The following is a 56,353-nucleotide window of genomic DNA, read 5'->3' on the forward strand; positions in this document are numbered from 1 at the left end:
CGTCGCCGGCGAGGTCCTTCCCTTCGCGTCCGGAGCGCTTACCGGCCCTGCGGCCCGTCTCCGGCTTCTCCGCTGTCTGAGTCATGCTGCGCTCCCCACCGCGAGTCCGAGTGCCGTGCTGATCGAGAGGCGGTCGCGGGAGAGTTCCCCGCCCGCGACCTTGGACGAGACCTTGACCGCTGCCAGGGCGTCGCCCACGGAGACCGGGAGTCCCGTCACCCGCGAGAGGTTGTCCGGAAGGCCGGTCAGATGCGAGCCGCCGCCGCTCAGCACGATCTGGCCGATCGGCTGGTCGGGACGGGTGTTGGCGAAGAACGAGACCGTATTGCGGAGGCTGTTCAGCAGCTCGCCGGTCGCCCGGTAGATGATCTCGACGGCCGGGTGGTCTGCGGGCTCCGGGTTCACGGCCAGCCCCAGCCGCTGCTTGGTCCCCTGTGCCTGCGCCAGGTCGATGCCGAGCCCGGACTGCAGCGCCCGGGTCGCATCCTCGCCGCCGGCCGGGATGATGCGCACGAACTGCGGCACTCCGTCCGCAGCCATCACGACGCTGGTGGTGTTGGCTCCGATGTCGATCAGGACGACGCCGCCGCGGATGCCGGGCCGGGAGACGAGCACCCGGCTGACGGCGAAGGGGATGAGGTCGACATCGACGACGGTCAGCCCCGCCAGCTTCGCGGCGGCCACCTTGTTGGCCACCGCCTCCTTCACCGCGGCGACGAGGAGCCCGCGGATGCCGGGGCCGTGGTCGGTGACCGCCTCGGCGACGGGGTAGAAGTCGAGCAGCGCGTCGGCGACCGGGACCGGCAGCATCTCCTGCACCTGGAACGGCAGCGACTCCCGGATGTGCTTCAGGGGCGCGCGCGGCACGGTCAGCTCACGGGCGAACACCCGCTGGTTGCCCACGCCGAGCACCACCTTCTTCGAGGTGAAGCCGCCGGACTTCCAGAGTCGCTTCAGCGCCTCGGCGACGGTGTTCGGCTCGACCACTTCGCCGCGCTGGACAGCTCCCTCGGGAAGCGGCGTCTGGTGGTAGCGCAGCAGGGTCGGCCGGGGCTTGTCGGCATCGGCGACTTCGACGGCGCGGATGATGTCGTTGCCGACATCCACTCCCACGATTCTGGAGGCCATCTTCATTCCCTTCTCACCGCGCCGGACTAGCCGAGCCCGATCAACGACAGATATCCGGCGGCGATCGCCCCGCCGGCGACGACACCGACCCAGGCGCCCGCCAGCATCCACGGGCCGAACGGGATGCCGCTGCGCCGGGTCGCCTTGCGGGCGAGCAGCAGCGCGACGCTGAACAGACCCCCCAGCACGAACGCGGCGAACGCGCCGATGACCAGTTCGCCCCAGCCCAGGAAGCCGAGGTAGAGGCCGAGCACGCCGGCGAGCTTGACGTCGCCGAAGCCCATCCCGCCCGGATAGGCGAGTGCCAGGGCGAGGTAGAGGAGGAACATCGCACCGGCGCCGATAGCCGCGCGCAGGAGCGCGCCGACGTCGCCGGTGAGGATGCCGGCCGCGCCGAGGAGCACGGCGCCCACGATATACGCGGGGAGGACGATGCTGTTCGGCAGCCGGTGGACGTCGAGGTCGATGAGGGCCAGGGCGACGCTGATCGCGCCGAGGTAGAGGAACGCGGCGGTGACGAGCACCGAGGCCAGGGCGTGGACGTCCAGCGCGACCGGCGTGCCCCAGCGGGCCAGCGCCCAGACAGCGATCCCGGCGAAGACGAGTCCGGTGCCGAGCTCGACCAGCGGGTAGCGCGGCGAGATGGACGCGCCGCAGTCGCGGCAGCGGCCGCGCAGCACCAGCCAGGAGATCACCGGGATGTTGTCGTACCCGCGGATGCGCGCGCCGCAGGAGCCGCACGCGCTCGGCGGCGAAACGATCGAACGGCCCGCGGGGACGCGGAAGACGACCACGTTGAGGAACGAGCCGATGAGAGAGCCGAAGAGGCCGAGGACGACGATGGGCATGTCAACCTGCCAGATCGCGGTTGGAGATCATGGCGCCGGGCTGGGCGCTGGTCAGCGTGGGGATCGCCGCGCCGCTGCTGAGGTCGTAGCCCGCGATCCCGACCTGCGCGTAGGTGTACACCGGATTGTTGATGACGGTGCTGAAAGTGCCGGTGTAGAGCTGGCCGTTCCAGGTCAGGTTGTTCTTGGAGACCAGCGCGCAAGGCGTGTAGAGCATGGCCTGCACCGCGTTGGTGGTGGAGATGACGTCCGAGGCCGACAGATTGTTCTTCGCCACGAAGTCGTCCTGATGCGCCGGGTCGGTGGCCGGCGGCGCGTTGTTGCACGTGGGCTGGTGATCCGCGGTGTTGTCCGGCGTGATGAACCAGAGCCGATGGATCGCCGAGCTGGACGAGGTGAACGAGAGCCCGTTCGTGCCGCTGAAGTTGAACTGGTTGGCGAAGATCACGACGTCGCTCGTGAGCGACACGGTGGTGTTGTTGCTCGCCGCCGGTCCTCCGACGCAACCGAGCATGTTGATGATGACCGGCTTGCCCGTCGGGCCGCCGAGGTTGCCGTTGACGAACGAGCACGGAGTGTCCGTCGGAGCCGTCAGCACCTGGAACGGGTTGCCCGATGAGTCCACCCAGTCGCTCGGCTTGTAGGTCACGTCCACCCACGGGGCGACGGAAGGCGCGACGCCGGTCTGGGTGTAGGTGCCGGACACGGCGGATCCCGGTGGGTTCGGAGACACGGCGGCGGCGGTCAGGTTGCCGACGATCTTGCCGCTGCCCAACGTGGCCGTGTTCTGGACCACGACGTTGCCGTTGACGGTGCAGGACCCGCCGAAGGTCAGGTTGCCGTTCGGAGAAGCCCCACCGACGGTGAGGTTGCCGTTGAAGACGGAGTTGTTCTTGTTGCAGACCAGGTTGCCGTTCTGAACGACCAGGCCGGCGCTCTCGGAGAGGTCGAAACCGGAGTTCGCCTCGACCTGGCCGCCACTGTAGAGGTCGATGGATGTGCCTGATGGCTTGATCCCGGGGACCAGCCAGTTGTAGATCGCCTCGACCTGACGGGAGTTGCCCGAGGTATTGCCGGAGTTGCCCTGAGCCTGCGGGTTGCCCGTCGACACGATCCGGACCCGGCTCGCGCTCGTGGTCGGGCAGCCCGCCTGCCAGCCCGAACCTGCGTCGAACTGGACCGTGGCCGAGTACTTCAGGGTCCCGGTGGAGGTATAGACGCCGGGCGTCGGCTGGGCGGCGCAGTTGCCGCTGACATAGAGGCCCGCGCGTGCTGCGGCGATCCCGGCGTCGGCGGCCGCGTGGGACTGAACGCCGGCCCGCGTCGAGGAGCTGAACCCGTAGGCGGACACCACCGAAGTCGCGATGAGCGTGGTGATGATGATGCCGAGGATCATCACGCCGAGCACCGCGATGAGCGCAGATCCGCGGTCGGAGGCGAGGCGTGCGCGCAGGAGTCTCGAGATCAGTAGCATGCTGGCGTTCCTGACGATCCTGCACGGCTGACGACCGTGCTGCTGATGGTGACGTTGCCGGCGCCGGTGGACTGGCCGTTGAAGCCGATGGTGAGCTGCGGACTGGAGCCGCTGAAGATGCCCGTACCGCTGGAAGGCGCGACTCCGGTTGCGAGCAGGGTCCATTGGGAGAGAGTGGCCGCAGTCGGCGTCGCGATCGCACTCGGGGACATGGTGTACCGGATGCTGCCCCCGTTGGCGGACGAGTAGTACCAGGCCACGCAGGTCCAGGTGAGGGTGGTGTTCCCCTGTGCTGTCCGGGCGACGAGCATCTGGTCCGTTCCTGTGGGGTTCGTGAGCAGGAAGTCGGACGAGTTGCGGATCCCGCGCTCGATGGACTCCGCTGCGAGTTGAGCCGATGTCGACGTCGAAGTCATGGAGTTGACCGTCTTGGACGTCTGACTGAGGCTGCTCATGATTGCGCCGACGACGGAGAGGACGAGCACCAGGAGCATCGCGGCGATGACGAGCTCGACAAGGGTGAAGCCGTCGTCGCGCCGCGGATCGGTGGGCTGCGTCATGTCAGGGCCCCGTTACGAAGACCAGAGTGTTCGCGGTGGCTAGGACCGCGTTGGTGTCGGTGCGGGTGACGCTCACCGAGACTTTGACGGTGATCGGGTAGCCGGATGCCGGGCAGGTCGTGCCGACGGTGCGCACGGCCTTCAGCGGCACATTCTGCGATGTCGTGGTGATCGTGCCGGCCACGACGGAAGCACAGGAGGTGACGCCCCTGACCTGCTCGACCTGCTGGTTCGCGAGCTGGGTCGCAGTGGCGACGGTCGCATTCTGGACCGAGAGCCGGAGGCCCTGCACGAGGATCGGGATGATGGCGACCGCGATGAGCCCGAGGAGGAACATGGCCACGAGAACCTCGGCGACACCGAAGCCGCTGTCGTCGACGGAGCGCGTGCGGCGTACCGCGAGTAGGAGCCGTGTGGTGTTCATATTCCACCTCCCTTCGGGTCGGCTGGTGGGGAGAACGAGAGAATGGGTGGGTCGGCAGATATTGCCGACCCACCCGGGAGCGCTGCTTACGGGCAGCCGGCGCTCTGTGCGGTGGCCGAGGTGGAGTCGGTGATCACGAAGACCTGGCCCGAGCCGCTCGTCCCCTGGATGCAGAAGGTGGTGGGCGACGCGCCCGCGCCAGGCTTGTAGATGACGTTCGTGGTACCACCCACGGTGGTCGCGATGTTAGCCGCCGCCTGCGTGGCCGGCAGCGTGCCGTTGTTCGTCGTCTGGGTGGCGACCACGCCGGTCTTGAGGTTGGTCAGGTCGGACTTGGTCGCGCTGTCCTTGGCGTTGTTCTGGATGCCCAGGTACACCGGGATCGCGATCGCGGCGAGGATGCCGATGATGATCACGACCACGAGCAGCTCGATGAGCGTGAAGCCCTTCTCGTTCTCCTCGAGGAGACCCTGGCGGCGGCGGTTCAGTTTGCCCATGATTCGGAAGTACATTGCAGTGTCCATTCGGTCGGGAATGATGCGGGGTGGGCGGAGGAGGTGCCCCGCTCGCTGATGATGTTATGGGGCCGCAAAGTGCCCCCAGAATCCCTTGTGTGGGGGGTTTAACGCCTGATCATGTCCCCAAACCGAGGGGGCATTCTTGAATATTGATGGCGCGCCGGTAGCGCACGTGACCCGTGTGAGGTACGCCGTGCGCCGAGCTACTTGATGAGGCTGGAGATCTGGAAGATCGGCATGTACAGGGCGATCACCATGCCGCCGATCACGACGCCGAGGAAGGCGATCATGAGCGGCTCGATCATGGCGGTGAGCTGCTCCGTCGCCGCCTGGACCTCCTGGTCGTAGAACTCGGCGATCTTCTCCAGCATGGTCTCCAGCGAGCCGGAGTCCTCGCCCACGGCGATCATCTGGGTGACCATCGAGGGGAACACCGGATGGTCGAGCAGCGGACGCGAAATCGACTCGCCCTGGCGGACGGAGTCCGCCACGGCCAGCAATGCGCGTTCTATGACCCAGTTGCCGCTGGTCTCCCCCACGATCCGGATGGCCTGCAGGATGGGTACGCCGGCGCCGATCATGTTCGCGAAGTTCCGGCTGAAGCGCGCGATGGCGATCTTGGTGAGGAGCTTTCCGAAGACCGGCGTCTTGAGCTTGATCGGGTCGACGACGCGCCTGACCCGCTCCTCGTTCTTGTTCTTCGACCACCACCAGGCAGCGGCGATCCCGAGCACGAGCAGCAGCGGGCCGAGCCAGACCATCGCGTGCGAGAGCACCACGAGGATCTCGGTGGGCAGTGGGAGCTGGCCGCCGAGGGTCTTGAACATGTTGTCGAAGACCGGGACGATGAACAGCAGCATCCCGACGACGGCGAGCACCGACATGATCAGCACGATCACGGGGTAGGTCAGCGCCGACTTGATCGTTCCGCGGAGCGCGACCTCCTTCTCGAAGTTGGTAGCGACCGAGTCGAGCGCCCCGTCCAGGAAGCCGCCGGTCTCGCCCGCGCGGACCATGTTGACCATGAGCGGCGGGAAGACGTCGTGATACTTCCGGAAGGACTCGGACAGGGCGGTGCCTGCCTCGACCTGTTCCGTGACGTCGACCAGGATCTTCGCCAGCTTCTTGTTGTCGGTCTGCTCGGACAAGACATTGAGCGTCTTGAGCAGCGACAGGCCGGCGCCGATCATCGTGCTCATCTGGCGGCTCATGATGGCCAGGTCCTTGAGCTTGACGCCGGAACCGAAGCTGAGGTTGATCTCCCGGTTCAGACCGGTCGCGTCGGCCTCCGCGATGCTGACGGGCGAGAGGCCCATCGTTCGCAGCCGTGACGCGACGGCGGACTCGCTCGAGGCGTCGACCCGGCCCTTGACGATCTTGCCGGTGGCGTCCCGGCCGCGGTACGCGTACGCCGTCACGTTGGCCATCAGCGCACCACCCGGGAGTAGGAGTCGCCGTAGTCGGGTCCGCTCGCGGCGAAGGCGCGGGCTGCATGGTCGGTGGGGGACTCGACACGCTGGATGAGCCTCTTGAGACCCTCGGCGTCGTGCGCCTTCTCGTTCGCCGCCGCGTGCGTGATCGTGCCGCTGTTGACCAGGTCGGCCAGGTGCTGGTCCATCGTATGCATGCCCGAGCCGCGGCCCGCCTGCATCATCGAGCCGATCTGGTACGTCTTGCCCTCGCGGATCAGGTTCGCGATGGCCGGGGTCATGATGAGCACCTCGGTGGCGACCGCGCGGCCCCGTCCGGAGGCCTTCTTGACCAGCGTCTGGCAGATCACGCCCTGGAGCGTCGCGGCGAGCTGGGCGCGCACCTGCTGCTGCTGGTGCGGCGGGAACACGTCGATGACGCGGTCGATGGTCTGCGGCGCGTCTTGGGTGTGCAGGGTCGCGAACACCAGGTGGCCGGTCTCGGCGGCGGTCAGCGCGACGGAGATGGTCTCCAGGTCGCGGAGCTCGCCGATCAGGATGACGTCGGGGTCCTGGCGCAGCACGTGCTTGAGGGCGTTGCCGAAGGAGTGCGTGTCGTGGCCGACCTCGCGCTGGTTCACGATCGACTTCTTGTGGACGTGCATGAACTCGATCGGGTCCTCGACCGTCACGATGTGGTCGGCCCGCGTGGAGTTGACCAGGTCGATGAGGGCGGCGAGGGTGGTCGACTTGCCCGAACCGGTCGGTCCGGTGACCAGGACGAGGCCACGCGGGAGCTGCGCGAGGTGCGACACGCTCTCCGGGACGCCGAGCTCGGCGAGGCCCTTGATCTCGGTCGGGATGAGACGGAACGCCGCGCCCACCGCGCCGCGCTGCTGGTACAGGTTCACACGGAAGCGGGAGTTGGCCGAGATGGTGAACGCGAAGTCCAGCTCCAGCTCGCGCTCGAAGGTGGCCTCCTGCCGCTCGTCGAGGAGACTGAACAGCGCCTCCCTGGTGCGCTCGTGGCCCCACGGCGCACTGGCTCCGGCGGGGGTCAGAGACCCGTCCACACGGATCATCGGCGGAGAGCCCACCGTGACGTGGAGGTCGGAGGCCCGGGCCGCGACGACGGCGCGCAGAGCGGCGACGAGCTCCTGGTCGGCGGCTCCCAGGGCCTCGCGCTCGGCCGGGGTAAGGGTATGCAGGTCGTCCTCGTCCTCCTCGATGGAGGGAGCTGCGACTGGCGACGGAACCGTGTGCACCGGTGGGGTCGTCGGAGGCGCGTAGGACGCGGCCGGCGCGGTCGTCGGAGGCGCGTAGGTCGCGGCCGGGGCGGGCGATGCGGGAGGTTCGTACGCCGGCGGTTCGTGCGCCGCCGCGGGAGGCTGGTAGGTCGGCACCGGCGGCTCATACGCCGGCGGCTCGTAGCCGCTGACCGGCGCGACGTACGCCGGCTGCTCCGGCACGGCCGGCGCGAACTCGTACGCCGTGGTCCGCGTGTACTCGTACGTCGGCGCAGGCTGCTCGTACACGGGCTCCGGGGCCGGCTGCGCAGGCTCGGACGGCAGGAACGAGCTCGGGAGCGGCTCCGCGAACGCGTCGAACGCGCCGGACACCGGGCGTGCCCAGCCGGGCGCCTCGGGCGGTGTCACGGGGATCTCGTAGATCGGGCGGCCCTCTGCCGCCTTGTCCACGCTCCAGCCGTCGTTCGTCGGATCCGTTGCCATGTGCGCCTCCTAGGCCACCACTCGAATGATCTCGTCGACGGAGGTCAGGCCGAGCTTGACCTTCTCCCACCCGTCCTCGCGAAGTGTGAGCATCCCCTGCTCCCGTGCCGCCCGCCCGATCTCGGCGCTCGACGCGCGCTCGACGGTGAGGCGTTCGATCTCCTCGGTCACCGCCATCACCTCGTGCACCGCGAGCCGGCCCCGGTAGCCCGTGTTCGAGCACGCCGTGCAGCCGACAGGGCCGAACATCGTCGGCGCCTCGGCGTCGGGGCTCACAGGGAATCGCAGCCGGCGGAGATCGTCGGGGTCGTAGGCGATCGGCTGCTTGCAGCGCTCGCAGAGCCGTCGGGCGAGGCGCTGGGCGACCACGCAGTCGAGCGCCGAGCCGACGAGGAACGGCTCGATGTCCATCTCGGTCAGGCGCGTGACGGCGCTGGGCGCGTCGTTGGTGTGCAGCGTCGAAAGCACCAGGTGGCCGGTCAGCGACGCCTCGATGGCGATCTGGGCGGTCTCGTGGTCGCGGATCTCGCCGAGGAGCACGACGTCCGGGTCGCTGCGGAGGATGCTGCGCAGCGCGCTGGCGAACGTGAGGCCCGCCTTCGGGTTCACCTGAACCTGGTTGATCCCCGCCATCCGGTACTCGACCGGGTCCTCGACCGTGATCACGTTGATCTCGGGCTTCGACACGGCGTTCAGCGTCGTGTAGAGCGTGGTCGACTTCCCCGAACCGGTCGGGCCGGTGACCAGGATCATGCCATACGGCTTGGTGTAGGCGTTCCGGAAGGTCTCGAGGTTGCGGTCGAGCAGGCTGAGGTCCCGGAGCGTGAGCGACGTGTTGGTGTTGTCCAGGATTCGCATGACGACCTTCTCGCCCCACACGGTGGGGAGGGTCGCGACGCGCAAGTCGATCTGGCGCCCGCCGTGGACCACCGACATGCGGCCGTCCTGCGGCTTCCTGCGCTCGGCGATGTTGATGTCGCTCATGATCTTCAGGCGGGAGATGACGCCGTTCTGCACGGACTTCGGCGCGCTCTGCATCTCGTGCAGCACTCCGTCGATCCGGTACCGCACGCGCAGGTTGTCCTCGCCCGGCTCGATGTGGATGTCGGAGGCGCGGTCCTGGATGGCCTGGCTGACGATGAGGTTCACGAACCGGACGATCGGCGCCTCGTCCTCGGGCGAGTCCTCCACCGACGGCGACAGGTCCTGGTCGGACCCGGTCTCCTCCTCGAAGGTGGTCGAGAGGTCGTTGAGCTCGTCGTCCGCCCGGATGTGGCGCTCGATGGCGGCCAGAAGGTCCAGCGGCTCGGCGACGACGACCTCGATCGGCATCCGCGCGGCGGTCCGCACGTCGTCGATGGCGAAGACGTCGCCCGGCTCGGCCATCGCGAGGAGAAGCGCTCCGTCGGCGAAACCGACCGGCAGAACATTGTGCCGCTTGCAGATCGCCCCGTTCACCAGCGCGACGGCGGCACGGTCGACGGGGTAGTCCACGAGCTCGACGAAGGGCGCGCCGGCCTGGGCCGCGCGGGCGCGCGCGAGCTGCAGCGGTGTGATGGCACCGCGCTCGACCAGTTCGCGCACGACGGACTCCTCCGACGCGGGCTCGCTCACCGAGTCCAAGTACTCGATGGGCAGGTGGCCGTGAAGGATGAGGATCTCTGTCATGGACGCCACGGGGACCTCCTCGGATAGCAGGCCTGCCGGCGTCGGGTCACCGGCAGAGCGTCGCCGTCCCCCGGGCGAGACTCCGGGCGGGGCGAAGCCTTGTCACCCTAACTTCCGCTGAGGCTCGCTCAACAGTCCCGCTTGCGGGTGCCCCATCAACGGGGGACAGCGCTTCTCAGCGGCGCCGGAGGTCGCCTCGGCGGCTCGCGAGGTAGACGAGGACGCCGGCCAGCACGGCGCAGCCCATCGTCGTCATCCAGAACGGGAGGGTGCCGGCGGCGTGCCCGGAGACGGCCTGCACGATGCCGACCGTGAAGCTCACCAGGGCGACGACGAGCGCCACCGCGGCGAAGCCGACCATCGAACGGCCGACCGTGTCGGTGTACTGCAGCAGCTGTCTCCACACGGGTTCTATTGTCCCGTACCCGGGAGGCCACCAACGACGAAGGCCCCCGGCAAGCGCCGGGGGCCTTCGTGGTACGGACTACCTACACGCTCAGTTGTAGGTGCCCGGGGTGTAGTCGTCCGAGCTGAAGCTGTCGAAGTCGACGAAGCTCAGGTCGTTCTCGCTGAACGCGGAGTCGTCGGCGAAGATGCGGTTGGGGTACCGCTCCGCCTTGGCCTCCTCCGTCGCCTCCACCGAGACGTTCCGGTAGCGGGACAGGCCCGTGCCGGCCGGGATGAGCTTACCGATGATGACGTTCTCCTTGAGACCGATCAGCGGGTCGGACTTGCCCTCCATGGCCGCCTGCGTCAGGACGCGGGTGGTCTCCTGGAAGGACGCGGCCGACAGCCACGACTCGGTCGCCAGCGAGGCCTTGGTGATACCCATGACCTCCTGACGGGCGGACGCCGTCTTCTTGCCCTCGGTCAGCGCAGCGCGGTTGATCTCGTTGTACTTCGACCGGTCGACGAGCTCGCCCGGGAGCAGGTCGGTGTCGCCGTGGTCGACGACGGTGACCTTGCGGAGCATCTGACGGACGATGACCTCGATGTGCTTGTCGTGGATCGGCACGCCCTGCGAGCGGTAGACGCCCTGGACGCCGCCCACCAGGTGCTTCTGCACCTCGCGGACGCCCTTGACCCGGAGGACCTCCTTCGGGTCGACCGTTCCCACGATCAGCTGCTGGCCGAGCTCGACGCGCTGGCCGTCCTCCACCAGGAGGGTCGAGCGCTTCAGCACCGGGTAGACGTGCGGCTCGTCGCCGTTGTCCGGGGTCAGGATGACCTTGCGGGACTTGTCCGTCTCCTCGATGACGATGCGGCCGGCGGCCTCGGCGATCGGGGACGCGCCCTTGGGGGTACGCGCCTCGAACAGCTCCTGCACGCGCGGCAGACCCTGGGTGATGTCGTCCGCGGAGGCCGAACCACCGGTGTGGAAGGTACGCATCGTCAGCTGCGTTCCGGGCTCACCGATCGACTGGGCGGCGATGATGCCGACCGCCTCGCCGATGTCCACGAGCTTGCCGGTCGCGAGCGAGCGGCCGTAGCAGGCGGCGCAGACGCCGACCGCCGACTCGCAGGTGAGCACCGAGCGGACCTTGATGTCGGTCACGCCGGCGGCCACCAGCTTGTCGATGAGCACGTCGCCCACGTCCTCGCCGGCCTTCGCCACGACGTCGCCGTTCGAGCCCACGGCGTCGGCCGCGAGCGTGCGGGCGAACACCGAGTTCTCGACGTTCGGGTCGCGCGTGAGCACGCCCTCGGCGTCGGCGGTGGCGATCGGGAGGTCGAGGCCCTTGGTCGTGCCGCAGTCGTCCTCGCGGATGATGACATCCTGCGAGACGTCCACCAGACGACGGGTCAGGTAGCCCGAGTCCGCCGTACGGAGGGCCGTGTCGGCCAGACCCTTACGGGCACCGTGCGTCGCGATGAAGTACTCCGCCACCGACAGACCCTCGCGGTACGAGGAGATGATCGGACGGGGGATGATCTCACCCTTCGGGTTGTTCACCAGACCACGCATACCGGCGATGTTGCGCACCTGCAGCCAGTTACCACGGGCGCCCGAGGTGACCATGCGGTTGATGGTGTTGTCGACCGGGAAGTTGGCGCGCATGGCCTCGGCCACCTCGTTGGTCGCCTCGGTCCAGATCTTCACCAGCTCCTGGCGACGCTCGAGGTCGGTCGTGAGACCCTTCTCGAACTCCGCTGTGATCTTCGCGGCCTTCTTCTCGTAGCCGGCCACGATCTGCGCCTTGTTTGGCGGGGTCAGGATGTCGCTCAGCGACACCGTGACGCCCGAGCGGGTGCCCCAGTAGAAGCCGGCGTCCTTGATCCGGTCGAGCGCCGCGGCGACCTCCACCTTGGGGTAGCGCTCGGCCAGGGCGTTGACGATCGACGAGATCTGGCCCTTGTCGGCGACCTCCTCCACGTACGGGTAGTCCGCCGGCAGCGCCTCGTTGAAGAGGGCGCGGCCGAGGGTGGTCTCCACGATCGCGGTGATCGGCTCGGCACCCGTGTCGGCGGCGTCCGACGGCACGTAGTTGTCGAGGCGGATCTTCACCTTGGCGTTGAGGTGCAGCGAGCCCTGGTCCTTCGCGAGGATCGCCTCGGAGACCGAGGAGAACGCGCGACCCTCGCCCACGGCGCCCTCACGGACGGTGGTGAGGTGGTGCAGACCGATGATCATGTCCTGCGAGGGCAGGGTGACCGGGCGGCCGTCGGACGGCTTCAGGATGTTGTTCGAGGCGAGCATCAGGATGCGGGCCTCGGCCTGGGCCTCCACCGACAGGGGCAGGTGCACGGCCATCTGGTCGCCGTCGAAGTCCGCGTTGAAGGCGGCGCACACCAGCGGGTGGAGCTGGATGGCCTTGCCCTCGACGAGCTGCGGCTCGAAGGCCTGGATGCCGAGACGGTGCAGGGTGGGAGCGCGGTTCAGGAGGACCGGGCGCTCGCGGATGATCTCCTCGAGGACGTCCCAGACCTGCGGGCGCGAACGCTCCACCATGCGCTTGGCGGCCTTGATGTTCTGAGCGTGGCTCAGGTCGATCAGGCGCTTGATCACGAACGGCTTGAACAGCTCCAGCGCCATCTGCTTGGGCAGACCGCACTGGTGCAGCTTGAGCTGCGGACCCACGATGATGACCGAACGGCCCGAGTAGTCCACGCGCTTGCCGAGCAGGTTCTGGCGGAACCGGCCCTGCTTGCCCTTCAGCATGTCGCTGAGGGACTTGAGCGCGCGGTTGCCGGTGCCCGTGACCGGGCGGCCGCGGCGGCCGTTGTCGAACAGCGCGTCGACGGCCTCCTGGAGCATGCGCTTCTCGTTGTTCACGATGATCTCGGGGGCGCCGAGGTCGAGCAGGCGGCGGAGACGGTTGTTGCGGTTGATCACGCGACGGTACAGGTCGTTCAGGTCGGAGGTCGCGAAGCGGCCACCGTCGAGCTGGACCATCGGGCGCAGCTCCGGCGGGATGACCGGGACGACGTCCAGGACCATCGCGGCCGGCGAGTTGCCGGTCGCCAGGAACGACGACACCACGCGCAGGCGCTTGATGGCGCGGATCTTCTTCTGGCCCTTGCCGTTGGCGATCTGCTCGCGGAGCAGCTCGGCCTCGGCGGTCAGGTCGAACGCCTGCAGGCGGCGCTTGATCGCCTCGGCGCCCATGAACGCCTCGAAGTACAGGCCGTAGCGGTCGACGAGCTCGTTGAAGTCCGCGTCCTCCGGCTTGAGGTCGCCGACCTTGAGGGTGCGGAACGACTCCCACACGCGCTCCAGGCGGGCGATGTCCTCGTCGTAGGACTTGCGGATCTGGCCCATCTCCTTCTCGGAGGTGTCCTTGACGCGACGCTTCTGGTCGGCCTTGGCACCTTCCTCCTCGAGGGCGGCGAGATCGGTCTCCAGGCGCTGCAGACGGTCGGCGACGCGGGCGTCGCGCTGGTCGGCCAGCGTCTTGATCTCCAGGCGCAGCTCGTTCTCGAGGCCCGGGAGGTCGGCGTGACGGCCGTCCTCGTCGACCTCGATCACCATGTAGGCGGCGAAGTAGATGACCTTCTCGAGGTCCTTCGGCGCCATGTCGAGCAGGTAGCCGAGGCGGCTGGGCACACCCTTGAAGTACCAGATGTGCGTGACCGGCGCGGCGAGCTCGATGTGGCCCATGCGCTCACGGCGGACGGAGGACTTGGTGACCTCCACGCCGCAGCGCTCGCACACGATGCCCTTGAACCGGACGCGCTTGTACTTGCCGCACGAGCACTCCCAGTCGCGGGACGGGCCGAAGATCTGCTCTCCGAACAGGCCGTCCTTCTCGGGCTTCAGCGTGCGGTAGTTGATCGTCTCGGGCTTCTTGACCTCGCCGTAGCTCCAGCGACGGATGTCGTCAGCGGTGGCCAGGCCGATACGCAGCTCATCGAAAGTTGTTGCGTCGAGCAATGTTTCACTCTCTCCTATAGAAGATTCGTCAGGTGGGTCTGGCTACCGGGTCAGATCTCGTCGATGGACGAGGACTCGAACCGGGAGGAGATGTTGATGCCGAGCTCCTCCGCAGCGCGGAAGGCCTCGTCGTCGGCGTCGCGCAGGCTGACCGCCTGGCCGTCGGCCGAGAGGACCTCCACGTTCAGGCAGAGCGACTGCATCTCCTTGATGAGGACCTTGAAGGACTCCGGGATGCCCGGCTCCTGGATGTTCTCACCCTTGACGATGGCCTCGTAGACCTTGACGCGGCCGAGGATGTCATCCGACTTGATGGTCAGGAGCTCCTGGAGCGCGTACGCGGCTCCATAGGCCTCGAGGGCCCACACCTCCATCTCACCGAAGCGCTGGCCACCGAACTGCGCCTTACCACCGAGCGGCTGCTGGGTGATCATCGAGTACGGGCCGGTCGAACGCGCGTGGATCTTGTCGTCGACCAGGTGGTGCAGCTTCAGGATGTACATGTAGCCGACCGACACCGGGTCCGGGTAGGGCTCGCCGGAGCGGCCGTCGAAGAGCTGCGTCTTGCCGGACGATCCGATCAGGCGGTCGCCGTCGCGGGTCGGGAGGGTGGCGTCGAGCAGGCCGGCGATCTCCTCCTCCTTCGCACCGTCGAACACCGGGGTCGCGACCTTGGTGTTGGGAGCGGCGCTGAACGCGGCCTCGGGGAGCTCGGCAGCCCACTTGGGCTTGCCCTTGATCTCCCAGCCGTTCTTGGCGATCCAGCCGAGGTGGATCTCCAGGACCTGGCCGAAGTTCATTCGTCCGGGGACACCAAGCGGGTTGAGGATGACGTCGACCGGCGTCCCGTCCGCGAGGAACGGCATGTCCTCGACCGGGAGGATCTTGGAGATGACGCCCTTGTTGCCGTGACGGCCGGCGAGCTTGTCGCCCGCGGTGATCTTGCGCTTCTGGGCGATGTAGACCACCACGCGCTGGTTCACGCCGGAGCCGAGCTCGTCGTCGCCGTCCTGCGCGTCGAAGACCTTGACACCGATGATGGTGCCCTCCTCGCCGTGCGGGACCTTGAGGGAGGTGTCGCGCACCTCGCGGCTCTTCTCGTTGAAGATCGCGCGGAGCAGGCGCTCCTCGGCCGACAGCTCGGTCTCGCCCTTCGGCGTGACCTTGCCGACGAGGATGTCGCCGGGGCGCACCTCGGCGCCGATGCGGATGATGCCGCGCTCGTCGAGGTCGGCCAGGAGGTCCGGGCTGACGTTCGGGAGGTCGCGAGTGATCTCCTCCTTGCCGAGCTTGGTGTCGCGGGCGTCGACCTCGTACTCCTCGATGTGGATCGAGGAGAGGGTGTCGTCCTTCACCAGGTTCTGGCTGAGGATGATCGCGTCCTCGAAGTTGTGGCCCTCCCACGGCATGAACGCCACGAGCAGGTTCTTGCCGAGCGCGAGCTCGCCGTTCTCGGTCGCGGGGCCGTCGGCGACGACCTCCCCGGCCTCGATGCGGTCGCCCTCGTCCACGACCACGCGGTGGTTGTACGACGTGCCCTGGTTGGAGCGGTCGAACTTGCGCAGGTAGTAGGACTTGATCGTGCCGTCGTCGGCCTGGACGGTGACGGCGTCGGCCGACACCTCGGTGACCACACCGGACTTCTCCGCGGTGACCACGTCACCGGCGTCGATGGCCGCATAGCCCTCCATACCGGTTCCGACGACCGGGCTCTCCGAGCGGAGCAGCGGCACCGCCTGGCGCTGCATGTTCGCACCCATGAGGGCTCGGTTGGCGTCGTCGTGCTCGAGGAACGGGATCAGCGACGTACCGACCGACACCATCTGGCGCGGGGAGACGTCCATGTAGCCGATCTCGTCGGCGGGGATCAGGTCGACCTCGCCGCCCTTCTGACGGGCGAGCACGCGCTCCTCGGTGAAGTGGCCGCTCGGGTCGAGCGGGGCGTTGGCCTGCGCGACGACGAAGTCGTCCTCCTCGGAGGCGGTGAGGTAGTCGATCTGGTCGGTGACCCGGCCCTCGACGACCTTGCGGTACGGCGTCTCGATGAAGCCGAAGGAGTTGATCCGCGCGAACGACGCGAGCGAGCCGATCAGACCGATGTTCGGGCCTTCCGGCGTCTCGATCGGGCACATGCGGCCGTAGTGCGACGGGTGGACGTCACGGACCTCGACGCCCGCGCGCTCACGGCTCAGACCACCCGGGCCCAGCGCCGACAGGCGGCGCTTGTGGGTCAGGCCCGCGAGCGGGTTGTTCTGGTCCATGAACTGCGAGAGCTGCGAGGTGCCGAAGAACTCCTTGATCGCGGCGACGACGGGTCGCACGTTGATCAGGGTCTGCGGGGTGATCGCCTCGATGTCCTGCGTGGTCATGCGCTCGCGGACGACGCGCTCCATGCGGGAGAGACCGGTGCGGACCTGGTTCTGGATGAGCTCGCCGACGGCGCGGATACGACGGTTGCCGAAGTGGTCGATGTCGTCGGTGTCGAGACGGATCTGCGTCTCGGTGCCGTTGCGGAGGCCCTTGAACGTGGTCTGGCCGTCGTGCAGGGAGACCAGGTACTTGATCGTCGCGATGATGTCCTGGACGGTCAGCACCGAGTCCGACAGCGGGGCCTCGAGGCCGAGCTTGCGGTTGATCTTGTAACGGCCGACCTTGGCGAGGTCGTAGCGCTTCGGGTTGAAGTAGAAGTTGTCCAGCAGCGCACGCGCGGCCTCGGCGGCGACCTGCTCGCCCGGACGCAGCTTGCGGTAGATGTCCTTCAGCGCCTCCTCCTTGGTGAGGATGGCGTCCTTCTCCAGGGTCAGCTCGATCGACTGGAAGCCGGCGAACTCGGCGAGGATCTCCTCGCTGGTGAGGCCGAGGGCCTTCAGGAACACGGTGACCGACTGCTTGCGCTTGCGGTCGATGCGGACACCGACCTGGTCGCGCTTGTCGATCTCGAACTCGAGCCACGCTCCGCGGCTCGGGATGATGCGCGCCGAGTAGATGTCCTTGTCGGAGGTCTTGTCGGCGGCGGCCTCGAAGTAGACGCCCGGCGAGCGGACGAGCTGCGAGACGACGACACGCTCGGTGCCGTTGATGATGAAGGTGCCCTTCTCGGTCATGAGCGGGAAGTCGCCCATGAAGACCGTCTGGGTCTTGATCTCACCGGTGAGGTGGTTCATGAACTCGGCCTCGACGTAGAGCGGGGCCGAATAGGTCTTGCCCTTCTCCTTGCACTCGTCGATCGAGTACTTCTTCTCCTCGAGGAACGGGTTGGTGAAGGAGAGCTGCATGGTCTCGCCGAGGTCCTCGATGGGCGAGATCTCCTCGAAGATCTCCTCGAGGCCCGTGTTGGCGGGCAGATCCTGGCGACCCTGGGCCTCGGCCTCGGCGACGCGTTCCTTCCACGCGTCGTTTCCGACCAGCCAGTCGAAGCTCTCCGTCTGCAATGCGAGCAGATCGGGAACCGTGAGGGTGTCCGTGATCTTGGCGAACGAAAGACGAGATGCGGCTCGTCCGTTCTTGGGTGTCTTGTCAGTGTTGGTTGCGTTGCGCGCAGCAGCCAAGGAAATAACCTCCGTGGGCCCCGTCGGGCCAGTTACTGTCGGTCGAGATGTGGTGTTGTGAGGGACGAGGACTCCCAGACACGTCTCGTGCCGCCGTATCTGACCCGATGAACCGGGCCCAGACGCGCGCGAGGGAAGTCAGAGCCGACCGCAATATGAAGGCAAGGGTGTGCGTGGGAGCGCAAAGAACCACTATATGTCAAACTGACGCGCCGTGTCCAGTCTTTTCTTGACCGGAGGCGCAGTCTCGGTGTATAACGGCGCGGACGGCCGGATATTCCCGCGTCAGTGCAGGCGCGGCGGCAGCGAATCCACCGTCGCGATGACCGCCTCCTCGCGGGACCGCGGCCGCCAGCCGAGGACCGTCCGCGCCTTCGCGGAGGACCCGTTGCGGTAGACGCCGATGTCGGGCAGCGACCCACGCACCCGGCGGCTGAACGGAGCGGCGGCCTTCAGAACCCACGACGGCATCACGGCGGTGCGCACGCGGTCGCCGGCGGGCGAGCCGAGGTGGCCGCGGATGATGAGGGCGAGCTCCGGCGCGCCCAGGGCGTCTCCCGCTGTGGCGAGGAAGCGCTCGCCCGCGGCCTCCGGCTTGGTCATGGCGAGCAGGTGCAGGCCGGCGACGTCCCGCACGTCGACGACGCCGAAGTAGACGTCGGGCAGGCGCGGGAGGCGGCCCTCCCTCACGAGCTTCACCAGTTCGACCGAGCTGGAGTAGTCGGGGCCGAGCACCGGGCCGAGGATGCCGACCGGGTTGACGGTGGCGAGCTCCAGGGAGCCGCCCTCCTTGGCGATGAAGTCCCACGCGGCGTGCTCGGCGAGCGTCTTGGAGCGGACGTAGGCGCTGATGGGGCGGCCGCTGTCGAGCTCGGTCCAGTCCACTTCGGTGAACGGCTGCCTGGTCGGGGCGTGGCCGTAGCCGATCGCGGCGAAGGAGGAGGTGAGCACGACCCGCTCCACGCCGGCGTCGCGGGATGCACGCAGCACGCGCAGGGCGCCCTCCCTCGCCGGCCGCACCAGCTCGTCGGGGTCCTTCGGCTCGGTCATCGGGAACGGGGAGGCCACGTGCAGGACGAACCGGCAGCCGTCGACCGCCTCGGCCCAGCCGGCGTCGTCGAGGAGGTCGGCGACGGCGAACTCCAGCCGGTCCCCCGCGTCCTCGATGCCCCCGGCGGCCAGCTGCGACCGCACGTCGGCGGCGCGCTGCGGCGAGCGGATGGTCGTCCGCACCGAGTACCCGGCCTCCAGCAGCGCGAGCACGCAGTGCGCTCCCACGAAACCCGAGCCGCCCGTCACCAGTACCCGATCAGTCATGGGCCCATCCTCCCCCTCGTCGGCCGAACACGCGACCGCGCGGCCGGTGTCCGTCAGCTGCGGACGAGCGCGATGGCCTGGGCGCGCGAGGAGACGCCGAGCTTCGCGAAGATCGCGTTGATGTGGGTCTTCACGGTGGACCCGCCGACGAAGAGGGCGGAGGCGATCTCGCCGTTGCTGAGACCGTCGGCGACGAGTCCGAGCACCTCGGCCTCCCGGCGGGTGAGCGCGGGGAACCGCTCCACGAGCGCGCCGGCGGGGTCGGCCGGCCTGGCAGGCGGCGCGGAGGTGAGCGAGCCGATGATGCGGGCGCCGACCTCCGGGGCGAAAGTCGCCTGGCCGCGAGCCACGGCCCGGACGGCGGAGGCCAGCTCGGCGCGGCCGGCGTCCTTGGTGAGATAGCCGCGGGCGCCGGCGCGCAGCGCAGCCAGGATCGACTCGTCGTCGGCGAAGGTCGTGAGCACGAGCACCGCGGAGCCCGGCGCCTCGCGCACGATCCGCTCGGTGGCGCCGACGCCGTCGAGCACCGGCATCCGGAGGTCCATCAGCACGACGTCGGGACGCTCGGCCACGGCGAGCGCCACCGCTTCGGCGCCGTCGGACGCGGAGCCGACGACCTCCATGTCGGGCAGCAGGCCGAGGACGGTGACCAGGCCGTCGCGGATGATCGCCTGGTCGTCCGCGACGACGACGCGGATGCGGTCAGGTGTGGCGTCGTCCCTCATGCCAGCCGTGCCGCTCATGCCAGCCTGGCCTCGGCCGTGACGGTGAACCGGCCGCCGTCCGCGGTCGCGGCCACGGAGCCGCCGAGCGGGAGGGCGGAGAAGCGCTCGCGCATCCCCTCCAGGCCGTGGCCGCCGCCCGAGGTCGCGAGCGCGGCGCCGTGCGACGCGACCGGCGACGGGATCAGCGGCGAGGAGACGGTGAGCAGCACGCGTTCATCCTGCCAGTCGAGCGCGGCGTCGACGGGCGCGCCCGGCGCGTGCTTGCGCGCGTTGCTCAGGGACTCCTGGAGGGCGCGCTGCAGCGCGGTCGCCTGGGCGGAGTCGAGCGGCCGCGGCGAACCCGACTCGTGCAGGGCGGCGATGCCGCCGAGCGTGCGGTGCGCGGCGACCAGGTCGTCGAGCGTCGCGCGGAAGTCGGCAGCGGTCACGGTCGTCTGCGCCGCCCCGTCCGGGTCGCGCAGCGCGGCGACCGCGCGCCGCGCCTCGGCGAGGCCGTCCGCGGCGAGTCCGCGGGCAGCCACCACGCGCTCCCGGGCGGCCGTGGCCTCCCCGGCCTCCAGCAGCGCGTCCACCGCGTCGAGCTGGATGACCAGGCCGCCGAGGCTATGGGCGAGGACGTCGTGGAGGTCGCGGGCGATCGCCACCCGGGCGGCCTCCTCCCGCATGGCCAGGTCGCGCTCCCGCAGCAGCGCGCCCTGCTGCTCGGTGAGGCGGAACTGCCGCCGGCTGAGGCCCGCGAAGCCGGCCAGCACGATCCCGGCCATCTCGCCGAGCACCGCCGCCACGGGCGAGCCGAACGGGAGTGCGCCCACCGCGACCAGCGCCGCCGAGACCGCGGCGACCGCCCCGCCGAGCGGCAGGGGCCAGGTCGGGTCGCCGACCAGGTAGAGCACCGCCACGGCCGCGGGGACGATCGCGAGCCCGTCAGTGGCCGGCGCGACGAACGCTCCGGTCGCCGCCGAGAGAAGGCACATCACGAGCGCCGCGCGCCGCCGGCCGACGAAGGTGAGGACCGACCGGGCCAGCCACGCCGCCACCGCGAACAGCGCGAGCGCGAGCACCCACGCCGGGCGGTCCCCGGCGTGGGTGCGCACCAGCGACCAGCCGACGGCGCCCGCACCGAGGATGTTCAGTACGAGCGCCAGCAGGCCCGGTCTGCTCCAGAAGTCCACGAGACCATCATGCGGCGAGCGCGGCGTGCCGATCGAGACGCGCCGCGAAGACGGCGGTCCGGGCGGCGCGGTTGGCGGCGAACACCAGGAAGATGACGCCGGTCGCGGTCGCCAGGTGCGCGCCGGCCATCGAGGCCAGCACGTCCACGCCGACGCGGACGGCGATGACCAGCACCCAGAGCACGATCCCGAGGACGCCGGTGCGCGACTCGTACGTGGCGATGTACCGGGCGTCGTCGCCGAGCCGGATGGGCGACTCCAGCGGGCGGAAGTGCGCGATCGCGCCCATCCACGCGCCCACGGCCAGCGACAGCACCAGCTCCCCGGCCACCACGGCCAGATCGAGCGGGGTGAGCGACGTCGGCTTCATCTGCTGAACGATGAGCACGACGCCGACCACCGACATGATCGCCGGGAAGCGCCACATCTTCGCGATGGACACCGGGCGCCAGGTCAGCTGCCGGTATCCCACCCAGCCGATCAGCAGCAGGATGAGGATCGCGTTGGTCAGCGTCTGCACGTTCATGAGTGGGAGTCCTTCCGGCCGGGATGTCCGGCACCCCTCAAGAGTCGCGCCCGGGCGGCCGCGCCGGGACCGCCCGGCGGCGGAGACCGGGTGGAGAGGAGGGTGGAGATCGGGTGGAGGCCGCGGACTACGCTGGACGCCGTGCCACAGAACCCGCCGCTCCCCTCGGTCGTCCTCGCCGAGAGCGGCTACCTCGCCACGATCGAGCCGGACCGCTTCGTGCCGGGCGCGTACCAGCTGGTGGTCGACGGGACGCCGCAGTCGCACGTCGACCTGGACGACCCCAGCCGGCTGTTCTTCGAGTACATCCAGCGGATGGGCAACGTCATCGACCTCATGGGCGAGCCCGGTCAGCCGATCACCGCCGTGCACCTGGGAGCGGGAGCGCTCACCCTCCCGCGCTACATCGCCCACACCCGGCCCGGGTCGCGGCAGCAGGTGGTGGAGCTGGAGAGCAGGCTCGTGGACCTGGTGCGGGAGAACCTGCCGCTCCCCCGCTACGCGCAGATCCGCATCCGGCACGGCGACGCGCGGGAGGTCGTCGGCAAGCTGCCGGCCGGCCTGCGCGGGGAGGTCGACCTCCTGGTCATCGACATCTTCAGCGGCGCGAGGACGCCCGCGCACGTGACGAGCGTGGAGTTCTACCGCTCGGCGGTCTCGCTGTTGAAGCCGGACGGCATCGTGCTCGTCAACGTGGCGGACGGGCCGCCGCTGACGTTCGCGCGCAGCCAGGTGTCGACGCTCGGCGCGGTCGTGGAGAACGTCGCGGCGCTGGCGGAGACGCAGGTGCTGAAGGGGCGCCGCTTCGGCAACGTGGTGCTGGTCGGGTCGAACTCGCCGCTGCCGCTGGAGTGGCTGCCGCGCCTGCTCGCGAGCGGGCCGCATCCCGCGAAGGCCGTGGCGGGCGCGGAACTGCGGACGTTCGCCGCGGGAGCGCCGATCGTGACGGACGCGACGAGCGTGCCGAGCCCGCCGCCCGCCCGCAGCATCTTCCAGTCCGGCACCCGCCGCGAGTGACGCCGAAGGGCACGTAAACGCCCCTACCGACGCGTTTTAGGGGCGTTTACGTGCCCTTCGGCGTCAGGCGTGGCGGAAGTGGACGGCCTGGCCGGGGCGGAGCTGCGCGAAGGCGTCGAGCGAGCGCGCGGCGACGACGGCGATCACCGGGTAGCCTCCCGTCACCGGGTGGTCGGCCAGCAGCACGGTGGGGCGGCCGTCCGGCGACACCTGCACCGCGCCGGCGACCATCGGCTCGCTCGGGAGCTCGTCGCGCACGGCGCGTTCGAGGAGCAGCGGCGGGGCCGGATCCACGCCCCGCGCGTGCGCCGGGATCCGCGGCGGGTCGAGCCGCACCCCCACCCGGTCGCCGTCCGCGCTCGCCCGCCACTCCACTGTGAAGAACGCGTCGAGGGCGGCGGGGGTGAACCAGTCCGCGCGCGGACCGCGGTGGGCGCGGACCTCCAGGGGGCCGTCGCCGAGGTCGGCGGTGGGGACGAAATCGACCGAGGGCACCGGGTCGGCGGGCTCGAGGCCGAACGGGAGGAGGTCGCCCTCCGCGAGCGGGGCAGGGCCGAGGCGGGCGAGGGTGTCGCGCGAGCGGGAGCCGAGCACAGCCTCCACCGCGATTCCGCCGCGCACCGCGAGGTAGCTGCGGACGCCGACCACCGGCGGCGCGATCCGGAGCTCGGCGCCGGCGCCGGCGTGCACCGCGGTGTCGGGGTCGACCGGGTGGCCGTCGAGGGTGACGCGGGTCGCCGCTCCGGTCACGGCGAACCACGCCGCCGACTCGAACCGCGCGGCGAACCCGCCGAGCAGGAGCTCCAGCCCGGCCGTGTCCGTGGGGTTGCCGACGAGCCGGTTGGCGAGCCCGAGCGCGCCGCGATCGAGAGCGCCGGACGGGCTCACGCCGACCGCGGCGAGACCGGGGCGGCCGAGGTCCTCGACCAGGGCGAGCGGGCCGGTCCGGAGGATGCGGAGGCCGCTCATCCCGTCACCGCCGTGAACCGCACCACGACGCCGGGACGGAGGAGCGCAGGCGGGTCGGCCGTCGCGTCCCACAGCGTCGCGTCGGTGCGGCCGATGAGCTGCCAGCCGCCCGGGCTCGACCGCGGGTAGACCCCGCTGAACCCGCCGGCGAGGCCGACCGAGCCGGCCGGCACCGCAGTACGCGGGGTCGCGCGGCGCGGGACGACGAGGCCGTCGTGGTCGGTGACGAGGTACGCGAAGCCGGGCGCGAAGCCGCCGAACGCGACCCGCCACCGGGAGGCCGTGTGCCGCTCCACGACCTCGGCCGGCGTGATGCCGAGGAGCCCGGCCACCTCGGCGAGGTCCTCGCCGTCGTACCGGACAGGGAGCTCGACGACCTCCTCGTCGGCGGTCCGGGCCGGCTCGGGGACTGTGCGCTCGACCCAGCCGCTCGCGGAGGCCGGGCTCAGCACGTGCGGGTCGAGCACGATCGCGATGGTGCGCGCCGCGGGGACCAGGTCGAGCACGCCCGCCGGACGGGTGCGCTGGAGGGCGGGCAGCATCCCGAGCACGTCGTCCAGCGAGCCGAACTCCACGAGCAGGGCACTGTCACCGTACGGAATCACCCGGCCGCTCACGCGAACGGCCTCACCGCGATGCCGGCCTCGTCCAGGCCCCGGCGCACGGTCTCCGCCATCCGCACCGCGCCAGGGGTGTCGCCGTGCACGCACAGGGAGTCGGCGGCGACGGCGACCAAGGCGCCGTCGGCGGCCTCCACCACGCCCTCGCGCGCGATGCGCACCGCGCGGGCGGCGATGGCGGCCACGTCGGAGAGCACGGCGCCGGGCTCCGTGCGCGGGACGAGGGTGCCGTCGGCGCGGTAGCCGCGGTCCACGAACGCCTCGCGGACGAACCGGAGGCCGCGCGCGCCGGCCGCGCGCTCGACGGCCGAACCGGGGAGGCCGAGCAGCGGCAGCGACGGGTCGAACCCGGCCACGGCCTCCGTTACCGCCGCGGCCTGCGCCTCGTCGTGGACGATCCGGTTGTAGAGGGCGCCGTGCGGCTTGACGTAGCGCACGGCGGTTCCGGCGACGCGCGCCATCCCGGCGAGCGCGGCGAGCTGGTAAAGCAGCTCGTCGCGCAGCTCCACGGCCGGGATGTCCATGCTGCGCCGCCCGAAGCCCGCGAGGTCCCGGTACGAGACGTGCGCGCCGACGGCGACGCCGTTCTCGGCGGCCAGACGGCAGGTGGCGAGCATCGTGGACGGGTCGCCGGCGTGGAAGCCGCACGCGACGTTGGCGCTGGTCACCAGCCGCAGCATCGCGGCGTCGTCGCCCATCCTCCAGGCGCCGAAGGACTCGCCGAGGTCGCTGTTGAGGTCGACGCTCGCATGCTCGACACGGGCCGGATCGGGGCTGGGCTCCATCCGCCTATTCTGCGATACCCGCGCCGACACCCGCACGCCGCCCGGCCGCGCGGGCGCGGTGCGCACGCACCTTCGCCCGGTTGCCGCAGCGCTGCATCGAGCACCAGCGCCGGTTGCCGCTGCGGGAGGTGTCCAGGTACACCAGTCCGCAGTCGTCGGCGGAGCACTCGCGGATGCGGCCGTCGGCGTCCGGTCCGAACAGCCGGACGGCGTCGCGCGCAACGGTGCCGAGCGCCTGGTGCGGGCGGGCGAGAGTGCGCCCGGCCTGGCGGCCGCCGCCGGCCAGCACCGGCGGGATGTCGGGGGTCGCGGCGAACAGGTTCACCACATCCACGTCGGCCGGGCCGAGGGTCTCCGCGCGGCTGGCCTGGCGGGCGAGCCGGCCGATCGCCGCGCGCAGCATCTCGGCGTCGCGGAACTCGCGCTCGCCGGTCGTCGCGGCCACCTCCGGGAAGCGGGACTGCAGCCACGCGCCGAGCTGGCCGGCATCGTCCACCGACCGCCATTGGGTGTCATCCGCCGCCCCGTCGACGCCGCCCAGGACGTCGGCCCCGCCGGTGTAGGCGAAGTCGAGAGCGAGTGCGCCGGAGTCGAACCACCAGCGCAGACCTTCCGCGTCATCCATCCACTGCCCGGTCTCGCGGGGCAGGAGGGCGTCGGTAGGCACCGAACCAACTTAGTGGGTTTCCGGAGCCGCCGCAGACGCCGCGGCTCCCAGGGCCTGCTGCGATACTGGGCGGATGACAGCGACCCGTCCAGATCCCGGTGCCGTGCTGGAGGGCGCGACAGTCCGCCTGCGGGCGCTCACCCACGACGACCTCCCCGACCTGCACGACGCGATCGGCCACCCCGCGGTGTTCGAGGGCGGCTGGGGCGGCGGCCTCGCGGCATACCGCGACACCTACGAGGAGTGGCGGGAGTTCATCCTCCGCTACCTGGCCTGGGACACCGCCAATGTCACCGCGGTCTGCCTCCGCGAGGGCGACCGCATCGTCGGGACCACGACGCTCGGCGACTTCGACCTCCCGAACGGCTCGGCGCACATCGGCTGGACCGCCTACGCGCCGGAGGTCTGGGGCACGCGCGTCAACGCCGAGACCAAGCGCCTGCTGCTCGGCACGGCCTTCGACCACGGGTTCGAGCGCGTCAAGCTGCAGGCCGACGTGCTCAACGAGCGCTCGCGGGCCGCGATCCTGCGGCTCGGGGCGACGTTCGAGGGCGTGCTGCGGCACACCCAGCCGCGGGCGGACGGCACCTGGCGCGACACCGCGGTGTACTCGGTGCTGCGCGAGGAGTGGCCCGCCGTGCGCGACGGGCTGGATGCCCGGCTCGCGGTGGCGACGGCGTAGCCGAGCCCGCGCCTAGTCCGCGTCGAGCGCTTCGGTCGCCGCAGCCGCGGCCATCCGCCGCTGAGCCGTCGAGACCTCCCGGTGCACCCAGGAGATGAGGTTCGCCGAGTCGAACCGCCTGCTGCACGCCCCGCACGCGAGCGCACGCGCCGGCTTGCGGTAGCGGTAGTGCGTGTGGCCCTGCGGGCACGTGCCCACCCAGGGCGCCAGGTCGTCCGCGATCGCACCGCCGTGCAGCCGCTTGCCCTCGTAGCCGAGGTCGAGCGCGATCGCCCGCCAGCGCGGACCGTGCCCGGCGCGGGAGCCCGCGAGAGCGTGGGCGACCTCGTGCAGCAGGATCTGGTGGATGTCGTCGTCCTCGTAGCGGGCCGCGAGGTAGCGGGAGACCGTGATGCGCTTGGCGGTGTAGTTGCACAGCCCGGCGCGCGTCTTCGCGTTGTCGAAGTCGAAGCTCCAGGTGGCCGGGTCGAGATGCAGGGCGATGAGCGCCTCGGCCCAGCGGCGCACGCGATCGAGCTCTGCCATCAGCGTCGGCTCCCTGGTCGGCTCATGCGAGGAATCCTACGCCGGAGAGCCGACGCCGTCTCCGCCGCCGAGGTCGCCCTCGCCGGAGCCCGCGGCGGCGCGCTGCGCCTCCAGGAACCGCTGCACCACGGCCACCGCCGTGAGCGCTCCCTCGATCTCCGCGGGAGACGCGCCGAGCTTTTCGCGCAGGAACACGGCGGCCGTCATGTCGGACAGCGCGCTCTCGTACTCCTTCATATCGAAGTGCACCTTGCCGCGGTTCTGCACCGCGAACGCCTCCAGGGCCGTCCAGTCGCGACCGCGTGCCTCGTCGACGCAGCCGGTCAGCTCCACGATCGCCTCGTCGAACTTGCCCTGGTACTGCAGCACCTGGCCGCGGCGGATGCGCGCACCGAGAAGCTGCTCGCGGTCGCCGGTGAAGCGCGCCTGCCGCACCGCCTCGTTGGCGAGCGTGTACGCCTCGTCCAGCCGGCCGAGCAGCCGGAGCAGCACGGTCTTCTCGTTGAGCGCGCTCAAGCTGCGCAGGCTGCCGAGCTCGTCGAGCCGCTCATCGGCAGCCCGCAGGTCGACACGCTCGCGCAGCGTGGACGGATCGTATCCGAGGATGATGCTCAGGGTCGGCTCCCAGGTCGTGCGGTTCACGACAAGCGTAGTCGGCAAACCTGCATCAGCCCGGTTACCGCGTGTTCGCCAGCCGTCAGTCGACGACGCGCACGTCCTTCCAGAACGCGACGTAGTTGCTGTAGTCCTTGCCGACACGGTCGAACGAGCTCGGGTACGGCGTTGGATAGCTCCACGCGCGGTCCTGGAGTACGGCCTCGCCGTTCTTGACGGAGAAGTACTGGCACTCGCCCTTCCACGGGCACGTGTACGGAGTCGCCGACTCCACGAGGTGCTCGGAGTTGACGCTCTGCGGCGGGAAGTACCAGTTGCCCTCGATGCGGATGAGGTCCTCGGTCGGGGCCTCGGCGATGACGGTGTCGTTCAGAATTGCTTTCATGGGTGCAAAACCTCCTGACTGCACTGAACACCCGTTCGCGCGGGATCATTCCGAGGCAGGGGACTTCGTACCGAGCGCTCAGGCGGCTCGCAGCACGCGGACCTCGCCGACCGTGCCGAGCCGCCCGGAGGCGGCGAGCGCCGCGACGTCCTCCCCGCGGCGATGCGCTCCTGACCGGAGGCCGACGCCGTGAGCAGGTGCGCGACGGCGCCGCGCAGCCCGGTGAAGGCGGCACAGGCGGCCGCGGCCTCCGGCGAGCTGTAGTCGATCCCGAGCGTCGCGAGGGCGTCCACCACTGCGCCGGCGGCGAGGAGGTCCTCCACCGCGAAGCGCGTGCCGCCGCCGGCCGAGGTGCCGCCCGCGGCGACGAGCGCCACCATCGCGCGGCGGCCGAGACGCACCTGCTCGGCGAGGATCCACTCCGCCACCGCGGCGGCGTCGGCGAGGCCGGAGGCGACGACGGCGCCCGTTCCGGGCAGCGCGTCGGCCTCCGCGACCGGCCGGTCTTCGATCGCGTCGACCCAGACCACCACGTCGGCGTCCGCCGTGACGGCGGCGGCCCCGTCCGCTGCCCAGTCGAAGCGCACCTGATACTTGGCCTGGCGGTGGGCGGCGGGGACGGTCGAGGGGTCGGTCTGCGAGCTCACCGAATCAGCGTAACTCGGCGCTGAACGCAGTTCTCCCGTGTTGCCCCGTGCGACGCGACCCGTCGGCGCGGCGCGCGGTGGAGGGCCGCTGCTCGCCGGGGGTGTGCCGCAGCTGGTCGCGGATCAGGTCGAAGTCGTGCCTTGTCAGCTCGATCAGGCCGGCGCGGAGCTGGTAGCCCCAGTCGCGCTTGTCGCGGGTGAAGTCGAGGGAGGGCAGCAGCGGGCGGATCGGCGTCGCGACCGCATCGTGGTCCCAGTCGACGCGGCGACGCCAGGGCAGGAAGTCGCCGTTCGGGCCGCGCATCTGGGCTCCCTGGGTCGCCTGGAACACGTCCGCGTCGGCCAGCCTCCCGACCGCCGTGAACTGCTTGAGGGGCTCGCCGTCGAAGGACTCGCGCGGCGAGTAGAACACGAACCCGTCCGACGGTCCCATCCGCTCCAGCGGTGCGCGGGCGCCGTGGTTGACCTGCGCGTAGCCGCCGGCGACGCCGCGGAGCACGTGATCGTGGTGCACCACGCCCAGCCAGTAGCGGATCGCCATGCTCCCGTTGTAGCGCACACGGCGGACATCCCGGGCCCGACATCCCAGCGGCACCGGCTGCGGTGTCGATTCCCGGCCCTCCGGCTCGACGTCTCTACGAGTGCTCGACCTGTGCCCCGACGGAAGGACCACGGATGCGCTACCTGCTCATGCTCAGCACGGACGGCCCCGCGCCGGCGGAGTCGATCCAGCGGTACACGGTCGAGCTGATCCGTGCGGGGGTGCTCCTGGTGGGCGAGGTCCTCGCGGACGACGACGGCACGCACGTCGAGCTGACCTTCGGCGGCCCCCGGACCGACGCCGACCTGCAGCCGCTGTCCCCGGTGCGCCCGGCCGCGGTGTGGATCGTGCAGACCTCCGATCGCGCCGAAGCCGTCGAATGGGCGCGACGCCTCCCCCTCGGCCGTGGCAGAGTCGAGGTGCGCCGCATCCTGACCGGGGCGGCGGACACGTGAGCGCGGGAGGAGCGGCCGTGGTGGAACGGGAGCGCACGGCTGCCGATCGGGCCGCCGCCGAGGCCGTGGAGGCCGTCTGGCGCATCGAGTCCGGCAAGCTCGTCGCCGGGCTCGCCCGGTGGACGGGCGACGTCGGCCTGGCCGAGGAGCTCGCCCAGGACGCACTCGTCGCCGCGCTCGAGCAGTGGCCGGAGGCCGGCATCCCGCGCACTCCCGGCGCCTGGCTGACCACCGTCGCCAAGCGCCGCGCGATCGACGGCTGGCGCCGCCGCGAACGCCTCGACGAGCGCTACGCCGCCCTCGCCCGCGACCTGGAGCAGCAGGAGGACGACGACCCGGCCGCCGTCGTGGAGGAGGAGATCCAGGACGACCTGCTGCGCCTGGTGTTCGTCGCCTGCCACCCCGTTCTCGCGCCGCCCGCGCGGGTCGCGCTGACGCTCAAGCTGCTCGGCGGACTCACCACCGAGGAGATCGCGCGGGCGTTCCTCGTGCCCGTGCCGACCATCGCGCAGCGCATCGTGCGCGCCAAGCGGACGCTGACCGCCGCGCACGTCCCGTTCGAGGTGCCCGACCGCGCCGAGTACCCCGAGCGGCTGGCGTCGGTGCTGGAGGTCGTCTACCTGATCTTCAACGAGGGCTACTCCGCCACCGCCGGCGACGACTGGATGCGCCCCGACCTCTGCCAGGAGGCCCTCCGCCTCGGCCGCGTGCTCGCCGAGCTCACCCCGCGCGAGCCGGAGGTGCACGGCCTGGTCGCGCTGATGGAGTTCCAGGCCTCCCGTCTCCCCGCGCGGGCGACCGCCGACGGCGAGCCGATCCTGCTGCAGGACCAGGACCGCACCCGCTGGGACCGCATCCTGATCGGCCGCGGAGTCGCAGCGCTCGCCCGCGCCGACCGGCTGGTGGGCTCGCGCGGCCGCGGCCCCTACGCGCTGCAGGCCGCGATCGCCGCCTGCCACGCGACCGCCCCCGCGCCGGAGGACACCGACTGGGAGGAGATCGTCGCGCTCTACGGCGCGCTCGCCGCCCTCCAGCCGTCCGCCGTCGTGGAGCTCAACCGCGCGGTCGCCCTCTCGATGGCGTACGGCCCGGAGGCGGGCCTCGACGTGGTGGACCGGCTGGTGCTGGACGGCGCGCTGGAGTCGTACCACCTGCTCCCCTCGGTCCGGGCCGACTTCCTGCTGAAGCTGGGCCGGGCCGCTGAAGCCGAGGAGGAGTTCCGGCGGGCGGCGGCGATGACCGGGAACGAGCGGGAGCGGGCGCTTCTGCTGGCACGGGCGGAGGAGGCCGCTCGCGCGTAACGGGCTGGCACGCGCGTCCGGGAGTGCGCCGAGAGTGACTGCCCCCGGAGCAGTGGATGCGTGACACTGGGATGCGTGAGAGTCCTCCTGAAGCTCATCCTCGACTGCGACCCGGACGCGGCCTGGCGCGCCCTGCAGAGCCCCACGGCCTTCCGCGAGGTGGCGCTGCCGTGGGTGGACTTCCGGTCGGACGAGCCGGCGGGCTTCCCGACCGTGTGGGACACGGCGGAGCACCGGGTGAGCGTCCGCGCCCTCGGCGCCTTCACTGTCGGGACGCAGGCCATCCGCCTCGACACACTGCGCTCGACCGACCCGCGCGAGCGCGCGACACGCATCCTCCGCGACAGCGGCGGCGGCGTCGGGGGCGTGCTCTCGGCGATCCCGCACCTCGACCACCGGATGGCGATCGCCCCCGACCCCGCGGGCCCGGATCAGGACGGCCGGGTCCGCACTCTGTACCGCGACCGGCTGGTCGTGCGGGCCGGCGTCGTGACGCCGCTCGCCTGGTACGGGTTGTGGGCGTTCTGGCAGTGGCGCGGCCTCCGCCTGCGCCGCCTCGCACCCACCTGGGCATACGATCCACCCACGCCCGAACCGGATACAGCCACGACGGAGGCAGCAGCATGAGCACCATCACCCCCGAGCCCACCCCCGAGGTCGCCCCCGGCCGGGCCGCGTCGCCACCGCCGTGCAGACCGCGGACTGGCGACGCAGCGTCTTCGCGCTGTACGCGTCGGTGCGCCGGATCGCCGCCTCCGACCCGGCCGCCGCCCACGCCCACTGGATCTCCTGCCGCAACGACCTGTTCTCGTCGCACCCGGCGTCCCCGCTCCTGGACGAGGACCGCGATCGCTTCACGGGCCTCCCGGTGTCGCCGTACGACCCGGACTGGCGCTTCGAGCTGCCGATCCATCCCGCCGAGGAGGCGACCCGGATGGACGTGGAGACCGGCACGGACGGCGTCGTGCCGTTCCAGCTGCTCGGCACGGTGCGGGTCCCGCTGGCCGGCTCGCTCGACGTCTGGAAGCTGGCCTCATACGGCGGCGGCCTGTTCGTCCCCGTGAAGGACGCCCTGGCGGGCCGCCGCGGCGGCACCTACGGCGGCGGCCGCTACCTGATCGACACGATCAAGGGCTCCGACCTGGGGATGACGGCCGACGACGACGAGACGACGATCGTCCTCGACTTCAACTTCGCCTACAACCCGTCCTGCGCCTACGACCCGGCCTGGGCGTGCCCGCTCGCGCAGGCGGGCAACACGCTCCCGGTCGAGGTCCCGGTCGGCGAGCGCTACCCCGGGGAGTAGGTCGCATCCCCGTCATCCTGACACCGAGGGGCACGTCGTTGTCACTTGTGGGCGCCAGAAGTGACGACAACGTGCCCTTCGCTGGTCTGGAGGCGGGTGCGGGTCAGCGGGCGACGAGGGTGAGCCGCTGCGTCGGCCGGGTCATCGCCACGTACAGCGACGCCGCCCCGCGCACCGACTCCGCGGCGAGCGCCGCCGGGTCGGCCAGGACCACCGCGTCGAACTCCAGCCCCTTCGCCTCGTACCCGGTCAGGACCGAGATCGGCCGCGTGAGCCCCGCGGCGCCGCGCGCCGCCGCATCGCCGAACCGCGAGCGCACCGCCGCCGCCACGGCCTCCACCTCGGCGGCCGTCGCTATCACCGCGAGGGTCCCCTCGGCGTCGAGCGACCGGTCGTGCGCGACGGCCTCCGCGACGGCCTCCGCGAGCCCGGCGTCGTCCGCCGGTACGCGACGGATCGGCCAGTCGCCCTCCCGCACCGCGCGGGTCGGGGTGATCGGGAGGCCGGCCTCCGCCGCGATCCGCTCCGCCTCGCGCGTGATCTGCGCGGGCGTGCGGTAGTTGACCGTCAGCTCCTCCAGGCGCCAGGCGTCCTTGAACACCGGGCTGAGGGCCTCGTCCCAGCTCGTCGCGCCGGCCGCCGAGGCGACCTGGGCGATGTCGCCGACGATCGTGAACGACTTCATCGGGCAGCGGCGCACCAGCACGCGCCACTGCATCGCCGACAGCTCCTGCGCCTCGTCCACGACCACGTGGCCGTAGGTCCACGACCGGTCGGCGAGCGCGCGCTCGGCGGTCGTGCCGCGATCCTCCTGCTCGGCGAAGCCGTCGGCGAGCTGCTCGGCGCTCACCAGGCCCTGCACCCCCATGTTGCGGATGGCCGCCCGCGCGTTCTCCAGGTCGCGCTTGCGCTGACGGTCCCGCTCGCGCGAGGCGTAGTCCGCGCGGCCGGGGAAGTCGCCCAGCAGCTCGGCCGCCTCGTCCAGCAGCGGCACGTCGGAGATCGTGAACGGAGCCGTCCGGTCGCGCAGCAGGGCCTCCCGCTGCGCCGGCGTCCAGCGCGGCGTCAGCTCGGCCAGCCAGGACGGGCGCGCGTACAGGTCCTGCAGCAGCTTCTGCGGGGTGAGCGGCAGCCAGGCCGTGTTGAGGAGGACGCGGACGTCGTACGACGTGCGCAGGTCCTCCCGCAGCACCCGGAGGTCCGCCTCGTCGATCGTCGAGCCGCCGGCCCGGAGCTGGGCGGCGAGCTGGTCCGTCAGCTCGCCGAGCGCCTGCTTGACGAACGTGACGCGGGCGACGTTGTGCGGCTTGCCGGTGCGCTGCGCCTTCAAGAGCGCGCGCTGCACGAGGTCGGGCTGGACGACGAGGCGCTCGTTGTCGACCACGATCGTCTGCGGCTCGGCCGGCGCCTTCTGCCGCGACCGCACGGCGCGGGAGAGCAGCCGCGCCATCTGGATGGAGCCCTTCAGGCGCGCGGCCTCCGGCGCGTCCTCGGTCGTGGCCTCCACGCCGGGGAACAGCTCGCCCAGGGTCTGCATCACGACGCCGGTCTCACCGAGCGACGGGAGGACGGCCTCGATGTAGCGCAGGAACGCGGGCGAGGGCCCGACGACGAGCACGCCGGAGGCGCTCAGCCGCTGCCGGTTCGCATACAGGAGGTAGGCGGCGCGGTGCAGTGCGACCGCGGTCTTGCCGGTGCCGGGGCCGCCCTGGACCACCAGGGCGCCGCGCATGTCGGAGCGGATGATGCGGTCCTGCTCGGCCTGGATGGTCGCGACGATGTCGTGCATGCGCCCGGTGCGCTGCGCGGTGAGGGCCGCCAGCAGCGCACCCTCCCCCTGAACCTTCTCGCCGGACGCGTCGCCGTCGAGCAGCGCCTCGTCGAAGACCTCGTCGTCGATCCGGACGACCTGGCGGCCGTTCATGGTGAGGTGGCGACGGGCGCGCACGCCCATCCGCTCGTTCGCGGTCGCCTGGTAGAAGGCGCTCGCCTGCTGAGCACGCCAGTCCACGAGCAACGAGCGCTGGTCGTCGTCGCGCAGGCCGACGCGGCCGATGTAGCGGTGGTCGGTGCCGTCGACCTTCTCCTCCAGCAGCAGCCTCCCGAACACGAGCCGGGCGTCCACGTCGCGAAGCTGCACGAGCTGGTCCTCGTACAGGCGAGCGAAGGCGTCCCGTTCGCTGCGCGCCTGGTGGTTGCTCCCCACGCTCTCGCGGCGCACCCGCGTCAGCCGCTCCTCCGTCTCCGCCCGGAGCGTGTCGAGGCGCTCATACAGGCCGGAGACGACGGTGCGCTCACGATCGAGCTCGGATTCCTGCACGCGCGAACCACCTTCCGGGATTACGGGCCGATAGTCTACGACGTCAGGCTAGGAATGCGCTCCCAGCAATCATGCGGCGCGTACCACTAGACTCGGTGGACCAGCACTGCTGGCATGCCGGCGCCGCCGGCCTGCGCGAGCGCCGGGCGGACCCCCGCCGCGCACCACCCTCTTCTTTCCGGCGAAGACGTCGCCCTCTTGCGACGCCGCCGGACCAGCCCTCACGGGCGAACCCTGCCAGAAAGGCATTTGTGACCAACCAGACTTTCGCCGACTTCGGCGTGCCCGCTCCCCTCGTCGCCGTCCTCGCGGCCGACGGCAAGTCGGAGCCGTTCCCCATCCAGGCCGACACCCTGCCCGACACGCTCGCCGGACGCGACGTCCTCGGGCGCGGCAAGACGGGCTCGGGCAAGACGATCGCGTTCTCGCTGCCGATGGCCGCGCGCCTCGCGGCGTCCGTGGCGGGAGGCCGTCCCTCCCGCGGCTACCGCCGGCCCCGCGGCCTCGTGCTCGCCCCGACCCGCGAGCTAGCCACCCAGATCGACGCCACCCTCAAGCCGCTCGCGGCCGCGCTCGGCCTGACCACCACGACGATCTTCGGCGGCGTCTCCCAGAGCCGCCAGGTGACCGCACTGCAGGCCGGTGTCGACATCGTCGTCGCCTGCCCCGGGCGCCTCGAAGACCTGATGAAGCAGGGCATCGTCCACCTCGACAAGGTGGAGATCACGGTGCTGGACGAGGCCGACCACATGGCGGACCTCGGCTTCCTGCCGACCGTCACGCGCATCCTCAACGCCACGCCGGCCCGCGGTCAGCGCCTGCTGTTCTCGGCGACGCTGGACAACGGCGTCGACAAGCTCGTGGCGAAGTTCCTCACCAACGAGGTGCTGCACTCGGTGGACGACGCGACGAGCCACGTGGAGGCCATGACCCACCACGTCTTCGAGGTGAGCGACCAGGACGCCAAGAAGGACCTGATCGTGGCGCTCGCGTCCGGTCGCGGCCGCCGCATCATGTTCATGCGCACCAAGCACCAGGCCAAGCGGCTCGCCAAGCAGCTCACGTCGGCAGGCATCCCCGCGGTCGACCTCCACGGCAACCTCAGCCAGGGCGCGCGCGACCGCAACCTCGCGGCGTTCGGCAGCGGGGACGTGCGCGTGCTCGTGGCGACGGACGTCGCCGCCCGCGGCGTCCACGTCGACGATGTGGAGCTGGTCGTGCACGTCGACCCGCCCGCGGAGCACAAGGCGTACCTGCACCGCTCGGGTCGCACCGCGCGCGCCGGGAGCGCGGGCGACGTCGCGACCGTGATGCTGCCGGAGCAGGCGGGCGACGTGAAGTCGCTGCTGCGCGCGGCGGCCATCACGGCGACGCCGCAGCGGGTGACGGCGGAGTCGGCAGCGGTGGCTGCCTTGGTGGGGGAGCGCGCCGAGCGCGTCGCGCCGGCGCCGGTCGCCGCGGGCGGCAACGGCGGCGGCCGGGGCGGGAGCGGCGGCCGTAGCGCGGGCGCCGCGGGTGGCTCCGGTTCCGGTTCCGGGAACGGCGGGCGGCGGCGCCGCGGCGGCCAGAACCGGGCGGCCGGCGACGCCGGGCGCGACGGCGGCCAGGCCACGCGCGGCGACAGCGCCGGGAACCGTTCCGGCCAGAGCAACACGGGCCGCAACCGCCGGAACTCCGGCCGGGACGTCGCGGCTGCGACGGGCGACGGCGCGGGCCGCGGTCACGGCCGCGGAGGGCGCGCGGGCGGCGAGGGTCGCCCCGCTGCCGACCGCAACGGCGCGCCTCAGGCGTCCAATGGCCGCGGCGGATCGGGCCGCGCGGGCGCTCCGCGCCAGGGCCTCCGCGTCGGCGACGTCGTGAGCGGCAGCACCAGCCGGGGACGGGGCACCCGCCGCGCCCGCGGCTGACCCAGCCCACCAACCTCCAGCAACGGAGGAGATCCCGCCCAAACCCGGCCGGATCTCCTCCGTTGCCTGCTAACGGCCACCCACCCGGGGCGGGTCAGGGGTGGGCGGGGGTGAGGGTGGCGATGCCGGCCTCGATGCCGTCGATGAGGAGGCGGAAGCTGCGGTCGAGGTCGTCGGGGAGGCCGAAGCCGCCGCCGAGTTCGAGGGTGATGAAGCCGTGGAGGGCGCTGCGCAGCATCCGGATGGCGTCGACCGTCGCCTCCTCCGGCAGCCCGAAGCCACGCAGGGCCGCGGCCAGGACGGCGATGGTCTCGGCTGCGCGGGCCGCGAGCTCGGCGTCCTCCTCCGATCCCAGGTGGGGGGCGACCTGCGTCGCGGCGTAGCGCCCGGGATGGCGGTGGGCGTAGGCGCGGACGGCGTCCGCCGCCGAGTGCAGGGCGTCCGGACCGGAGCGGCCGATGGTCGCCTCGGCGAGCACGCCGGTCAGCTCGGTGACGCACTCGGTCGCGACGACGCGGCGCAGGTCATCGAGCGACGCGACGTGCTTGTAGAGGCTCGGCACCGCCACGCCGGCGCGGGAGGCCACGGCGGCGAGGGTCAGCTTGTCGAGGCCGCCTACGCCGCCGGCGTCCACGACGTCGAGGGCCACGGCGGCGACGGCGGCGCGGGTCAGGCCGGCCCTAGGCACGGGCGTCACCCGGGTGTGCGACCGCGCTCGCGGCGTCGTCCTGCGCGCTACGCACGCGCCGCACCCCATCCGCTCCCGCGCCGCTCCGCCAGGAACCGCAGCGTCGCCGGGACGATCACGTCGGGCCGCTGGGCCTGCGGGTAGTGGCCCGATTCGGGCACCCGGACCACCTCCGCGCCGAGGGACTCGATCCAATCGGCCTCCGCAGCCGGGTCCTTGTAGTCGGGGTCGAGGGCTCCGACGAAGGCGAGGATGGGCGCCTTCACCTCCGGGAGCCGGGGCTCGACGACCGAGTGGGTGAGCTGGAGGGTGAGGTGGCGGAAGGAGCGCAGCCGGCCGGGCTCCTTCATATTGCGCTTGAGGTCGGCGGTGTGCTCCCTCAGCCACGGGGCGGTGCGGCCCTTGTTGATCGAGCGGTAGTAGCCCGCCCAGAAGGCCGGGCCCCACGGGCCGGTGAACAGCACGCGGTACATGCCGTGGATGGAGGCGACGGCGAATCGGCTCATCGCGGGGTCCCGCAGAAGCGGGCCGTAGAGCACGAGTCCGGCGATCGCGTCGGGGCGCTCGGCGGCGGCCCAGGCGGCGGCCGCGGCGCCCATCGAGTTGCCCAGCACGACGGCGTCGCCGCCCAGCTCGTCGATCAGCGCGATCAGGTCGCGCGCGGTCGCGACGTCGCCGAACTCGCGGAAGGTGGTGTCCGACTCGCCGTGCGCCCGAAGGTCGGTGACGGCGACGCGGTAGCCGGCCTCCAGCAGCGGGCCGGTCAGCTCGCGGTAGGTGGAACGGAGATCGCCCATCCCGGGGACGGCGACGACGAGCGGGCCGGAGCCCTCGACCGTGTAGCTGATGCGTCCCTCGGGGCGCTGCAGGTACCGGACCTGCGAAGCGATGGAAGTGTTCATAGCCCTAAAGCTAATACCATTAGCTAACGAGCGCAAGCAGAAACAGAAAACCCGTCAGACGATCTTGCCGACGGACGCCATCGCCGCCTTCACCAGCACCCCGCGACCGCCTTCGAGCTCCTCGCAGACCGTGTGCGAGACCGCCTCCTCCGGCGTCATCCAGGTGATCTCGAGTGCGTCCTGCCGCGGTTCGCAGGTGCCGGTCACCGGAACGACGTACGCGAGCGAGACCGCGTGCTGCCGCTCGTCGGTGAACGCCGACACCCCCGGCAGCGGGAAGTACTCCGCGACCTGGAACGGCACAGGGCTCGCCGGCAGCAGCGGGAACGCCATCGGCCCGAGGTCCTTCTCCAGGTGCCGGAACAGCGCCTCCCGCAGCGTCTCGCCGTACATGACGCGGCCGGAGACGAGCGTGCGTGTGATCTCGCCGACCGCGTTCGCGCGCAGCAGGACGCCGACCTCGGTGACCTGACCCAGGCCGTCGACCCGCACCGGCACGGCCTCCACGTAGAGCAGCGGCAGCCGCCGGCGGATCTGCTCCAGCTCGATGTCGCTCAGCCAGGCGGGACCAGGCTGGACGCCGTCGCCGTCGAGCGGGTCGGGGGTCGGGTCCGGGTCGGGGGTGCGCACGCTCATGCACTGATCCTACGGATGCCGCACCCCGCCGCCACCAGTACAGACCGATCTGTGGACTGCGCCGCGATCTGGGGGCTGTGGAGGACAACCGGACGTGCGCAGAATGGACCATGCCCTTCCCCGCCCCCGAGCTCCACCTCGACCACGAGGCCGTGCTCTGGTCCGCCGGCGAGACCGACCGCGTCGGCCGCCCCCGGCTGATCCTCCTGCACGGCTACGCCTCGGACGAGGCCGACCTGTTCGGGATCTCGGCGTACCTGCCGCTGGAGCCGGTGATCGCCTCGCTGCGGGCGCCGATCCCGGAAGGCCCCGGCTTCGCGTGGTTCTCGCGCTTCACCAACATCTCGGTCGACCCGCTCGCCGCCAACGCCGACGCGGCCGCTCGCGCCGTCCTCGACTGGCTGGACGCCCAGCCGGACGTGCCGACCGGCCTGCTCGGCTTCTCGCAGGGCGGCGCTCTCGCCATCCAGCTCATGCGCCTGGCGCCGGAGCGGTTCGACTTCGCGGTGACGCTGTCCGCGTTCGTCGTGCAGGGCGCGGAGGACGGGGACACGGCCCTCGCCGATCGCCGGCTGCCGGTGTTCTGGGGCCGCGGGACGCACGACGACACCATCCCCGCGGCCGGTGTCGCGCGCGCGGCCGCGTGGCTGGCCGCCCACACGGACCTGGACGCGCGCATCTACGAGGGGCTCGGCCACGGGATCTCGCCGCTCGAGCTCGGCGACATCTCCTCCTTCATCCGGGCGCACCTGCCGCGCTGACGGCCCCCGGCCGCGCCCCTCGCGGCCTCCCCTTGGCGGTGTCGGTGGCGGGGAGCAGGATGGAGGCGATGAGCGACGTGCTCGACCGGTTCTCCCCCGCGACCCGTGAATGGTTCCGCGGGGCCTTCGCCGCGCCCACCGACGCCCAGACCGGCGCGTGGGAGGCCATCTCGCACGGGCGGCACGCGCTGGTCATCGCGCCGACCGGCTCGGGGAAGACGCTGGCCTCGTTCCTCTGGGCGATCGACCGGCTGGCGAGCGAGGAGCGGGCGCCCGACGCCCGCCCCGGCACGCGCGTCCTCTACATCTCGCCGCTGAAGGCCCTCGGTGTGGACGTGGAGCGCAACCTCCGTGCGCCGCTGGTCGGCGTCACGCAGACGGCGCGACGGCTCGGCGCAGAGCCTCCGCATGTCAGCGTCGGCGTCCGCTCCGGGGACACCTCGTCGTCCGACCGCCGCGCGCTTGTGACCTCTCCGCCGGACATCCTGATCACCACGCCCGAGTCGCTGTTCCTCATGCTCACGTCGCAGGCGCGCGAGACGCTCACCAGCGTGGAGACCGTGATCGTGGACGAGGTGCACGCCGTCGCGGCCACCAAGCGCGGCGCGCACCTCGCGCTGTCGCTGGAGCGGCTGGACGCCCTGCTGGAGAAGCCGGCCCAGCGGATCGGCCTGTCCGCCACGGTGCGTCCGCCGGAGGAGGTCGCCCGGTTCCTCGGCGGCAGCTCACCCGTGGAGATCGTCGCGCCGCCCGCCGGCAAGCGGTTCGACCTCCGCGTGGTCGTGCCGGTCGAGGATATGAGCGAGCTCGGCACCTCCACCTACGCGAGCGACAACGACGACGGCTCCGCACCGCAGGCCGGCTCGATCTGGCCGCACGTGGAGGAGGCGATCGTCGACCGCGTGCTGGAGCACCGCTCCTCGATCGTGTTCGCGAACTCGCGCCGGCTGGCCGAACGGCTCACCGCCCGGCTCAACGAGCTGTACGAGGAGCGACTGCTCGGCGGGGAGGCGGGAGGCGCTTCCGCCCGGCCGCCGGCGGAGCTGATGGGCGGCTCCGGCCAGACCAAGGGCTCCGCCGCCGTCGCCGATCCGGAGTCGCTTGTCCTCGCCCGCGCGCACCACGGCTCGGTCAGCAAGGAGCAGCGCGCCCTGATCGAGGACGACCTCAAGTCCGGGCGGCTGCGCTGCGTCGTGGCGACCTCCAGCCTGGAGCTCGGCATCGACATGGGCGCCGTCGACCTCGTCGTGCAGGTGGAGGCCCCGCCCTCGGTCGCGAGCGGGTTGCAGCGCGTCGGCCGCGCCGGCCACCAGGTCGGCGAGGTGTCGCGCGGGGTGGTCTTCCCCAAGCACCGCGCCGACCTCATCCACTCGGCGGTCGCGACCGAGCGGATGGTCGGCGGGCTGATCGAGACGATGCGGATCCCGACGAATCCGCTCGACATCCTCGCGCAGCAGACCGTCGCGGCGACGGCGCTGGAACCGCTCGACGCCGACGACTGGTTCGACACCGTGCGCCGCAGCGCGCCGTTCGCGACGCTGCCGCGCAGCGCCTACGACGCGACCCTCGACCTGCTCGCCGGCCGATACCCGTCCGACGAGTTCGCCGAGCTGCGCCCGCGCATCGTCTGGGACCGTGACGCCGGCACGCTCACGGGCCGACCCGGCGCGCAACGGCTGGCCGTGACCAGCGGCGGCACCATCCCCGACCGCGGGATGTTCGCCGTCTACATGGTCGGCGAGCGCGCCAGCCGGGTGGGCGAGCTGGACGAGGAGATGGTCTACGAGTCGCGCGTCGGCGACGTATTCGCGCTCGGCTCCACGAGCTGGCGCATCCAGGAGATCACCCACGACCGGGTGCTGGTGTCGCCCGCGTTCGGCGAGCCCGGGCGGCTGCCGTTCTGGAAGGGCGACGGCATCGGGCGGCCGGCCGAGCTGGGCGCGGCGGTCGGTGCGTTCGTGCGCGAGCTGAGCGCGGCCTCCCCCGCCGACGCCGAGCTGCGCTGCGTGGAGGCCGGGCTCGACGCGTTCGCGACGGCCAACCTGCTGGCGTTCCTGCGCGAGCAGAAGGAGGCCACCGGGCACGTCCCGACCGACCGGACGCTGGTGGTCGAGCGGTTCCGCGACGAGCTCGGCGACTGGCGCGTCGTGCTGCATTCCCCGTACGGCATGCAGGTGCACTCGCCGTGGGCGCTGGCCGTGCAGGCGCGCGTCCGCGAGCGGTACGGGATCGACGCGGGCGCGATGGCGGCGGACGACGGGATCATCGTGCGTATTCCCGACACGGAATCCACACCTCCGGGCGGTGAGCTGTTCGTGTTCGAGCCGGCCGAGCTTGACGAGCTGGTGACCCTGGAGGTCGGCGGCTCCGCACTGTTCGCGTCCCGGTTCCGCGAGTGCGCGGCGCGTGCGCTGCTGCTGCCGAAGTACAACCCGGGCAAGCGGTCGCCGCTCTGGCAGCAGCGGCAGAAGGCGTCGCAGCTGCTGGACGTCGCGCGTAAGTACCCGAGCTTCCCGATCATCCTGGAGACGGTGCGCGAGTGCCTGCAGGACGTCTACGACCTGCCCGCGCTGGACGAGGTGGCGCAGAGCATCGCCCAGCGCCGCATCACCCTGGTGGAGGCCGCGACCGAGACGGCCTCGCCGTTCGCCCGCTCGCTGCTGTTCGGGTACGTCGCCGCGTTCATGTACGAGGGCGACAGCCCGCTGGCAGAGCGTCGGGCGGCGGCGCTGTCGCTGGACGCGGGCCTGCTGGCCGAGCTGCTGGGCCGCGCGGAGCTGCGCGAGTTGCTCGACCCGTCGGTGATCGAGCGGGTGGAGCTGCAGCTTCAGCGGCTCGATCCGGAGCGGCGGGTGCGTGGCGCGGAGGGCGTGGCCGACCTGCTGCGACTGCTCGGGCCGCTGACGGTCGCGCAGGTGGCGGAGCGGTTGCAGGGTGAGGAGGTGGAGGCCGACTCGGATGCGGATGAGGTCGCCCCTCCGCACGCCACCTTCCCCATTGCCCGCGCCCATCTGACCTCCCTGGTCGACGCCAAGCGCGCCCTCGCCGTCACGATCGCGGGCGAGGAACGGTACGCCGCGATCGAGGATGCCAGCCGCCTCCGCGACGCGCTCGGCGTCCCCCTCCCGATCGGCGTACCCGTCGCCTTCATCGAGCCGGTGGACGATCCGCTCGGTGACCTCGTGAGCCGCTACGCGCGCACGCACGGCCCGTTCGAGGTCGCGGAAGTCGCCTCCCGGTTCGGCCTGGGTCCCGCGATCGTGCACGACGCGCTGCGCCGGCTGTCCCGCGACGGCCGCGTCGTGGAGGGCGAGTTCCGCCCGCACGCGACCGGCTCCGAGTGGTGCGACGCGGAGGTCCTGCGGCGGCTCCGACGGATGTCGCTCGCGGCGCTCCGCCAGGAGGTCGAGCCGGTCGAGACAGCCACGTTCGCGCGGTTCCTGGGCGACTGGCAGCACATCGGCTCGGCACTGCGCGGCGTGGACGCCGTAGCGTCGGTCATCGAGCAGCTGGCCGGGGCGCGCATCCCGGCCTCCGCGTGGGAGTCGCTGGTGCTGCCGAGCCGCGTCTCGGACTACAGCCCGGCCATGCTGGACGAGCTCACCGCCACCGGCGAAGTGATCTGGGCGGGCGACGGCTCGCTGCCGGGCAACGACGGCTGGATCAGCCTCAACCTCGCCGACTCGGCCCCGCTCACGCTGGCCCCGCCGACCGACCACGATCCCGACGAGCTGCAGCGCGGCGTCCTGGCGGCGCTCGCGCGCGGCGGCGGGTACTTCTTCCGGCAGCTCTCCGACACCCTCGGGGCCGAGCGCGGCGAGGCGATCGAGGACGCCGTGCTCGTGACCGCGCTGTGGGACCTGGTGTGGGCGGGCCTGGTCACGAACGACACCCTTGCTCCCCTGCGCACGCTGACCGGCGGAGGCGGCGGCGCACACAAACGCCCGCGCCAGCCGACCCGCTCCCGGATGTACCGCGGCCGGGTGGGCGCCCCGCGCACCTCCGCGATGGTCACCCGGATGGGACCGCCGACCGTCGCCGGCCGCTGGTCGCTGCTCCCCGAGCGTGACCTGGACTCCACGGTCCGCGCGCACGGCCAGGCCGAGACGCTGCTCGACCGGTACGGCGTGGTCACCCGCGGCTCGGTGATGAACGAGGGGACGCCGGGAGGCTTCGCCCTGGCCTACAAGGTGCTCAGCGGTTTCGAGGACAGCGGGCGCGCGCGCCGCGGCTACTTCGTGGAGACGCTGGGCGCCGCGCAGTTCGCGAGCGGCCCGACCGTGGACCGGCTGCGCACGTTCGCGCGCGACCACACCCAGCCGCGGCCGTTCGACGCGGTGGCCCTCGCGGCGACCGACCCCGCCAATGCGTACGGCGCCGCGCTGCCGTGGCCGGCCGTCTCCGCTCCGACCGGAGGCGTGGAGGGCGGCACCGGCCACCGGCCAGGCCGCAAGGCGGGCGCGCTGGTCGCCCTGGTCGACGGCGAGCTCACGCTCTACGTGGAGCGCGGCGGCAAGAGCCTGCTCTGCTTCGCGGACCAGGAGGACGACGGCGTGCGCCCCGCGCTCGTGGCGGCCTCCCGTGCGCTCGCCGGCCTGGTGACCTCCCGTCGGGTGGACAAGCTCGCCATCGAGACGGTCAACGGCGCGAACGTGCTCGGCAGCCCGCTCGGCGCGGCCCTCGCGGAGGCGGGGTTCCTGGCCACGCCGCGCGGCCTCCGGCTGCGGGGATGACGACCGATGCCCGAGGGTGACACCGTCTACCAGACGGCCGCGCGCCTGCGCCGTGCGCTGCAGGGCCGGCTGCTGACCGAGACGGACTTCCGGGTGCCGCAGTACGCGACCGTCGACCTCAGCGGCCGGCACGTCGACGAGGTGGTCAGCCGCGGCAAGCACCTGCTGATCCGGGTCGGCGACCAGACCATCCACAGCCACCTCAAGATGGAGGGCTCGTGGGAGGTGTACCCGCCCGGCGGACGGTGGCGGCATCCCGGGTTCCAGGCGCGTGTGGTGCTGCAGACCGCCGAGACGCAGGCGGTCGGCTTCCAGCTCGGCATCCTGGAAGTGGTGCCCCGGTCGCAAGAGGATGCCGTCGTCGGCCACCTCGGCCCTGATCTGCTCGGCCCGGACTGGGACGCCGCGGAGGCCCTGCGCCGGCTGGCCGAGCAGCCGGACACCCCGATCGCGGTCGCGCTGCTCGACCAGCGGAACCTCGCGGGCATCGGCAACGTCTACGCCAACGAGCTGTGCTTCGTGCGCGGGATGCTGCCGACGCGTCCGGTGCGGGAGGCCGACCTCCCGGCCACCGTCGACCTGGCGCGTCGGATGCTCGTCGCCAACCGCGACCGCACCGTGCGCGTGACGACCGGCGACACCCGTCGCGGCCGCAACACCTGGGTGTACGGCCGCGACGGGAAGCCGTGCCTGCGCTGCAGCGCGCTCATCCGGCGAGGGGAGCTCGGCCGCACCGAGCTGGAGAAGCGGGTGACGTACTTCTGCCCCGTCTGCCAGACCTGAGCGCGCGCGAGGGCACGTCGTTGTCACTTTCCGGGCTCGGAAGTGACAACAACGTGCCCCTCGATGGTGTGGGTTAGGCGGCGGCGTCCTCGGAGACGTCGGCGTCGCTTTCAGCGCGCACGGTGGCGAGCGCGCCCGACCACGACTCGAGCTGGTCGAAGAGCGGGGTCAGGCCGGCCTCCTGAGCGGCGGTCGGATTGAGCGACCAGTTCTCGAAGTCGTGCTGGAGGCTCAGGCCGACGAACGCGCTGACCGTCGCGACCTGGAGCTGCGAGAGCACGAGCCGCAGGTGCTCGACCGCGCGGGCGCCGCCGAAGACGCCGTAGCTGACGAAGCCGGCCGCCTTGTTGAACCACTCGGCCCCGACGAAGTCGATCGCGTTCTTGAGCACGCCGGAGGTGCTGTGGTTGTACTCGGGCGTCACGAAGAGGTAGCCGTCGAACTCGGCGATCTTGGCCGCCCACGCCTTGGTGTGGTCGTTGGCGTACTGGCCCATCGCGGCGGGCATCGGCTCGTCGAGGTGCGGGAGGTTCCACTCGGCGAGGTCGACGAGCTCGTACTCGGCGCCGTCGCGCTTCTCGGCGTGCTCCAGCACCCAGCGGGCGACGGACTCCCCGTTGCGGCCGGGGCGCGTGCTCCCGATGATGATGGCGATCCTGGTCATGTCAGCCTTCCTAGTTAGATGACGTGTCACCTTTCGGGAACCCGCGCCCTCCCGCCGGTATTCCCGTGCCCGCTAGGCTCGACCCATGTCAGACCGGCGCGCTCCCGACGACGCTCATCTGCCCGCCGACGCCACCGAGCAGGAGCGCCGGGAGGCCGGCGACCGGCTCCGGGAGCGCATCTACGTGACGTTCACGGCGCTCGCGATCCTGATGGCGCTCAACGCGCACGGCGAGCACCTCGACTCGCCCACGGTGCTCTGGACGCTCGTCATCTCCGTGGTCGGCGTGCTGCTCGCCGGCCTCGCCTCCGACCTGGTCTCGCACATGATCGTGCACAACACCCTCCCCACGGCGCGGGAGTTCCGGCACCTGCTGGCCGTCGCCTCCCGGGCGCTCACGGTCATCGTCATCCCGGTGCTCGTGCTCGCCGCGGCGATGCTCGGCTGGATGCAGGCGCGGACCGCCGTCGTGATCGCCATCACCGCCCTCATCGCGTCGCTCGCGGTGATCGCGCGCATCGCGGTGTCCCGCACCGGGATCGCCGGGTGGAAGCAGCTGATCGTGCTCGTGGGCATCGTGGCGCTCGGCGTGCTCGTCGTCTTCCTGGAGCAGCTCGCGCACTGAGGCCCGGCGCCACAGCGCTCTGTCGTGGGCGCGTGCAAGGATGACGTATGCCGATCGCGCGTACCCGACCCGATCCGCGCAAGCTGAGCGCTGCCGAAGCGGAGCTCTTCCACGCGTTCTACTTGATGCGGCGCGGTTTCGACCGCACCCTGGACGCCCAGCTCCAGCGAGACGACGGCATCTCCATCTCCGAGCTGGAGGTGCTCATGGCGCTGGTGCGGTCGCCCGGGCGACGGCTGCGCGTGCGCGACCTGGTGGAGCTGACCGGCTGGGAGAAGAGCCGCGTCTCCCACCAGGTCACCCGCATGGAGGGCCGGGGCCTGGTCGAGCGCGAGGACTGCGCGGAGGACCGGCGCGCCAGCTGGATCCGGCTCAGCGGCGACGGCCGCCGCGTCGTCGTGCGGGCGCTGCCGAAGCACACCGCGACCATCCGCCGCATCCTCTTCGACGCGCTCACGCCGGAGCAGCAGGACGAGCTGCTCGGGATCTCCACGCGGATGACCGACGCCATGGCGGCAGGAGACGTACCCTCCCGACCGGATGCATGAGGGTTCTCGCAGCGCGCATGACCTCGTGGCCGTGAGCATGCTGAGAACTCCTCGCTGATCCGCTGGTCATTCCACCGGAACACCGCCCGAAACCAGGCTGTTCGCAGTCCGCACCCTCTAGCGTCATGGTGTGCGACGCCCGAACTATCCCTCAGGTGACTCCGGAGCCGGCCGGGACGACCGTCCCGAGCCGCCGACCGAGGTCTTCGGACGCGTGCCCGCAGCCGACCCGCGCCGGCCGGTGCGGGCGACGCGGCCGGCCAGCGGTGTGCCCTCCGGGCGCAACGGCGGCGCTCGGGCTGCAGGGGTTGCGGGAGCGGGCGCCGCGGCGGGCGCCGCGGGTGCGGGCGTCGCGGCGGGTGCCGCCGGCGCGCCCTTCGACCTGTTCGGACTGTCCGGCTCGCCGGACCCGGGCCGCGCGGACGGCGGCTTCGGCGACAGCGGTGCCGGCGACGGCGGCGACGGTTCCGGCGGCGCGGGCGGCGGCAAGCCCCCGAGGAAGCGCCGACGCGCCAAGCGCATCATCGCCTGGACCGCGGCCGGGCTGGCCGTGCTCCTCGTCGTGCTCGGCGGTTATGCCGCCTACAGCTACTTCCGCTTCGTCGGCGGCGTGAACCACGTCGACGTCATCAACAAGACCGGCAGCGACGTCGACGGCGCCGACCAGAACATCCTGCTCGTCGGCGACGACCACCGCCCGGACAACGCGACGCAGGCGGAGCTGAACCAGCTCAGCACCACCGCCGACGGCGGCGGCACCAACACGGACACGATGATGATCCTGCACATCCCGGCCAACGGGAAGTCGGCGACCCTCGTCTCCCTCCCCCGCGACTCCTGGGTGAACGTGCCCGGCCACGGGATGAACAAGCTCAACTCGGCGTTCTCGCTCGGCAACGGCGGCAGCGACCCGACCAGCGGCGCCAAGCTGCTCATCCAGACGGTGCAGAACCTCACCGGGCTGTCGATCGACCACTACGTGCGCGTGTCACTGCTCGGCTTCTACACGATCGCGAAGGCCCTCGGGCCGGTGCAGGTGTGCCTGAACAACGCGGTGAACGATCCGTACTCCGGCGCGAACTTCCCGGCGGGCGTCTCGACGCTCGACGCGCAGCAGGCGCTGTCGTTCGTGCGGCAGCGGCACGGCCTCCCGCGCGGCGACCTCGACCGCGTCGTGCGCCAGCAGTATTTCCTGTCGGTGGAGGCGCACAAGTTCCTGTCCGCGGGGACCCTGCTGAACCCGAGCAAGCTCACGAGCGCCCTCGACGCGATCAGCGGCTCGCTGGAGACCGACCCCGGGCTCAACTTCCTCCAGCTCGCAGCGCAGCTGCAGGGCCTCACCGGCGGCAAGATCCAGTCGGCGACCATCCCGATCTCCGGCACGCCGACCATCACGGTCGACGGCTCGGACCTGTCGATCGTGCAGGTGGACACCGCCGCTATGCCGGCGTTCGTCAAGAGCCTGACGGGCACGCCGTCCGCCTACGACGGTGCGACGGCGGCCAAACCGTCCGACACGAAGGTCACCGTGCTCAACGGCGGCAGCATGAACGGCGCGGCGGGCACGGCGACGCAGACGTTCAAGGCAGCGGGCTTCAAGACCGGCACGGCCGGCGACGCGAGCTCCCAGCAGACGACGACCATCCAGTACCCGTCCGGCCAGGAGTCGCAGGCCAAGGCCGTCGCGGCGCTGCTCCCGGGCGCCGCCGTGCAGGAGACCGGCAGCGTCAAGAACGTCACCGTCGTCCTCGGCGAGGACGGTCTGATGCCGACCGCGCCCGGCGCCGCCGCCACCGGCCCCGCGGCCCCCGCCGCCCCCGCCCCGGCCCCCACGCACTCAGGCCCCACCACCAACTACTCCAGCACCGTCTGCATCAACTGACCCAGCAGCCAACAATCCCGGAGTTGTGTACGGCCGCGCACGGCGTGTCGCGTACACAACTCCGGGATTGTTGGCTGCGTGGCTAGTCGAAGAGGCGGCGGAAGACGTTGGTGTCGGCGAGGTCGATGAGTTCGTCGCCGCGGCCGGACATGATGGTGCGGAGCGCGTACAGGGTGAAGCCCTTGACTTGCTCGGCGGTGATGGCGGGCGGGATGCTCAGCTCCTGGCGGGCGGTCACCACGTCCACCAGGGCGGGGCCGTCGTGCGCGAACGCGGTGCGGAGGGCGCTCTCCAGCTCGTCCGGCTTCTCGACCCGCTGGCCGTGGATGCCGATCGCCTGCGCGACGCGGGAGAAGTCCGGGTTCTCCAGGCCAGTGCCGAAGTTCACGAAGCCCGCGGCCTTCATCTCGACCTCCACGAAGTTCAGCGAGGAGTTGTTGAAGACGACGATCGTGACCGGCAGCTTCCGCTGCACCAGCGTCAGCAGCTCGCCCATCAGCATCGCGAGGCCGCCGTCGCCCGCCAGCGCGATCACCTGCCGTCCCGGGAACGCCGCCTGCGCGCCGATCGACTGCGACAGGGCGTTGGCCATGCTGCCGTGGTTGAACGAGCCGATCAGCCGGCGTGAGCCGTTCATCCGCAGGTAACGGGCCGCCCAGACCACGGGCGAGCCGACGTCCGGGATGAACACCGCGTCCTCGCTGGAGAGCTCGCTGATCAGCCGCGCGACGTACTGCGGATGGATGGGCGTGCGGTTGCGGTCGTTGACGGCCAGCTCGTCCAGGCTCTTGCGCGCCTTCAGGTAGTGCGAGCGGGACGCGTCGAGGTGCTTCGTGTCCTTCCGGTCCGCCAGGAGCGGGAGGAGCGCCTCCACCGTGTCCTTCACGCTGCCGACCAGGCCGAGGTCGATCGGCGTGCGCCGGCCGAGGTTCTCGCCGCGGATGTCCACCTGGATGATCTTCGCCTTGGACGGGTAGAACTGCTGGTAGGGGAAGTCGGTGCCGAGCATGAGCAGGGCGTCGCAGGACTCCATCGCCCGGTAGCCGGAGGAGAAGCCGAGCAGGCCGGTCATGCCCACGTCGTAGGGGTTGTCGTACTCCACGAACTCCTTGCCGCGCATCGCGTGCACGACGGGGGCCCGGAGCGCTCCTGCGATGTCGATGAGCTGCGGGTGGGCGCCCTCGACGCCGGCGCCCGCGAGGATCGTGACCTTCTTCGCGGCGTTCAGGATGTCGGCGGCGGCCTGTAGCTCGCCGTCGGTCGGCCGGGTCACGCGCGGCGAGTAGAGGATCGGCGCCGACGGCTTACGGCCGACGCTGTCCGCGAGGAAGATCTCGCCCGGGATCACGACCACGGCGACCCCGCGGCGCTCGATGGCCGTGCGCATCGCGATCTCCAGCACGCGGGGCAGCTGCTCCGGCAGGCTGACGAGCTCGGTGTAGACCGAGGCCTCCCGGAACAGCTCCTGCGGGTGGGTCTCCTGGAAGTAGGTGCTGCCGATCTCGGGCCCGGGGATCTGCGCGGCGATCGCGAGCACGGGCACCCGGCTGCGGTTGGCGTCGAAGAGCCCGTTGATGAGGTGGAGGTTGCCGGGGCCGCAGCTCCCGGCGCAGACGGCCAGCTCGCCGGTGAGCGCGGCCTCCGCCGCCGCCGCGAACGCCGCGGCCTCCTCGTGCCGCACGTGCTCCCAGGTGATGTCGCCCGCGCGGCGCAGCGCGTCGGTGAAGCCGTTGAGCGAGTCGCCGGGGATGCCGTAGACGCGCTTCACTCCCGCGTCCCGGATGATCTCGACGATGGTGTCGGCGACGGTGGTCATGCGGCGTCCTCCTCTGTCGGCGTGGCTGCGACGGGTGATCCGGCTGCGGATAGCGCTCACGCTACTCCGCGGGCGCGCGTCGCGTCTGGGCCGATCACGCATCCACCCCGGATTCATGCATCCATCACAGAGGTCGGCCGCACTACTGTGTTCAGGTCATGGTCACGCAGTCTCGCGCCCTCGCCACCCGCGACGCCATCCTCCGGGGTGCGGCCGAGGTCTTCGGCGCGCGCGGCTACGGGCTGGCCTCCATCTCCGACATCGCCACGTCGGCCGGGCTCACGAAGGGCGCGCTGTACTTCCACTTCGCGTCCAAGGACGAGCTGGCGCTCGCGGTGATCGCCGAGCAGCACCGGCGCACGATGGAGGCCTCCACCGCGATCCTGGCGGAGGGCCGGCCGGCGCTGGAGTCGCTCGTGCTGCTCTGCCGGAGCCTCGGACGGCAGCTCCTGGAGGACCCGGTGGTTCAGGCCGGCATCCGGCTGACCACCGACGTCGGGACGGCCGAGCAGGCGATCGTCGAGCCGTACGAGGACTGGTTCCGCGCGATCGAGGAGCTGATCAGGAAGGCGATCGACGAGGGCGACGTCTCGGAGCGCCTGGATCCCGGGATGTTCGCGCACCTGCTGTCGCCCGCATTCACGGGGGTACAACTCGTGTCGGCGACGCTGACCGGGCGCGCGGACCTGCTGCAGCGCATCCGGGAGCTGTGGATCGTGCTGCTGCCGGGGATCGCGGCGGACGGGCGGCTGGACGCGCTGCGGGCGCTGCCCGACCTCGTCGTGGAGGGCTGAGCCCGCTCCGGGACCCGCCCGACCGACATCCCCCCAGTGGTCGCCGTTGCGACGTGTACGTCGGTCGGGCGTTCGCCCCCGCACCGGCCATATTACATGCATAACCGGTCGATCGGTTTGTTTCGCCGCCCCGTCGCTGACGGGGTTCCCTCGGGCGTGTCGGTTAGAATCGCCCGATGGGGGATCCGCGCGAGCGGGTCGAGAGCAGCACCACCGGGGAGGTCGCCGATGTCGGCACGGACGAAGCAGAAGAAGCGCGCGACGATGCGCCTCGTCTACATCGACTTCTGGTCCGCGCTGAAGATGTCGTTCCTGATCAGCATCGTCCTCGCGGCCGTGACCGTCGTGCTCACCCTGCTCGGCTGGTCGGTGCTCGACAAGGTCGGGCTGGTGGGCTCGATGACGACGTTCCTGGAGAGCATCGCGGGCGCACAGGGCGCCGCGCTCGTCGCCGGGCTGACCTTCGGCAACGTGATGACGTTCACGCTCGTGGTGTCGCTGCTGGAGGTCATCGTCGTGTCCTCGCTCGGGGCGATCTTCGCCGCGCTGTTCAACCTGGCGACCAACGTGGTCGGCGGGTGGAAGGTCACGTTCGGGAGCGACTAGCTCCCGCGCCCTCCGAAGCGTCCCCGTCGGGCGCGAGGCGCTGGAGGCCGCCCACGAGGAGTCCCACCCCGAACGCGAAGGCGGCGGCGGAGTCCCCCTCGTCGAGCGGGTCGGCGGCCTCCCCCGTCGCGAGCACGCCGATGCTGTCGAACTGCATCCGCTGCTGCTCGTGGGAGACGTGACCGAGCACGAAGTGCAGGAGCGCGGTGGCGGCGCGGCCGGCGGTCTCGGCGTCGAAGCCTCCCGAGCGGACGGCGGCCTCCAGTCGCTGCTGGGCCGGGGCCGCGCCCAGGCCGAGCGCGGCGGTGCTGGCGACGACCTCCGCGCCGTCGCGGTAGGCGAGCAGCGCGTCGCGGAGCGCGGCGGACTCGGCGCGCACCCGGTCGGGCCATGAGACGTCGGCCGGGGTGACGGCGGCGCGGCCGACGATGCGGTCGGCGAGCTCGGCCAGGAGGGTCTGCTTGTTCGGGAAGTGCCAGTAGAGGGCGCTGGGCTGCACGTCGAGCGCGGCGGCGAGGCGGCGCATGGTGAGGTCGGGGAGACCGTAGTCGTCGAGGATACGGAGGGCCGTCTCGGCCACGTCGTCGCGGCTGTGTCTGCGTGCGCTTTCGTTTCCGGTCACGGTTTCACTATAGTGAACGCTGTTCAGGTGAACAGTGTTCAGGTGAAGGAAAACCGATGACCGACTCCCCCCGCACCACCCCCGCCACTCCCGCGACGGCCGAGAGCGCGGCCTCCCGGCCCGCGGCCGTCCGCCCCGCCCGCCGCGGCCTCGACGCGACCGACATCGCGCGCGTCGCCGTCGTCGCCGCGATCGTCGCCGTGCTCGGCCTCCCCGGCGGCTTCACCGTGTTCGGCGCGGTGCCGATCACGGCGCAGACGCTCGGCGTCATGCTCGCGGGCGCGCTGCTCGGACCGTGGCTCGGCGCGCTCTCGATGGCCGTGCTGCTCGCCCTTGTCGCCGCCGGGCTCCCCCTCCTGGCCGGCGGACGCGGCGGTCTCGGCGTGTTCGTCGGGGCCTCGGCCGGCTACCTTGTGGGCTGGATCGTCGGCGCCGCCGTCATCGGCCTCATCGTCCACCCGGGCCACCGCAAGCCCGTCGTCTGGCGCACGTTCGTCGGTATCGTGGTGGGCGGCATCGGCGTCGTGTACGCGTTCGGCATCCCGGTGCAGAGCTTCGTCACGCGGCTGCCGCTCGGCCAGACCGCGTTCCTCAGCCTCGGCTTCCTGCCGGGCGACCTCATCAAGGCGGTGCTCGCGACCGCGATCGTGGCGACGCTGGTCCGCGCGTACCCGCGCGCGTTCCGGCGCACCTGGACTCCGGCTCGTCGTCGGGACGACGCTCCCGCCGCATGAGTCGGATCGTCCCGCTGCGCGACGACGACCCCGCCCTCCTGGAGCTGCTCCGGGAGGCGCGGTCGGCCGGCGACGTCCCGCTCGTGATCGACGGCCGGCGTCCGGCTTCGCACCTGGCCGCGGCCGTGGACGCGGCGTCGCGCGCCGACCTGGAGGGCCCCGACGGGTCCGGCCGGATCGGCTGGGCGACCCTGACCTCCGGCAGCAGCGGGACGCCACGGATCGTCCTGCGCAGCCACGCGTCGTGGGCGTCGTCGTTCGCGGCGGTGGCGGAGTTGCTGGGCGGCGGACGGGCGGTCGCCCTCCCGGCGCCCGCGTCGTCGTCGCTGTCCCTGTTCTCGCTCGCGCACGCGCTCGACGGCGGCCCGCGGCCTGTGCTCGACGGCACGGCCGCCGACTGCTTCCACGGCACCCCCGAGTCGCTGCGGCGGCTGCTGGAGTCGGGCGCTGCGCCCGGCATCCGGTCCGCGCTGGTCGGCGGCTCGCACCTCGACCCCGCGCTCCGGGCGAGGGCCGAGGCGGCGGGGATGCGCGTGACCGCCTACTACGGAGCGGCGGAGCTGTCCTTCGTGGCCCTCGACCACGGCGACGGGCTGGTGCCGTTCCCGGGAGTGGAGGTGCGCGTGCGTGACGGCGAGCTGTGGGTGCGCTCACCGTACGTGGCCCACGGCTACGCCGGCGCGCCCGGCCCGCTGCGCCGCGACGGGGCCTGGGCGACGGTCGGCGACCGCGCAGAGCTCGTGCGCACGGCGGACGGCGGCGAGCGCGTCCGCATGCTGGGCCGCGCGGACGACGCGATCCTCAGCGCGTCCGCCACGATCGTGCCGGACGAGGTGGAGGCCGCGCTGCGCTCGATGCCCGGCGTGCGCGACGCGGTGGTGTTCGGCCTCCCGACCGGCCGTGTCGGCGCACTCGTCGCCGCGCTCGTGGAACCGGACGGCAGCCTCCCACCGCTGGCCGAGCTGCGGGCGGCCGCCGCCGAACGCCTCGCGCCTGCCCACCGTCCCCGGCGCTGGTACGCTGCTGAGCTGCCGCGGACCGCGACCGGGAAGCCGGCGCGTGCGGAGGCCGTGCGGCGGGTGCTGGAGGGGGAGGTGCGGGCGATTGAACACTGAGACCCCCGTCATCGTCGCCGCCCGCCGCACCCCCATCGGCACCCGCGGGCGTGCCCTCGCGCGCCTGCGCGTGGAGGAGCTGGCCGCCCCGGTACTCCGCGCGGCCCTGGCCGATGCGGCGACCGCGACGGGCGCGCCGGTCGAGGTCGCGGACGTCCTGCTCGGCAACTGCATGGGCCCCGGCGGAAACCCCGCGCGCGTGGCGGCCCTCGCCGCGGGGCTGGACCCCGCGATCCCGGGCGGCACCGTCGACCGGCAGTGCGGCAGCGGGCTGGCCGCGATCCTCGACGCCGCCGCCGCGATCCGGGCGGGCGGCCGGAGGCCGCGGCTCGCGGGCGGCGTGGAGAGCGCCTCCACCGCGCCCGTCCGTTCGATCGACGGGGTCGCGTACGACCGGGCGCCGTTCGCGCCGGAGGGCTTCCCCGATCCCGACATGGTCCGGGCCGCGGAGGACCTGGCCTCGCACGACGGCATCCCGCGGTCGCGGCTCGACGCGCACGCCGCGCGCAGCCACGAGCGGGCGCGCGCCGCACTGGCCGGTGGGCGGTTCGCGGACGAACTGGTGCCGCTGGCCGGGCTCGACCGGGACGACGCGATCGGCGGGGCCGAGCGGCTGCTCTCCCGGCTGCCTGCGCTGTTTCCCGGGGGCGTGCTCTCGGCTGGGACCTCGACCCGGATCGGCGACGGCGCTGCGGCGGTCGTCGTGGCCCCGGCGGGCGCCGCGCCCGGGCTCGCGGTGCGGGCGGGCGCGGTCGTCGGCTGCGACCCCGCGCTGCCCGGGATCGGCGCGGCGCCGGCGATCCTCTCCGCGCTCGCGCAGGCGGGCGTCACTGCTCGGGAGGTCGCGGCGTTCGAGCTCGTGGAGGCGTTCGCGTCGCAGAGCATCGCGGTGCTGGAGCGCATCGGCGTCGCGGAGGACGACCCCCGGGTCTGCGCCGACGGCGGCGCGCTGGCGCTCGGCCATCCGTGGGGCGCAAGCGGCGCCGTGGCCGTGGTGCGGCTGTTCAGCCGGCTCGTGCGCGGCGGGGCGCCGACGGGGACGCTCGGGGTCGCCGCGGCGTCGGTCGGCGGCGGGCTGGGTGTGGCGGCCGTGTTCGAGGTGGTGCGATGAACGCCCTCCGCCTCGACGGCGTCGGGGTCCGCCTCGGCGACGTCGACGTCCTCCACGACGTCACCCTCGATCTCGACGCCCGCACCGTCGCGGTGATCGGCGAGAACGGGTCGGGGAAGTCCACCTTCGCGCGCCTCCTCGGCGGGCTGGTCGCGGCCTCCGCCGGCGAGCTGCGCATCCTCGGGCTCGACCCCGCCCGCCAGGCCGCCGAACTGCGGCGGCGGATCGCGGTCGTCTTCAGCAACCCGGACGCGCAGATCATCATGCCGACCGTCGCGGAGGACGTCGCCTTCTCGCTCCGCGCCGACCGGCTCGGGCGGGAGGCCACGGCGGCGCGGGTCGCCGACGCCCTCGAACGATTCGGGCTGACCGAGCTGGCGGACCGGCCCTCCCACGACCTGTCCGGCGGCCAGAAGCAGCTCCTCGCGCTGTGCGGTGCGTTCGTGCGGCGGCCGGAGCTCGTGATCGCGGACGAGCCGACCGCCTACCTGGACGCCCGCAACGCCCGGCGCGTCTCCGACCACCTGCTGGAGGACGCCGGCCACCGGCTGGTCCTGGTCACCCACGACCTGGCGCTAGCCGCGCGCTGCGACACGGCGGTGCTCTTCGCCGGCGGCGCGGTGACCGCGATCGGCTCGCCGGGGGACGTGGTGGCGGCGTACGAGCGCCTGCTCGCGGAGGGGAGCCTCCCGTGCTGACGCTCTACCGCCCGGGGACGGGACCGCTGCACCGGATGCCGGCCGGTCCCAAGCTGCTGCTGGTTCTCGCGGCGGTGCTCGGGGTGTCGCTGCTGCCGTCCACCTGGATCGCGGCCGCGGTCGCCGCAGCGCTGCCGGTGGTCGCGTACGCGCTCGCGGGCCTCGGCGACGGGGCGCTCGGGATGCGCGAGCTCGCCCGTCAGGTGCTCGCCGTACGCTGGGTGATCGTGATCACCCTCGCCGGCCAGCTCCTCTTCCTCGGCCCGGAGCCCGCGGTCGCGAACACCGCGCGCGTGACGTCCGCGGTCGTGCTCGCCGCGCTGCTGGTCCTGACGACGCGGGTCGCCGACCTCCTGGACGCCGTCGAGCGCGGCCTCCGACCCCTCGCGGCACTGCGGGTCGACCCGGCGCGGACCGCTCTGCTGCTGACGGTGACGCTCAGCACAGTGCCGGTGCTCGCAGGGCTGGCGCGGG

53 protein-coding genes (2 of these 53 only partly in view) are annotated in these 56,353 nt (G+C 71.8%); 20 read left to right on the forward strand and 33 right to left on the reverse strand.

Annotated elements, in window-relative coordinates; all coding sequences use genetic code 11:
• The 17 genes from ACQ86L_RS08005 to ACQ86L_RS08085 all read right to left on the reverse strand — a co-directional run.
• Positions 1–85, reverse strand: partial view of a hypothetical protein gene (locus ACQ86L_RS08005; protein WP_434318393.1) — the beginning only. Its footprint begins 743 nt before the window's first position; 85 of the gene's 828 nt are visible here — the first part of the coding sequence; its start codon is at positions 83–85; the stop codon falls past the left edge of the window.
• Positions 82–1,128: a type IV pilus assembly protein PilM gene (pilM, locus tag ACQ86L_RS08010; RefSeq protein WP_434318394.1), complete on the reverse strand. Its 1,047-nt coding sequence runs from the start codon at positions 1,126–1,128 to the stop codon at positions 82–84. The genes ACQ86L_RS08005 and pilM overlap by 4 nt, the downstream gene beginning before the upstream one ends.
• Positions 1,129–1,154: 26 nt before the next feature.
• Complete coding sequence (locus tag ACQ86L_RS08015) at positions 1,155–1,976, reverse strand: prepilin peptidase (RefSeq protein WP_434318395.1); 822 nt, start codon at positions 1,974–1,976, stop codon at positions 1,155–1,157.
• Between the two features lies 1 nt (position 1,977).
• Complete coding sequence (locus ACQ86L_RS08020; protein WP_434318396.1) at positions 1,978–3,450, reverse strand: hypothetical protein; 1,473 nt, start codon at positions 3,448–3,450, stop codon at positions 1,978–1,980.
• Positions 3,441–4,010: a prepilin-type N-terminal cleavage/methylation domain-containing protein gene (locus ACQ86L_RS08025; protein WP_434318397.1), complete on the reverse strand. Its 570-nt coding sequence runs from the start codon at positions 4,008–4,010 to the stop codon at positions 3,441–3,443. Before ACQ86L_RS08025 ends, ACQ86L_RS08020 begins: the two co-directional genes overlap by 10 nt.
• Before the next feature lies 1 nt (position 4,011).
• Positions 4,012–4,434: a type IV pilus modification PilV family protein gene (locus tag ACQ86L_RS08030; protein ID WP_434318398.1), complete on the reverse strand. Its 423-nt coding sequence runs from the start codon at positions 4,432–4,434 to the stop codon at positions 4,012–4,014.
• An 86-nt stretch (positions 4,435–4,520) separates the two neighbouring features.
• On the reverse strand, positions 4,521–4,931 hold the full coding sequence (locus tag ACQ86L_RS08035) for a type IV pilin protein (protein WP_434318399.1): 411 nt from the start codon (positions 4,929–4,931) through the stop codon (positions 4,521–4,523).
• A 224-nt stretch (positions 4,932–5,155) separates the two neighbouring features.
• The gene (locus ACQ86L_RS08040; protein ID WP_434318400.1) at positions 5,156–6,379 is read right to left on the reverse strand and encodes a type II secretion system F family protein; all 1,224 of its coding nucleotides are present in this window, start codon (positions 6,377–6,379) and stop codon (positions 5,156–5,158) included.
• A complete protein-coding gene (locus ACQ86L_RS08045) occupies positions 6,379–8,091 on the reverse strand; it encodes a PilT/PilU family type 4a pilus ATPase (RefSeq protein WP_434318401.1) in 1,713 nt (570 codons plus the stop codon). Before ACQ86L_RS08045 ends, ACQ86L_RS08040 begins: the two co-directional genes overlap by 1 nt.
• Positions 8,092–8,100: 9 nt before the next feature.
• Entirely contained in the window at positions 8,101–9,768 is a 1,668-nt protein-coding gene (locus ACQ86L_RS08050) for a GspE/PulE family protein (RefSeq protein ID WP_434318402.1), read from the reverse strand.
• A 166-nt stretch (positions 9,769–9,934) separates the two neighbouring features.
• Positions 9,935–10,165: a hypothetical protein gene (locus tag ACQ86L_RS08055; RefSeq protein WP_434318403.1), complete on the reverse strand. Its 231-nt coding sequence runs from the start codon at positions 10,163–10,165 to the stop codon at positions 9,935–9,937.
• 90 nt (positions 10,166–10,255) lie between these two features.
• Positions 10,256–14,131: a DNA-directed RNA polymerase subunit beta' gene (gene rpoC, locus ACQ86L_RS08060; protein WP_434318404.1), complete on the reverse strand. Its 3,876-nt coding sequence runs from the start codon at positions 14,129–14,131 to the stop codon at positions 10,256–10,258.
• A 50-nt stretch (positions 14,132–14,181) separates the two neighbouring features.
• Positions 14,182–17,679: a DNA-directed RNA polymerase subunit beta gene (rpoB, locus tag ACQ86L_RS08065; RefSeq protein ID WP_434318405.1), complete on the reverse strand. Its 3,498-nt coding sequence runs from the start codon at positions 17,677–17,679 to the stop codon at positions 14,182–14,184.
• A 285-nt stretch (positions 17,680–17,964) separates the two neighbouring features.
• Complete coding sequence (locus ACQ86L_RS08070; protein WP_434318406.1) at positions 17,965–18,996, reverse strand: SDR family oxidoreductase; 1,032 nt, start codon at positions 18,994–18,996, stop codon at positions 17,965–17,967.
• A 53-nt stretch (positions 18,997–19,049) separates the two neighbouring features.
• Positions 19,050–19,739: a response regulator gene (locus ACQ86L_RS08075; protein WP_434318407.1), complete on the reverse strand. Its 690-nt coding sequence runs from the start codon at positions 19,737–19,739 to the stop codon at positions 19,050–19,052.
• Positions 19,736–20,893, reverse strand: a complete 1,158-nt coding sequence (locus tag ACQ86L_RS08080; RefSeq protein ID WP_434318408.1) for a sensor histidine kinase — start codon at positions 20,891–20,893, stop codon at positions 19,736–19,738. The genes ACQ86L_RS08075 and ACQ86L_RS08080 overlap by 4 nt, the downstream gene beginning before the upstream one ends.
• 7 nt (positions 20,894–20,900) lie before the next feature.
• A complete protein-coding gene (locus ACQ86L_RS08085; RefSeq protein WP_434318409.1) occupies positions 20,901–21,419 on the reverse strand; it encodes a hypothetical protein in 519 nt (172 codons plus the stop codon).
• Between the two features lie 141 nt (positions 21,420–21,560).
• On the opposite strand from ACQ86L_RS08085, the gene ACQ86L_RS08090 reads away from it, so the two are divergent.
• Positions 21,561–22,436, forward strand: coding sequence for a spermidine synthase (locus ACQ86L_RS08090; RefSeq protein ID WP_434318410.1), 876 nt, complete (start codon positions 21,561–21,563; stop codon positions 22,434–22,436).
• Between the two features lie 63 nt (positions 22,437–22,499).
• Here the strand turns inward: ACQ86L_RS08090 and ACQ86L_RS08095 are convergent, their stop codons facing one another.
• Genes ACQ86L_RS08095 through ACQ86L_RS08110 form a run of 4 tightly spaced genes read right to left on the reverse strand, consistent with a single transcriptional unit; the run spans position 22,500 to position 25,477 of the window.
• Positions 22,500–23,405: a biotin-dependent carboxyltransferase family protein gene (locus ACQ86L_RS08095; protein ID WP_434318411.1), complete on the reverse strand. Its 906-nt coding sequence runs from the start codon at positions 23,403–23,405 to the stop codon at positions 22,500–22,502.
• Entirely contained in the window at positions 23,402–24,022 is a 621-nt protein-coding gene (locus ACQ86L_RS08100; RefSeq protein WP_434318412.1) for a 5-oxoprolinase subunit B family protein, read from the reverse strand. Before ACQ86L_RS08100 ends, ACQ86L_RS08095 begins: the two co-directional genes overlap by 4 nt.
• A complete protein-coding gene (locus ACQ86L_RS08105) occupies positions 24,019–24,810 on the reverse strand; it encodes a LamB/YcsF family protein (protein ID WP_434318413.1) in 792 nt (263 codons plus the stop codon). Before ACQ86L_RS08105 ends, ACQ86L_RS08100 begins: the two co-directional genes overlap by 4 nt.
• Positions 24,811–24,814: 4 nt before the next feature.
• Positions 24,815–25,477, reverse strand: coding sequence for a CGNR zinc finger domain-containing protein (locus ACQ86L_RS08110; RefSeq protein WP_434318414.1), 663 nt, complete (start codon positions 25,475–25,477; stop codon positions 24,815–24,817).
• Positions 25,478–25,550: 73 nt separating this feature from the next.
• Between ACQ86L_RS08110 and ACQ86L_RS08115 the strand changes: the two genes are divergently transcribed.
• Positions 25,551–26,159 (forward strand): GNAT family N-acetyltransferase, encoded by a 609-nt coding sequence (locus tag ACQ86L_RS08115; protein WP_434318415.1) that lies wholly within the window; start codon positions 25,551–25,553, stop codon positions 26,157–26,159.
• A 12-nt stretch (positions 26,160–26,171) separates the two neighbouring features.
• On the opposite strand, the gene ACQ86L_RS08120 is transcribed toward ACQ86L_RS08115, so the two are convergent.
• Genes ACQ86L_RS08120 through ACQ86L_RS08140 form a run of 5 tightly spaced genes read right to left on the reverse strand, consistent with a single transcriptional unit; the run spans position 26,172 to position 28,872 of the window.
• On the reverse strand, positions 26,172–26,684 hold the full coding sequence (locus ACQ86L_RS08120) for a SprT-like domain-containing protein (RefSeq protein ID WP_434318416.1): 513 nt from the start codon (positions 26,682–26,684) through the stop codon (positions 26,172–26,174).
• Between the two features lie 36 nt (positions 26,685–26,720).
• On the reverse strand, positions 26,721–27,326 hold the full coding sequence (locus tag ACQ86L_RS08125; RefSeq protein ID WP_370054632.1) for a hypothetical protein: 606 nt from the start codon (positions 27,324–27,326) through the stop codon (positions 26,721–26,723).
• Between the two features lie 55 nt (positions 27,327–27,381).
• Positions 27,382–27,684: a DUF427 domain-containing protein gene (locus ACQ86L_RS08130; protein WP_434318417.1), complete on the reverse strand. Its 303-nt coding sequence runs from the start codon at positions 27,682–27,684 to the stop codon at positions 27,382–27,384.
• Positions 27,681–28,331, reverse strand: a complete 651-nt coding sequence (locus tag ACQ86L_RS08135; protein WP_434318418.1) for a 2-phosphosulfolactate phosphatase — start codon at positions 28,329–28,331, stop codon at positions 27,681–27,683. The genes ACQ86L_RS08130 and ACQ86L_RS08135 overlap by 4 nt, the downstream gene beginning before the upstream one ends.
• A 4-nt stretch (positions 28,332–28,335) precedes the next feature.
• Positions 28,336–28,872 (reverse strand): EVE domain-containing protein, encoded by a 537-nt coding sequence (locus ACQ86L_RS08140; protein WP_434318419.1) that lies wholly within the window; start codon positions 28,870–28,872, stop codon positions 28,336–28,338.
• 134 nt (positions 28,873–29,006) lie between these two features.
• On the opposite strand from ACQ86L_RS08140, the gene ACQ86L_RS08145 reads away from it, so the two are divergent.
• From ACQ86L_RS08145 to ACQ86L_RS08160, 4 genes are all read left to right on the forward strand, one after another.
• Entirely contained in the window at positions 29,007–29,327 is a 321-nt protein-coding gene (locus ACQ86L_RS08145) for a YciI family protein (protein WP_434318420.1), read from the forward strand.
• Positions 29,328–29,344: 17 nt separating this feature from the next.
• A complete protein-coding gene (locus tag ACQ86L_RS08150; protein WP_434318421.1) occupies positions 29,345–30,628 on the forward strand; it encodes an RNA polymerase sigma factor in 1,284 nt (427 codons plus the stop codon).
• A 75-nt stretch (positions 30,629–30,703) separates the two neighbouring features.
• Positions 30,704–31,255, forward strand: a complete 552-nt coding sequence (locus ACQ86L_RS08155) for a hypothetical protein (RefSeq protein WP_434318422.1) — start codon at positions 30,704–30,706, stop codon at positions 31,253–31,255.
• A gap of 61 nt (positions 31,256–31,316) precedes the next feature.
• Positions 31,317–31,934, forward strand: coding sequence for a DUF1684 domain-containing protein (locus ACQ86L_RS08160; protein WP_434318423.1), 618 nt, complete (start codon positions 31,317–31,319; stop codon positions 31,932–31,934).
• 103 nt (positions 31,935–32,037) lie between these two features.
• Here ACQ86L_RS08160 and ACQ86L_RS08165 read toward each other — a convergent pair whose 3' ends face one another.
• Entirely contained in the window at positions 32,038–34,254 is a 2,217-nt protein-coding gene (locus ACQ86L_RS08165) for a HelD family protein (protein WP_434318424.1), read from the reverse strand.
• 251 nt (positions 34,255–34,505) lie between these two features.
• Between ACQ86L_RS08165 and ACQ86L_RS08170 the strand changes: the two genes are divergently transcribed.
• Entirely contained in the window at positions 34,506–36,161 is a 1,656-nt protein-coding gene (locus tag ACQ86L_RS08170; protein WP_434318425.1) for a DEAD/DEAH box helicase, read from the forward strand.
• Positions 36,162–36,255: 94 nt separating this feature from the next.
• Here the strand turns inward: ACQ86L_RS08170 and ACQ86L_RS08175 are convergent, their stop codons facing one another.
• The 3 genes from ACQ86L_RS08175 to ACQ86L_RS08185 are packed head-to-tail and all read right to left on the reverse strand — an operon-like array spanning position 36,256 to position 38,387.
• Positions 36,256–36,849, reverse strand: coding sequence for a TetR-like C-terminal domain-containing protein (locus ACQ86L_RS08175; RefSeq protein ID WP_434318426.1), 594 nt, complete (start codon positions 36,847–36,849; stop codon positions 36,256–36,258).
• Between the two features lie 47 nt (positions 36,850–36,896).
• A complete protein-coding gene (locus tag ACQ86L_RS08180; RefSeq protein WP_434318427.1) occupies positions 36,897–37,751 on the reverse strand; it encodes an alpha/beta fold hydrolase in 855 nt (284 codons plus the stop codon).
• Positions 37,752–37,805: 54 nt separating this feature from the next.
• A complete protein-coding gene (locus ACQ86L_RS08185) occupies positions 37,806–38,387 on the reverse strand; it encodes an NUDIX hydrolase family protein (RefSeq protein ID WP_345833998.1) in 582 nt (193 codons plus the stop codon).
• A 110-nt stretch (positions 38,388–38,497) separates the two neighbouring features.
• Between ACQ86L_RS08185 and ACQ86L_RS08190 the strand changes: the two genes are divergently transcribed.
• The 3 genes from ACQ86L_RS08190 (at position 38,498) to ACQ86L_RS08200 (ending at position 44,664) form a co-directional block, all read left to right on the forward strand.
• The gene (locus tag ACQ86L_RS08190; RefSeq protein WP_434318428.1) at positions 38,498–39,148 is read left to right on the forward strand and encodes an alpha/beta hydrolase; all 651 of its coding nucleotides are present in this window, start codon (positions 38,498–38,500) and stop codon (positions 39,146–39,148) included.
• Positions 39,149–39,216: 68 nt separating this feature from the next.
• On the forward strand, positions 39,217–43,881 hold the full coding sequence (locus tag ACQ86L_RS08195) for an ATP-dependent helicase (RefSeq protein ID WP_434318429.1): 4,665 nt from the start codon (positions 39,217–39,219) through the stop codon (positions 43,879–43,881).
• Between the two features lie 6 nt (positions 43,882–43,887).
• Entirely contained in the window at positions 43,888–44,664 is a 777-nt protein-coding gene (locus tag ACQ86L_RS08200; protein ID WP_434318430.1) for a DNA-formamidopyrimidine glycosylase family protein, read from the forward strand.
• Between the two features lie 73 nt (positions 44,665–44,737).
• Here the strand turns inward: ACQ86L_RS08200 and ACQ86L_RS08205 are convergent, their stop codons facing one another.
• Positions 44,738–45,328: an NADPH-dependent FMN reductase gene (locus tag ACQ86L_RS08205; RefSeq protein ID WP_434318431.1), complete on the reverse strand. Its 591-nt coding sequence runs from the start codon at positions 45,326–45,328 to the stop codon at positions 44,738–44,740.
• Positions 45,329–45,413: 85 nt separating this feature from the next.
• Between ACQ86L_RS08205 and ACQ86L_RS08210 the strand changes: the two genes are divergently transcribed.
• The 3 genes from ACQ86L_RS08210 (at position 45,414) to ACQ86L_RS08220 (ending at position 48,383) form a co-directional block, all read left to right on the forward strand.
• Positions 45,414–45,953 (forward strand): hypothetical protein, encoded by a 540-nt coding sequence (locus ACQ86L_RS08210; protein ID WP_434318432.1) that lies wholly within the window; start codon positions 45,414–45,416, stop codon positions 45,951–45,953.
• Positions 45,954–46,000: 47 nt separating this feature from the next.
• Positions 46,001–46,501 (forward strand): MarR family winged helix-turn-helix transcriptional regulator, encoded by a 501-nt coding sequence (locus ACQ86L_RS08215; RefSeq protein WP_434318433.1) that lies wholly within the window; start codon positions 46,001–46,003, stop codon positions 46,499–46,501.
• 130 nt (positions 46,502–46,631) lie between these two features.
• Positions 46,632–48,383 (forward strand): LCP family protein, encoded by a 1,752-nt coding sequence (locus tag ACQ86L_RS08220; protein ID WP_434318434.1) that lies wholly within the window; start codon positions 46,632–46,634, stop codon positions 48,381–48,383.
• An 82-nt stretch (positions 48,384–48,465) separates the two neighbouring features.
• Here the strand turns inward: ACQ86L_RS08220 and poxB are convergent, their stop codons facing one another.
• Positions 48,466–50,199 (reverse strand): ubiquinone-dependent pyruvate dehydrogenase, encoded by a 1,734-nt coding sequence (poxB, locus tag ACQ86L_RS08225; RefSeq protein ID WP_434318435.1) that lies wholly within the window; start codon positions 50,197–50,199, stop codon positions 48,466–48,468.
• 158 nt (positions 50,200–50,357) lie between these two features.
• Here poxB and ACQ86L_RS08230 point away from each other — a divergent pair, with 158 nt between their 5' ends.
• Positions 50,358–50,993, forward strand: coding sequence for a ScbR family autoregulator-binding transcription factor (locus ACQ86L_RS08230; protein ID WP_434318436.1), 636 nt, complete (start codon positions 50,358–50,360; stop codon positions 50,991–50,993).
• A 228-nt stretch (positions 50,994–51,221) separates the two neighbouring features.
• Positions 51,222–51,599 carry a DUF3566 domain-containing protein gene (locus tag ACQ86L_RS08235; RefSeq protein WP_434318437.1) on the forward strand — a complete coding sequence of 126 codons (378 nt, stop codon included), beginning with the start codon at positions 51,222–51,224 and terminating at the stop codon, positions 51,597–51,599.
• On the opposite strand, the gene ACQ86L_RS08240 is transcribed toward ACQ86L_RS08235, so the two are convergent.
• Positions 51,580–52,221, reverse strand: a complete 642-nt coding sequence (locus ACQ86L_RS08240; protein WP_434318438.1) for a TetR/AcrR family transcriptional regulator C-terminal domain-containing protein — start codon at positions 52,219–52,221, stop codon at positions 51,580–51,582. The genes ACQ86L_RS08235 and ACQ86L_RS08240 overlap by 20 nt on opposite strands.
• A 56-nt stretch (positions 52,222–52,277) precedes the next feature.
• Here ACQ86L_RS08240 and ACQ86L_RS08245 point away from each other — a divergent pair, with 56 nt between their 5' ends.
• The 5 genes in view from ACQ86L_RS08245 to ACQ86L_RS08265 are tightly spaced (each overlapping or abutting the next) and all read left to right on the forward strand, a layout consistent with a single transcriptional unit that may run on beyond the window.
• Entirely contained in the window at positions 52,278–52,955 is a 678-nt protein-coding gene (locus tag ACQ86L_RS08245; protein WP_434318439.1) for a biotin transporter BioY, read from the forward strand.
• Positions 52,952–54,070, forward strand: a complete 1,119-nt coding sequence (locus ACQ86L_RS08250) for an AMP-binding protein (protein WP_434318440.1) — start codon at positions 52,952–52,954, stop codon at positions 54,068–54,070. The genes ACQ86L_RS08245 and ACQ86L_RS08250 overlap by 4 nt, the downstream gene beginning before the upstream one ends.
• Entirely contained in the window at positions 54,060–55,181 is a 1,122-nt protein-coding gene (locus ACQ86L_RS08255; RefSeq protein ID WP_434318441.1) for a thiolase family protein, read from the forward strand. Before ACQ86L_RS08250 ends, ACQ86L_RS08255 begins: the two co-directional genes overlap by 11 nt.
• Entirely contained in the window at positions 55,178–55,879 is a 702-nt protein-coding gene (locus ACQ86L_RS08260) for an energy-coupling factor ABC transporter ATP-binding protein (protein WP_434318442.1), read from the forward strand. Before ACQ86L_RS08255 ends, ACQ86L_RS08260 begins: the two co-directional genes overlap by 4 nt.
• Positions 55,873–56,353: the 5' portion of a CbiQ family ECF transporter T component gene (locus tag ACQ86L_RS08265; RefSeq protein ID WP_434318443.1), read on the forward strand. Its footprint extends 131 nt past the window's final position; only the first 481 of its 612 coding nucleotides appear in the window; it begins with the start codon at positions 55,873–55,875; its stop codon lies off the right edge, out of view. Before ACQ86L_RS08260 ends, ACQ86L_RS08265 begins: the two co-directional genes overlap by 7 nt.

The sequence above is a fragment of the Leifsonia sp. P73 genome, from assembly GCF_051059105.1.
Classification (GTDB): domain Bacteria; phylum Actinomycetota; class Actinomycetes; order Actinomycetales; family Microbacteriaceae; genus Leifsonia.

Bases quoted from the DNA above. Each gene is read 5' to 3' on its own strand.
- ACQ86L_RS08230 (WP_434318436.1), top strand. From the start codon at position 50,358: ATGGTCACGCAGTCTCGCGCCCTCGCCACCCGCGACGCCATCCTCCGG.
- ACQ86L_RS08215 (WP_434318433.1), top strand. From the start codon at position 46,001: ATGCCGATCGCGCGTACCCGACCCGATCCGCGCAAGCTGAGCGCTGCC.
- ACQ86L_RS08190 (WP_434318428.1), top strand. From the start codon at position 38,498: ATGCCCTTCCCCGCCCCCGAGCTCCACCTCGACCACGAGGCCGTGCTC.
- ACQ86L_RS08145 (WP_434318420.1), top strand. From the start codon at position 29,007: ATGCGCTACCTGCTCATGCTCAGCACGGACGGCCCCGCGCCGGCGGAG.
- ACQ86L_RS08045 (WP_434318401.1), bottom strand. From the start codon at position 8,091: ATGGCAACGGATCCGACGAACGACGGCTGGAGCGTGGACAAGGCGGCA.
- pilM (WP_434318394.1), bottom strand. From the start codon at position 1,128: ATGGCCTCCAGAATCGTGGGAGTGGATGTCGGCAACGACATCATCCGC.
- ACQ86L_RS08245 (WP_434318439.1), top strand. From the start codon at position 52,278: ATGACCGACTCCCCCCGCACCACCCCCGCCACTCCCGCGACGGCCGAG.
- ACQ86L_RS08075 (WP_434318407.1), bottom strand. From the start codon at position 19,739: ATGAGCGGCACGGCTGGCATGAGGGACGACGCCACACCTGACCGCATC.
- poxB (WP_434318435.1), bottom strand. From the start codon at position 50,199: ATGACCACCGTCGCCGACACCATCGTCGAGATCATCCGGGACGCGGGA.
- ACQ86L_RS08140 (WP_434318419.1), bottom strand. From the start codon at position 28,872: ATGGCGATCCGCTACTGGCTGGGCGTGGTGCACCACGATCACGTGCTC.
- ACQ86L_RS08115 (WP_434318415.1), top strand. From the start codon at position 25,551: ATGACAGCGACCCGTCCAGATCCCGGTGCCGTGCTGGAGGGCGCGACA.
- ACQ86L_RS08070 (WP_434318406.1), bottom strand. From the start codon at position 18,996: ATGACTGATCGGGTACTGGTGACGGGCGGCTCGGGTTTCGTGGGAGCG.
- ACQ86L_RS08250 (WP_434318440.1), top strand. From the start codon at position 52,952: ATGAGTCGGATCGTCCCGCTGCGCGACGACGACCCCGCCCTCCTGGAG.
- ACQ86L_RS08120 (WP_434318416.1), bottom strand. From the start codon at position 26,684: ATGGCAGAGCTCGATCGCGTGCGCCGCTGGGCCGAGGCGCTCATCGCC.
- ACQ86L_RS08235 (WP_434318437.1), top strand. From the start codon at position 51,222: ATGTCGGCACGGACGAAGCAGAAGAAGCGCGCGACGATGCGCCTCGTC.
- ACQ86L_RS08085 (WP_434318409.1), bottom strand. From the start codon at position 21,419: ATGAACGTGCAGACGCTGACCAACGCGATCCTCATCCTGCTGCTGATC.
- ACQ86L_RS08180 (WP_434318427.1), bottom strand. From the start codon at position 37,751: ATGAACACTTCCATCGCTTCGCAGGTCCGGTACCTGCAGCGCCCCGAG.
- ACQ86L_RS08020 (WP_434318396.1), bottom strand. From the start codon at position 3,450: ATGCTACTGATCTCGAGACTCCTGCGCGCACGCCTCGCCTCCGACCGC.
- ACQ86L_RS08030 (WP_434318398.1), bottom strand. From the start codon at position 4,434: ATGAACACCACACGGCTCCTACTCGCGGTACGCCGCACGCGCTCCGTC.
- ACQ86L_RS08195 (WP_434318429.1), top strand. From the start codon at position 39,217: ATGAGCGACGTGCTCGACCGGTTCTCCCCCGCGACCCGTGAATGGTTC.
- ACQ86L_RS08105 (WP_434318413.1), bottom strand. From the start codon at position 24,810: ATGGAGCCCAGCCCCGATCCGGCCCGTGTCGAGCATGCGAGCGTCGAC.
- ACQ86L_RS08260 (WP_434318442.1), top strand. From the start codon at position 55,178: ATGAACGCCCTCCGCCTCGACGGCGTCGGGGTCCGCCTCGGCGACGTC.
- ACQ86L_RS08130 (WP_434318417.1), bottom strand. From the start codon at position 27,684: ATGAAAGCAATTCTGAACGACACCGTCATCGCCGAGGCCCCGACCGAG.
- ACQ86L_RS08040 (WP_434318400.1), bottom strand. From the start codon at position 6,379: ATGGCCAACGTGACGGCGTACGCGTACCGCGGCCGGGACGCCACCGGC.
- ACQ86L_RS08200 (WP_434318430.1), top strand. From the start codon at position 43,888: ATGCCCGAGGGTGACACCGTCTACCAGACGGCCGCGCGCCTGCGCCGT.
- ACQ86L_RS08095 (WP_434318411.1), bottom strand. From the start codon at position 23,405: ATGAGCGGCCTCCGCATCCTCCGGACCGGCCCGCTCGCCCTGGTCGAG.
- ACQ86L_RS08210 (WP_434318432.1), top strand. From the start codon at position 45,414: ATGTCAGACCGGCGCGCTCCCGACGACGCTCATCTGCCCGCCGACGCC.
- ACQ86L_RS08025 (WP_434318397.1), bottom strand. From the start codon at position 4,010: ATGACGCAGCCCACCGATCCGCGGCGCGACGACGGCTTCACCCTTGTC.
- ACQ86L_RS08035 (WP_434318399.1), bottom strand. From the start codon at position 4,931: ATGGGCAAACTGAACCGCCGCCGCCAGGGTCTCCTCGAGGAGAACGAG.
- ACQ86L_RS08205 (WP_434318431.1), bottom strand. From the start codon at position 45,328: ATGACCAGGATCGCCATCATCATCGGGAGCACGCGCCCCGGCCGCAAC.
- ACQ86L_RS08015 (WP_434318395.1), bottom strand. From the start codon at position 1,976: ATGCCCATCGTCGTCCTCGGCCTCTTCGGCTCTCTCATCGGCTCGTTC.
- ACQ86L_RS08185 (WP_345833998.1), bottom strand. From the start codon at position 38,387: ATGAGCGTGCGCACCCCCGACCCGGACCCGACCCCCGACCCGCTCGAC.